Here is a 57,131-nt window from a genome sequence, read left to right as displayed (position 1 = left end):
GGATTGGCTCGCTGCCTGGCGCGATGCTGGGCGGACTGCTGCTCGGGGTGGCCGAGGCGCAGTTCGCCGGAATGGTGAATTCGGATTACAAAGACGTTTTTTCCTTTGCGCTGCTGGTGGCGATCCTGATTTTTCGCCCGCAGGGGCTGCTGGGTCGTCCGCTGGTGGCCAAGGTCTGAGGGGGCTCTATGGGTGAACTGACGCGCCAGCCTGCGCGGGATATCAAAAGCGCGCTGATCGACAGCGTGCTGGCCGGTCTTTGCGCGTTAATTGTCTTTGGCCCGATCGTCGGCGTGGTGCTCAAAGGCTATGGCTTTACCCTCGCGCCCGCGCGGGTGGCGATCCTGGTGGCGGTGGTGATGGCCGGTAGACTGGCGCTCAGCCTGCTGCTGCAGAGCCGGCGGGGCAAGGCCTTGGTTGCCCGCTTTGAGGGGGCGGATGACGGGGTGTACGTCCGGCCCCCGGGCTACCGCTCGCGGCTGCGCTGGATAATGCCGCTGCTGGTGGGCCTGGCTATCGCCTTTCCGTTTCTCGCCAGCAAATACCTGCTGACCGTGGCGATCCTCGGGCTGATCTACGTCCTGCTCGGTTTGGGGCTGAATATCGTGGTGGGTCTCGCGGGGCTGCTCGATCTGGGCTATGTGGCGTTCTATGCTATCGGCGCCTACGGCCTGGCGCTGGGCTACCAGTACCTGGGTCTCGGCTTCTGGGCGATGCTGCCGCTGGGGGCGGTGATGGCGGCCCTCGCCGGGGCGTTGCTAGGCTTTCCGGTGCTGCGCATGCACGGCGACTATCTGGCCATCGTCACCCTCGGCTTTGGCGAAATCATTCGCCTGGTGCTTAACAACTGGGTGAGCTTCACCGGCGGCCCCAACGGCGTCCCGGTGCCGTCCCCCACGCTGTTTGGCCTCGAATTTACCCGCCGGGCAAAGGATGGCGGTATCCCTATCCATGAATTCTTCCACGTCAGTTACAACCCCAACCTGAAATTCATCTTCCTCTACGCCGTGCTGTGCATGGTGGTGATACTGGTGCTGCTGGTGAAGCATCGCCTGACGCGGATGCCCATCGGCCGCGCCTGGGAGGCGCTGCGCGAGGATGAGATCGCCTGTCGGGCGATGGGGCTCAACCATGTGCTGGTCAAGCTCTCGGCGTTCATGCTCGGCGCGTCGACCGCCGGCATCGCCGGAGTGTTCTTCGCCAGCTATCAGGGATTTGTTAATCCGACGTCGTTCACCTTTTTTGAGTCGGCGCTGATCCTGGCGATTGTGGTGCTGGGGGGAATGGGCTCCACCCTTGGGGTGGTGCTGGCGGCGTTTGTCCTGACGGTCACCCCGGAGCTGCTGCGCGGGTTTGACGAATATCGCGTGCTGCTGTTTGGCGTGCTGATGGTGCTGATGATGATCTGGCGGCCGCGCGGCCTGGTGCGCACCAGCCGCAGCGGGGTCGCGTTGCGAAAAGGAGTCGCGCCATGAGCGACAGCATCTTACGCGTTGAGCATCTGATGATGCATTTCGGCGGCATCAAAGCGCTGAATGACGTCAATCTGGAGGTGGAGCGGGGGTCGATCACCGCCCTGATCGGCCCCAACGGCGCGGGCAAGACCACGGTGTTTAACTGCCTGACCGGTTTTTACCGGGCGACGGGGGGGAGTATCGTGCTACGGGCGCGGGAAAAGGTCACCGATGTCATTCAGGTGCTGGGGCAAAAGCTTCACCCGGACGATTTCCTCCACCCGGCGCAGCTGGGGCGGCGGATCTATTACAAGATGTTCGGCGGCACCCATCTGGTGAACCGCGCCGGTCTGGCCCGCACCTTCCAGAATATTCGCCTGTTCCGCGAGATGTCGGTGATTGAGAACCTGCTGGTGGCCCAGCATACTCAGGTTAACCGCCATCTGCTGGCCGGGATCCTCAACACCCGCGGCTATCGGCAGGCGGAAAGTCAGGCGCTGGATCGCGCGTTTTACTGGCTGGAGGTGGTGGAGATGGTGGACTGCGCCAACCGTCTGGCGGGAACGCTTTCCTACGGACAGCAGCGGCGGCTGGAGATCGCCCGCGCCATGTGCACCCGTCCGGAGATGATCTGTCTGGACGAGCCGGCGGCCGGACTCAACCCGGTCGAAACCCAGGCGCTGAGCCGGATCATCCGCTTTCTGCGCCAGCAGCACGGCATCACGGTGCTATTGATCGAACATGATATGGGGATGGTGATGGAGATTTCGGATCATATCATCGTCCTCGATCACGGGGACGTCATCGCCCGCGGCGCGCCGCAGGCGATTCAGGCCAACGCCAGCGTGATTGCCGCCTATCTTGGCGCTGAGGAAGAGGAGACGCGCCGATGAGCCAGCCACTGCTTGCCTTTGATGAGGTGGATGTCTTCTACGGGCCGATCCAGGCCCTGAAGCAGGTCTCCTTGACCGTCAACGAGGGGGAGACGGTGGCGCTGATCGGCGCCAACGGCGCGGGTAAATCGACGCTGCTGATGTCGGTCTTCGGGCAGCCGCGTATTGCCGGCGGGGAGATTTTCTATCGCGGGGAGGCGATCAGCCGGAAATCGACCCACTTTATCGCCAGCAACGGCATCGCCCAGGCCCCGGAAGGGCGGCGCATCTTTCCCGATATGACCGTCGAGGAGAATCTGCTGATGGGGACCATTGCCATTGGCAACCGCTATCAGGCCGAGGACAAGGCCCGGATGTACCAGCTGTTCCCCCGGCTGGAAGAGCGGCGGGGACAGCGGGCGATGACCCTCTCCGGCGGCGAACAGCAGATGCTGGCCATCGCCAGGGCGCTGATGAGCCGGCCGCGCCTGCTGCTGCTGGATGAGCCGAGCCTGGGACTGGCGCCGCTGGTGGTGAAGCAGATATTTCAGATCCTGCGCGAGCTGACGGCCCAGGGGATGACGCTGTTTCTGGTGGAGCAGAACGCCCGCCATGCCCTCAACCTGTCGGACCGCGCCTACGTGATGGTGAACGGCCAGATCCGCCTGAGCGGTAGCGGCCAGGCGCTGCTCAACGACCCGGAGGTGCGTAAGGCGTATCTGGGGATCAGCGGCTGAGAGGGTTAATCCCGCGGTTGGTTACGGGTTTTAATGTGCTGCCAGAAACGTTCGGCGGCCTGGTTAAGCCGCGAGCCGGAGCGGTAGAGCCAGGCGCCGATCGGCAGCGACAGGCTCTCATCGAGGATCGTCAGTCGGCCTTCGTCCAGCTCGCGCTGAATGGAGTACTGCGGCAGCCAGCCCACGCCGTCGCCATTGAGGATCATGCGCTTGAGCAGCTCGCTCATGGAAGAGACAAAGGTGAGGGAGAAGGTGATCTCCGGCGTGCGGTCGATGACCTGGTTCACCTGGCGCCCCATATAGCTGTCGTTGGCGTATTTCATCAGCGGCAGCACGCCGCGATGTAAATGAAATAGCGGCCGGCCATGTTCGTCGCAGGGGGAGACCAGGTGCAGGTAAGAATCAAAAATTTTATGATTAATAAACGGATAGTTCATTAATTCTTCATTATAGAAGGAGAGGATAAAATCGCTTTTACCCTCTTTCAGGTTAAATACGGCGTCGTTGACGTTAATCGATTCAACATGAAAAGTCTTATTTTTACGGTCGGTGTAACCGGCGATAATTTCCGGCAGCAATAACACCGACAGCGACGGGGCGGCGTCGATTCTTATTTTCTGCGTGGTGTTATTTAAACCTTTAATTCGGCTGATCTGAAAATCCATGTCGTCGAGCATATTTCGCGCATAGCCGACAAAAATTTTCCCGCGGTTGGTCAACTGCAGGGGGTTGGCGCTGCGGTCGAAGATGCTGAATCCGAGGGAAGCCTCCAGCGACTGGATGCGTCGGCTGAACGAGGACTGCGAGATATTGCGGGCTTTGGCCGCCAGGGTAAAGCTGCGTGACTCCTCGAGAGCAATCACATCATACAGCCATTTAACTTCCAGATTTGCCAACACCGATCCAGTCCTCAAAAACGCAATAAAGGCTATGCAATTTTAGCATAGCGCATAGAAACTATGCAATTAACATAATTATCGACAGGTGTTAACATTTTTTGGAAAGTTGAGATTTATGAATGCGTATCGGCGACCCTACATGAGCACGATATGAAATCGCGACTCACGGTTATTTATTGCTTTATTTCATTGCCCAGGATTTATCTTATTAAATAGCTGGCGACGATGACGAAAGCAATGAATAACCCAGGCCTCTTACCTTAAATAGTTTGTCAGGAGTTCCATGTCACAACAAATTGAATCAGTAAAAATGGCTCTGCAGGAGCTGGGGATTAATGCAAGCGGCGAATTGTTTTACAACCCTGATTACGATTTGCTTATTGCACATGAAACCGCTCCTGAGCTGACCGGCGCGGCCCGCGGCGTAATGACCGACTCTGGCGCTGTGGCAGTGGATACCGGCATCTTCACCGGCCGCTCGCCGCGCGATAAATATATCGTCAGAGACGAGCAGACGCGCGACACCGTATGGTGGGCTGACTCCGGCCTCGGCCGCAATGATAATAAGCCGTTATCGCCAGAAGTGTGGCGCAGCCTGAAAAGCCTGGTCGCAGGCCAGCTGAGCGGCAAAAAACTGTACATCATCGACGCCTGGTGCGGCGCCAGCCCGGACACCCGCCTTGGCGTGCGCTTCGTCACCGAGGTGGCGTGGCAGGCCCACTTTGTCAAAAACATGTTTATCGTGCCGAGCGCCGACGAGCTGGCCAGCTTTACTCCGGACTTCGTGGTGCTCAACGGCGCCGGCTGCACCAATGCCAACTGGCAGGCGCAGGGCATGAACTCCGAGAACTTCGTCGCCTTTAACCTGAGCGAGCGTATTCAGCTCATCGGCGGCACCTGGTACGGCGGCGAAATGAAAAAAGGGCTGTTCTCGGTCATGAACTACCTGCTGCCGCAGAAAGGCATCGCGTCGATGCACTGCTCGGCCAACCGCGGCGAAGCAGGGGACGTCGCGCTGTTCTTCGGCCTCTCCGGTACCGGCAAAACCACGCTGTCCACCGATCCGCATCGTCAACTGATTGGCGATGACGAGCACGGCTGGGACGATGATGGGGTGTTTAACTTCGAAGGCGGCTGCTACGCCAAGACCATCAATCTCGACCCGCAGGCGGAGCCGGAGATTTATGGCGCCATCCGCCGCAATGCGCTGCTGGAAAACGTGGTGGTGCGCGCCGACGGCAGCGTGGATTACGCCGACGGCAGCAAAACCGAGAACACCCGCGTCTCCTATCCGCTGTCGCATATCGACAATATCGTCAAGCCGGTGTCCCGGGCGGGCCATCCGTCGAAGGTGATTTTCCTTGCCGCAGACGCGTTTGGCGTCCTGCCGCCGGTCTCCCGTCTGACCACCGAGCAGATGCAGTACCATTTCCTGTCGGGCTTCACCTCGAAGCTGGCGGGCACCGAGCGCGGCATTACCCAGCCGACGCCGACCTTCTCCGCCTGCTACGGCGCGGCGTTCCTGCTGCTTCACCCGACCCAGTACGCCAGCGTACTGGCGGCGAAGATGGCGGAATCCGGTGCGGAAGCCTGGCTGGTCAACACCGGCTGGAACGGCGAGGGCAAACGCCTGTCGCTGCGCGATACCCGCAGCATCATCAGCGCGATCCTCAATGGCACCACCGGCCCGCTGCGCGATGAAGCGATCCCGGTGTTCAATCTTGCGATCCCGCAGAGCATTCCGGGCGTCGACAGCGCAGTGCTGGATCCGCGTAATGGCTGGAGCTCAGCGGATAAGTGGCAGGAGAAGGCGGAGAGTCTGGCTCAGCTGTTTATGGATAACTTTAAGCAGTACAGCGATACCGAAGCGGGCGCGCGTCTGGCGCTGGCCGGTCCGCAGCTGCAGAATAGCGCGGTCGAAGCCTGATCCGCGGCCAGCCGGTCGACGCCAGGCGCCGACCAGCGGGCGAGCCGCCTTACTCCGCAAAGGCCCGCAGCGCATCGCCAGTGAGGCGATAACGCACCCACTCATCCTGCGGCTGCGCGCCAATGCTCAGATAGAAATCAATCGCCGGCTGGTTCCAGTCGAGCACGCTCCACTCCAGACGCCCGCACTGACGCTGTACAGCATATTGCGCGATGGTTTTCAGCAGCGCTTTTCCGGCGCCGATCCCGCGATAGTCGGGGGTTACGTACAGATCCTCCATATAGATGCCGTTACGGCCAAGCCAGGTGGAGTAGCTGGTGAAGAACACGGCGTAGCCCACCGCTTTGCCCGCCACCTCGCAGATCAGCGCCTCGGTTTTGCTGCTGCTGGCAAACAGCGTCTCTCTGATCTCCTCTGCCGTCGTCACCACCTCTTCGGGGGCTTTCTCGTAGACCGCGAGTTCATAAATCATGTCATAAATAGCGGTGGCGTCGTCCGGGGTGGCCTGGCGGATCGTGATGCTCATGGGTCGTCCTGTCTGAATGGTATGAAAGAAAGCAAAATTGCTGACCCAGAGCATAAGCGGTATTGTGAAAAGAATTAAGTGCAATGAAATCAGCAAACGATGAATATTATGCATCCTGTCCTGCGCCGTATCGACCTCAACCTGCTGCCGGTCTTTGACGCGGTCTATCGCTCCCGCTCGGTGCGCCTGGCGGCAGAAGAGCTGGCGATGAGCACCTCGGCGCTGAGCCATGCGCTCTCCCGGCTGCGCAGCGCCCTCAACGACCCGCTGTTCTATCGGGAAGGTCACCGGATGTGTCCCAGCGTCTATGCCAGCCAGCTGGCGCCCTCTATCGCTTCGGCGCTGAAATTTCTCAATCAGGAGCTGACGCCGCCGGCGGCGTTTGTGCCGGCCGCCAGCACCGACTGCATGCAGATTGCGATCACCGATTTCACCGCGTTCTGCGTCTTTCCGACGCTGATGCACCACCTGCAGCGTGAGGCGCCCGGGCTGCGGTTTGAGCTCCGTTATCTGCCCCAAAGCCCGGCGCTGACCGAGCTGCTGGCGGGCGAGGTCGATCTGGCTCTCGGGTTCAATACCCCTGACGAGCCAGCTCATCCCGATCTCGAGGAGATTAACTGGCTGCGGGACGAATATGTGGTTATTAGCCAGGCCGACCGAACGGCGCTCAACCTGGACGCCTACCTTGCGGCCCGTCATCTGGTGGTGACCCCATGGAATGAGCGGCAGGGGGTGCTGGACTGTGAGCTGGAGCGGCAGGGCTATTCGCGGCAGGTGGCGGTGAAAACGCCCTCGATGCTGAGCGCTCCCTTTATTATTGAGCAGAGCGATCTGCTGATGGCGCTGCCCCGGCGGGCGGCGGAGACGATGGCTCGCGCCGCCCGGCTGACCATTTTCCCGCTGCCGTTTCCGGTTCCCCCGTTTGACGTCAAGATTTACGCCCACAAACGCAGCGGGAAACGCGAGGCCACCCGCTGGCTGATCTCCCTGTTGCAGACGCTGGGGAACGCCGCCGCGGCGCCGGCGCCCTGAGGTCACGTCCGGATTATTAACATCTCGCCGCTCGGCGTCGCGTTAACCCTGCCGGGCCGGGTATGTCTTTTACCGCCTGGCGCCCGGGGCGCAGCGGCGTACCCTGGCCTCGGTCACAAAACGGAAAACCCACTTTTTCATCCCTGCCGCCGACGTTGATGACGCAGAGAGTGTTAAATGATTGTATATAAAAGTAATGTTAATTAGTTAAATGTTATTTATGCGTAAATTGCATCAATGGATGCGTTTATTACGCTTATTTCATTCCCGGTTCTGTTTCAGTCTTCAGCAACAGGCGCGCGACAACGCGTGGATAACAAACTGGAGACCTGCATGCATTCGACAACCTCACTGATGAGTACCCGTGACCGGCTCGGCGCCATTCTGCGCGTCACGTCCGGTAACTTTCTCGAACAGTTCGACTTTTTCCTGTTCGGGTTTTATGCCACCTACATCGCACATACCTTTTTTCCGGCGAGCAGTGAATTCGCCTCGCTGATGATGACCTTCGCGGTCTTTGGCGCCGGCTTTCTGATGCGGCCCATCGGCGCCATCGTGCTTGGCGCCTATATCGACAAGGTAGGGCGGCGCAAAGGGCTGATTGTGACCCTGTCGATCATGGCCACCGGCACCTTCCTGATCGTGCTGATCCCCTCTTACCAGGCCATTGGCCTGTGGGCGCCGCTGCTGGTGCTGATCGGCCGCCTGCTGCAGGGCTTCTCCGCCGGCGCTGAGCTGGGCGGGGTATCCGTCTATCTGGCCGAGATCGCCACCCCGGGCCGCAAAGGGTTTTACACCAGCTGGCAGTCGGGCAGCCAGCAGGTCGCCATTATGGTGGCGGCCGCGATGGGCTTTGCCCTCAACGCCGTGCTGGAGCAGAGCGCCATCAGCGACTGGGGCTGGCGTATTCCGTTCCTTTTCGGCTGCCTGATCGTCCCGTTCATTTTTGTGCTGCGCCGTAAGCTGGAGGAGACCCAGGAGTTTACTGCCCGCCGCCATCATCTGGCGATGCGCCAGGTATTCGCCACCCTGCTGGCGAACTGGCAGGTGGTCATCGCCGGGATGATGATGGTGGCGATGACCACCACCGCGTTCTATCTGATCACCGTCTATGCGCCGACCTTTGGCAAAAAAGTGCTGATGCTCAGCGCCTCGGACAGCCTGCTGGTCACGCTGCTGGTGGCGATTTCCAACTTCTTCTGGCTGCCGGTGGGCGGGGCGCTGTCCGACCGCTTTGGCCGCCGGCCGGTGCTGATTGCCATGACCCTGCTGGCGCTGGCTACCGCGTGGCCTGCGCTGACCATGCTGGCGAACGCGCCGAGCTTTTTAATGATGCTGAGCGTGCTGCTGTGGTTGTCTTTTATCTACGGCATGTACAACGGGGCGATGATCCCGGCGCTGACCGAAATTATGCCCGCCGAAGTGCGCGTGGCAGGCTTCTCGCTGGCCTATAGCCTGGCGACCGCGGTGTTTGGCGGCTTCACGCCGGTGATTTCCACGGCGCTGATTGAATATACCGGTGATAAAGCTTCCCCAGGCTACTGGATGAGCTTTGCCGCCGTCTGCGGCCTGCTGGCCACTTGCTACCTCTATCGCCGCAGCGCCGTTACGCTGCAGACGGCACGTTAATCAGGGAGATGATGATGCGTAAAACGACAGGAACCCTGCTGGCCACGCTGCTGCTGGCCGCCACCGGCGGCAGCGCGCTGTCCGCTGAGGTCACCGTGATGATCTCCGGCGGCTTCAAAGCGGCGCTGGAAAAGCTGGCCCCGGCATGGGAAAAACAAAGCGGTAACCACCTCGTGGTGATCCCCGGGCCGTCGATGGGGAAAACGCCGCAGGCGATCCCTAACCGCCTGGCGCGGGGCGAACACGCGGACGTGGTGATTATGGTCGGCGACGCGCTGACCGGCCTCGAGAAAGCGGGCCGTACGCAACCGGATTCGCGCCGGGAGATGGCCGACTCGCCCATCGGCGTGGTGGTGAAAGCGGGAGCGCCGCTGCCGGCTATCCGCAGCGCAGACCAGCTGCGGGCGGCGCTGCTGGCTGCGCCGTCGGTCGCGTACTCCGACAGCGCCAGCGGACGCTATGTCAGCTCGACGCTGTTCCACCGCCTGGGCATTGATGAGGCGATGCAGAGCAAAGCGCGGATGGTGGAGCGTATTCCGGTAGCCTCGGAAGTGGCGAAGGGACGGTATGCGATCGGTTTTCAGCAGGTAAGCGAACTGCTGCCGGTGCCCGGCGTGACCTTTGTCGGCGAACTGCCGGATAACCTGCAGTACATCACCCGCTTTGCCGGGGCGGTGACCGTCAGCGCCGACCACCCGCAGGAAGGAAAGGCGCTGCTGACGTATCTGGCCTCACCGGCGGCGCAGGAGACCATCCACGCCACCGGTATGCGAAGCGTAGCTGCCGCCGCGCCGGTCAGCCAGAAGGATACTGTTCAATAATCAGCTTCTCCAGCTCTGCCGCCACGTAGGACTGAATACGGCCGCTGAGGCGGATCAGACCTACCGTACGGGTGACCACCGGCTCGGTAAGCGGTACGGCGCGGAGAACGGAATGCTCCCCGGCGGGCATCGACATCGCGGGCACGGCGGCAATGCCGATGCCCGCTTCCACCATCCCCAGCATCGTGGTGACGTGGCGGGTTTCGCAAATGCTTGGCCGCGCCGGCGTCAGATGCGCCAGCTCCCTGTCGAGCAGCGTCCGGTTGCCGGAGACCCGATCGAGGCCAATATAATCCTGTTCAAAGTATGCCTGCCAGCTGAGGTGCGTCCTGCTCGCCAGCGGATGGTCGTGCCGACAGGCGGCGACATAGCGGTCGTCGGCCAGCGGGGTGAATTCGATGCTGGCCGGCAGGTTTTTGGCAAAGCAGAGGCCAAAGTCAGCCTGTCCGCTGCTCACCGCCTCAATGACATTCCCGGCGCTGCTGTCGATCAGCCGGATACGCACCTGGGGAAAGCGCGCCTGAAAGCTGCGGATGATTTCCGGCATAAAGTAGTAGGCGGCGGAAGGTACCGTCGCCACTGTCACCAGCCCGGTACGCGCCTTGCTGACCTGGCTGATATCCGCCAGCACCGTCTCGACGTGGGCCAGCAGCTGCTCCGAACGTTCGGCAAAATTCTGTCCATACAGCGTAAGGGTCACGCGGCGGGTGGTGCGCTCGAACAGCCGGTTGCCTAACGCGGTTTCCAGCTTTTCGATGCGGCGGCTGAGGGCCGATTGTGACAGGCAAATGGATTCTGCGGCCAGCCGAAAGCTGCCATACTCCATCAGGGCGCGAAAGGCATAGAGATCGTTGAAGTCAAAATTTACGGGCATGGCGGCGGCATCCTTATCGGCTGTCTGGCGCCTCGCCCCGTCCGGTGAGGGGCGATGGCGACGAAAATCGGCTCGGCAGGTGACTGGGCGCGCGGCTGACCGCACGCCGGGTCGTCATACCTTGAGCAGTTTTACCGTGGCATCGATATCGATTTCGTCTTCCGAGAAGATCAGGGTTGTCCCCTGAAAGGTGGTGATCGCCAGCTTTTTCACCGAGCGCATCTCTCCCGGCTGCACCGCGGATTTTGGCCGGATGCTGTTCATCAGCAGCCCGACCGACAGCACCGCGTTTTCTTTATCCACACGGGTCTCGACCGGCTCTTCTTCCCGGTAAACCACATAGGACTTGATGGAGGTCAGCTTCAGCCGCTCGCCGGCGATATAGATATATTTGCTTTCCGGAATGACCTTCACCGCGTAGGCCGACAGCCCTTTATTGTTGGTGGTAGGTTCAAAAGTCACCGCCGCGTCTTTCTTGATGAGATCGGGATTGGCGACCTTAATCACATGAAAATACCGGTTTTCGCCGTTTTCATCTTTGATAAATCCAAAACCTTTATCTTTAAACCACGTTGTGATTGTTCCGTTCATCGCCATTACCGTTCTTACTCGTTGGTTAACTCAAATTTTGCAGCGCGCAGTGTAAAGCACATTGCCTGCGCAGACCATGCCTTTGCGATAAGTGTGGGTGATAAATGACGCCGCCGCGAGGGCGGATCGTGCGCCAGCGTCGTACCGGCGGGCAAAATGGGTTACTATCGCCGGCCACTCCTTCTTCGGGCCGTCTGATGTCCACCATTATCGATACCTTTGTCGCTCCGCCGTGCCGCGAGCAGATAACCCTCCTGTATCAGGACGAACACCTGCTGCTGATCAATAAACCTGCCGGGCTGCTGAGCCTGTCAGGCAAAGATCCGCGCAACCTCGACTCCGTGCATCATCGACTGGTCCAGCGCTTTCCGGGCTGCACCCTGGTACACCGCCTTGATTTCGGCACTTCCGGTCTGATGGTGGTCGCCCGCAACAAGGTGATTAACGCCGCGCTGTGCCAGCAGTTCAGTCAGCGCACGGTGGGTAAGGTCTATACGGCGCTGCTGTGCGGCCATCTGCCGGAAGATGAAGGGATAGTGGAGGCGGCGATCGCCAAAGACCCGACCCGTTTCCCGCGTATGTCGATCTGCGCCCGGCACGGCAAACCGGCGCGTTCGCGCTACCGGGTAATTGACCGTATGTACCAGACGCGGGAAGGGGAGAGGGCGCTGGCGCTGACGAGGGTGGCGCTCACCCCGGAGACCGGGCGCACCCATCAGCTGCGGATCCACTGTCAGCTGCTGGGCTATCCGATCCTTGGCTGCGATCTGTATGGCGGCCGGGAATTGCCGGGCACGGAACAGGCTCCGCGGCTGATGCTGCACGCCAGCGAACTGCGTTTTCGCCACCCCGTCAGCTGCGAGCCGATGCATATCCAGCAGGCAAGCTCGTTCTGATCGCCTGCCGCTGGAAGCCCGCGATCACCACATCAGGTCGTCGGGCACCTTAAAGTCGGCGTACGGATCGTCTTCATCCTGCTCATCCTGGCTCAGGGCGCTGTGCAACACGATGCTGCTGGCATCGCGCTGGGCAATTTTCTCTGCCACAATCGCCGGAATAATTGCATATTCCCCTTCAGGTTTGTTATCCACCGCCAGGCGGGCAATCGCCAGGCGACCGTTAATCAGCTGGGTTTGGGTGGTCTTGTCGACCATGATTTTTTTGATCAGATTATTATCGGTAAAGTTAAAGCCGATATCGCCCCGGGCGACCGTAATGCGGTTCATCTCAATCAGCTGCTTGACCTGAGCTTTATACTCTTTCGCCAGCACCGCCTGCTTTTGCTGCTCGCTGAGCTGTTTATCGCGCTCCAGCTGGGCTTTTTTATTCTCTTCCACCGCTTCCCGGGCCTCACGGGCCTGCACGCGGGATTTTTTCGCCGTTCTCTGGACTTTGGCCATTTTTTTGCTGCTGACCAGGCCGGCTTTGAGCATCTGCTCTTGTAAGGTAAGTTTTGTCATTTGCGTATCTGAAGCTTAGGAAACATCTGGCAAGTATACCTGCATTGGCGGAAACGACGCCAGACCCGCGGACGTACTGGGCCGCTGTGCCCGGTAGCGCGAGACTGGCCGGGGATTACTCCCGGGGCTGGAGCTGATAAATCCAGGCGCTGACCTGCTGTCCATCGTCGGTGGTCACCTCCACCGGCACCCGATCGTACCCCTCCTCAAAGTCGTCCAGCATGGGCCAGTGCGCCGCCAGCCGGTCGGACAGGAACAGATAGCCGTTGACCCGCGGGCCGTTGGCATCGAGGACGATCCCCGGAAAATCAGCAGCTGCGCCCCAGCCGCGCGCGTAAAAGGTACCGGTAACGTAGCCCGGACGCCACTCGCCCCCGATCGCCTCCAGAATATGCGCATTGCTGCGACCGGGACAGAGCGTCCCATAGACAAATAGCGGTTTCATTTTCTCTCTCTCTCGTTCGCCCTGATACCCGCCCCCAGCGGAGCGGAAAACCAAAATACGGGGTAATTCAGCGCCTGGCAATGGCCGGGTGGGGGTCAGGCATCTCTCTGATGCCGGGGGAGATTCAGGCGCCGGCGCTGTCGGTGGCATATTTACTGCAGTGACAATTTTAGTGTTGAGTTTTTTTTATTATTTGCAGGTGAATATAAATAATATTTAATAGCGAAATAATAAATGGACAGCTTATGGAATAAGCTGCGTGAATGGAATGAAGAGGAATTATAAAACTTCCTTGGGTTGAATTCAGATATTATTTAGGGCCAGGCGTTACCTCCCCTGGCTATTTCACTTTAAGATAAACCTCCCTTGAACAAAAAATACCATCTGATTTCGAAATTCTCGCGGGCAGGGGAGATATTTCCTTTCCTTGAAGCGGCAGGCAATCAATCGAGACGAACGACGTTCGGGAGAAAAACCGCTAGTGAGGAACAGGCCAGAGCAAATGCAGGGGCTGAGGCGAACGCAAGGTATATGAAGGATATCCCACCGGGCATTTGGTCCTGTCTGCAGACAGATGAAAGTGAAAGGCACAGGAGGTGCGATGAAGATTTTCCGCCCATTATGGCGCGATGGGGCTTTTCTGGTTCCGCAGCAGTTTCAGCAACAGGCCCGCTGGGACGCGCACGTCGCCGATACGGTCTCCCGCATGGCGCTCGCCCACCCCTGGGGGATATTGCGCGCGGAGTTTGACGCCAGCGCGCTCACCCTTTCCCGGCTCAACGCCACCCGGCTGATCGTGCGTTTCGCCGACGGCGCGCTGATTGACACCGAGCTGGCGGATATTTTGCCACCGGTCCGCGATGTATCGGACGTGATGCAGGACAACGTGGAGGTTCTGCTCGCTCTGCCGCTGCTCAGCGCCAGCGGCGGCAATCTTGATGACGGCCAGGAAAGCGCCCGCCCGCGCCGCTGGCGCGCCGAGCAGGTGACCGTGCAGGAGCTGGCAGGCCATGAACGCAGCGAGCTGGCCGTCCTGCGGCACACGCTGACGCTGCGTCTCTCCATCGAAGAAAACGCAGCCTTCCTAACCTGCCCGGTAGCGCGTCTGGTACGCGACGCCCAGGGGCAGTGGATCTTTGACCCGAAATTCATCCCGCCGCTGCTGTCGCTGGCCGCAAGCCCGACGCTGGTCAGCGAGCTGGGCGAGCTGCTACATCGCCTGCAGGCCCGACGCAGACGCCTCATGGCCATGCGCCGTGAAAGCAATGCGCGGATGGCTGATTTTGCCGTGGCGGATGTTTCCCTGTTCTGGCTGCTCAACGCACTGAACAGCGCCGAGCCGGTGCTCAGCGAGCTGCATCAGGACCCTTCGCGCCATCCGGAGCTGCTCTATCGTGAACTGGCCAGGCTGGCCGGCAGTCTGCTGACCTTCTCTCTTGAACATCATCTGGACGCGATCCCCCGCTACCGGCATGCCTCGCCGGAGCAGGTATTCCCTCCGCTGTTTGCCCTGTTGGATACGCTGCTCGAAGTCAGCTTGCCCTCAAGGGTGATCGCCATCGCGCTGGAGCAGGGTGCTGACCGGGAGATCTGGCGGGGGAGGCTGCACGATGCACGGCTGCGCGAGGGGGCGGATTTTTATCTGTCGGTGCGTTCTTCACTTCCCCCTCACCAGCTTCAGAGCCGCTTTCCGCAGCTCTGTAAGGCGGGTAGCCATGATGATGTCGCCGAGGTCGTCAACATTGCCCTCAGCGGCATCGCGATCAAACCGCTGAGCCATGTGCCGGCGGCCATTCCGCTACGTCTGGAAAACCAATATTTCGCTCTGGATCTTTCCACGGATGCCGCCCGCGCGATGCTGGAGGCTGGCAACTGCACCTTCTATACCCCGGAATCGCTTGGCGACGTGAAACTTGAACTCTTTGCGGTACTGCGCTCATGAATATCTCTGAAAGCGATCTGATCAACAAAACCTTTTACCCGGGCTGGCTGATGGTCAGTCAGTTACGCTGCGGCCAGCCGGTGACCGATGGCGAGGCGCTCTATCGTCAGGCTTGTCGATGGGTGACCGAGGCGCGCGAGGCGCTGGCGGCGGCAGGCGTCAGTGAAGCCAGCGCTGAGCAGATGCTCTATGCCTACTGCGCGCTGCTTGATGAGAGCGTCCTTAACCGCGCCAGTCAGGATGATGGCTGGCGCAGGTGGCGCAAGGATCCGCTGCAGGCGCGCTTTTTCAGCACCCTCAACGCCGGGGAAGAGCTCTGGGAACGGATCCGCCAGCTGCTACGAGAGCCCGCGGCGGATGCGGCAGTGCTGACCTGCTTCTTTCGTACTTTGCAGCTGGGGTTTGTCGGAGAGTACCGCGCCCAGGATGACGAACGGCGTGAGGATGTAGCGCATGCGCTTGGCGCGCGGGTTCCGCCGTTCAGCCTGACCCAGGAGGCGCCGGTGGTGGTTCGTGCCTCCCGGCTGCGCAGCGGACGGCGGATGTACTGGTGCGGCTGGGCGGCTGGCATTGTGGCGCTGGCGGCGCTGTGGTTGACCTTCTCCTCCATGCTGTCACAGATGGTGGCGCAGATAGCAGGGCAGGGATAAGAGATGCGTGATAACGCCCGGCGTCTGCTTACGATATTGACCGTCATCCTGGCCCTGTGGCTGGCGCTGGGCTTCTGGCCGCTGTCCATCGGCAACCAGGTGATATTCAGTCTGTGCATCCTGCTGGCGGGCAGCGCGGCGCTCTGGCGTCAGCGTCGCCGGGCAGTCAGCCGTCAGCGACCGGAAATCGTCCTGCCGCCCGAGGATTTTCAGGGGGCAGTGGTTCTGGTCTGCGGGGATACCGACGGTCTGTTTCCCGGGCGTTCGGCGCACTGCGAAACCCGTCACGGCTGGTATCTACGGGGAGACAGCGCGGAGCAGTTGCCGCTGCTGGCGCAGTACCTGGCGGCGGCGCGTCCGGCACTGGTATCGCAGGTTTCCGTGCTGCTGGCGGTGGTACCGGAGCACCACACCACCGGGGAGCACCTGGTGCAGTCGCTGTGCGACTGGCGGCGGAGTATTGTTCAGTGCCGAACCTGGTTAAACGGTCTGCCGCCGGTGTGGAGCGTGTTCTGGGTGACGCCGCCAGGCGGCCAGGTAGAGGAAAACCGCTGGTTTACCGTCACGCCGGAGAGGCCTGGTCTCCAGGTGCAGCAGAAAGGACAAGCGCCCCAGTCGGTTGCCGAGTGGCAGCGGGAGGGCAGACCTGATTCACGCCTGTATCAGACGCTGTGGCTGGAGAGCATTCTGACCTTGGCCGAAAACGCTCTTTTCCGGCCATTCCGCGCCCGGCAGGCGGAACTTCCTCCGCTGAACCTGTGTGCCGTGGGCATCTGCCTGACACCGATGGTAGCGGCGGCAAATAACCTCTGGCAACAGCAAATCGCCGGGATCACCACGCTCTCCCCGGGCAACGCCGCGGCGCCAGGTCCTCACCCGCTGCCGGATCTTCTTCTGTCAACACTGCCTCACCGCCACGGGGTCAGCCGCCGGATGCGCGCTGCCGGTCTTGCCGCTGGCATGGGCTTCCTCTTTCTGGCGCTGGCGATGCTGGCTTCCTTTATCAACAACCAGCGCCTCGTGCGCAGCGTCGGCGATCATCTGGCGGTCTACCACCGCCTTAGCGGCGCGCCGCCGACGCCGAAGCTGCAGGCGCAGCAGCGTCTGCGTGCCGACAGCCGCCTGCTGGATGACTGGCTGCGCCGGGGAGAGCCGCTGCGTTACCGGCTGGGGTTGTATCAGGGATTGCGGCTGATCCCCTTCGTGGAAGCCGCGATCAATGACTGGGCGCCGCCCCCGCCGCCGCGTCCGGTCATTAAGCAGGTTGTGCAGGGGCCGCAGACGATCCGCCTCGATAGCATGGCGCTGTTCGATACCGGCAAATCGACGCTGAAACCGGGTTCGACAAAGCTGCTGGTGAACTCGCTGCTGGGCATTAAGGCGAAACCCGGCTGGCTGATCGTGGTGGCAGGCCATACCGACAGCATCGGCAACGATAGATCCAATCAACAGCTCTCTCTGAAGCGTGCCGAGGCGGTCCGCGACTGGATGCGCGATACCGGCGATGTGCCGGAGAGCTGTTTTGCGGTGCAGGGCTACGGCGCAAGTCGTCCTGTCGCCAGCAACGAGACGCCAGACGGGCGGGCGCAAAATCGCCGGGTGGAGATCAGTCTGGTCCCGCAGAAGGACGCCTGTCTGACGCCGGGCACGGCTAATACGTCAGGAGCCGGGGCTGACGCCTTAAAAAACGAAACCGAGTAACCCGCGAACCCGATCGCGGACGTTGAACAACAACATTATGCCTGCCTGACCCTGTGCGCTACGGGTTCCTGATAAACAGGAAACAGCGATGGGCGGTAGCGTGCCTGCAGCCAGTCAATCTTGTCGGCAAGTGGGGCCTCTGCGGGGGTGAAGTGCGGGACAGTGGGATGGATAAAGGAGATCTGCATCGACAGCGCTAAGGACATTGCCAGAGAAATGCTGGCAGCGTTAAACGTTGAAGGCTCCGGTTTCTGTGTGCTTTTTTATTTCTCAGTAAGTGAAAATAAATATCCCTGGGGTTGCCTTTTAGTAATGAAACTCCTGGTGGGGTATCTGATATATCGATATGCACTTAAATATATTTATGAAGAATGAGATGATTATCATTAAACAAAATTAAACCGTATGGCCTGTTAATCGATGTTTGATGGTCATTACTGCGGAGTAAAACAGGAATATAATGGATACCTCTTCAATAATTACCGGCACCACCCTCAACCGTTACCAGCTGGATATTCCGTCATGTACTGCATCGCTGGATGTGGAAGAATTCAGCGGTGAAGAAAAACTCAGTGAAACGTATCTCTGGACAATTTATTTCACCAGCACGGATAAAAATATCGACGCCAGCCAGTTACTGAGCAAACCGGCGACGCTGACGATGGGCGGCGGCATATTACAGAGCCTGACCGAATGCAAACGGGTGCATGGCGTGGTCACGCATTTTGAGCGTATCAGTGGCTCTGCCGACCAGGCAGAGTACATGATAACCCTCGAACCCTTCCTCTCGCTGCTGGACAAACAGTTCCGCACCCATCGTTTCTTCGTCAATAAATCGGTGCCGGAAGTGGTGGAGCAGGTATTGCAGGAACATCACCTGCATGACTGGGAGTATGAGTTTAATCTCAAGCAACACTATCCGCGGCGCGAGCAAATTAATCAGTATCAGGAGAGTGACCTGGCGTTTATCCAGCGCCTGCTGGCAGAGGTGGGGATATTTTATTTCTTCACCCTGCAGGAAGAGGCCCAGAGCGAAGTGGTCAACTTCGCCGACGCGCAGCGGGCGCTGATGTTCGATAAAACACTTCCTGTAAACAGCCCGTCCGGGATGAGCGACAGCGGTACGGAATCGATATGGGGTCTGAGCATCACGCATAACGTCGTAGAGGCGAACGTCACTACCCGGGATTATAACCCCCGCGATGCGCAGAGCGTTCTCCAGTCGGCAACAGCGGATATGACCCGGGGAAATGGTGAAGGCATCACTTACGGAGAGGTATACCACTATAAGCTTCGCCACCGGGAGCGGGGCGATAAAATCGTCCCGCAGGCGGAGACCGCCAACTTCTATGCCCGTCTCGACCATGAGCGTTTTCTCGCTCGCCAGACGCTGATTACCGCGAGCAGTACGGCAGCCTGGCTGACGCCGGCCCAGGTGCTGACCGTTACCGACAGCCTCCCACCGACCCTGCCTGCGCCCGTGCAGGATCCGCTTTTAATCACCGGCACCGGTTTTACCGCCAGCCGCCGGGAGGCGCTGCGGGTGTCCCTGCTGGCGGTGCCCTACAGCGAAACATTGTGCTGGCGTCCGCCGCTGCTGCCGCGCCCGAAGGTGACTGGCACCATGACGGCGCGGGTGACCAGCGCGAAGGCGAATGATATCTACGCCTGGCAGGATGCGTCCGGCCTGTACCGGGTGAAATTTGACGCTGACAGAGAGGAGAAAGGGCAGGGTCAGGAAAGCATGCCGGTGCGTCTCGCCAAACCCTACGGCGGCGACGTGTACGGCTTTCACTTCCCGCTGGTCCAGGGCACGGAGGTGGCGATTGCTTTCCACGAAGGCGATCCTGACCGGCCGTACATTGCGCATGCGCTGCACGACTCGCGGCATGTCGACCCTGTGACGGAGAAAAACAGCACCCGCAATGTGATTCGTACTCCGGCCAATAATAAGCTACGAATGGAGGACAAGCGCGGCGAGGAGCATATCAAGCTCAGCACCGATTACGGCGGCAAGACGCAGCTCAACCTGGGGCATAATGTGGATGCGCAGAGGGAGTTGCGGGGCGAGGGGTTTGAGCTCCGGACCGATAAATGGGGGGCGATACGGGCTGGGAAAGGGATCTTTATCACTGCAGATAAACAGTCAACCGCCAGCGGCAAGATACTTGCAATGCAGGGTACCCTGGACAGGCTTAAGCAGGCAGGTGATGAGATGGACTCGCTATCTCGTGATGCCCAGTCGGCTAATGCCGACCCTGCCCAGGTTGAACAACAATTAGCTTTTATGCGTGAGCAAATTGATCAGCTACGGGAGGCGGTTGCCGTGCTCAGCGCACCAAATGGTGTGGCTCTCGCCAGTGGCAAGCATCTGCAACTAACCGCACGTCGCAATCTGATGATCAATGCCGGGACGAATGCCGATATGGGCGTAATGAAACGGCTGTTTATTGGTGTGGGGGAAGGACTTAGCCTGTTTGTCCGAAAGCTGGGGATGAAATTAATCGCCAATCAGGGGCCCGTGGCGATTCAGGCGCAAAACCATCAGTTGCAGCTCCTGGCGCGCAAGGATCTTGAGATTGTCAGTACTGATAGCGAAATTCACATTGTGGCAAAGAAAAAAATCATCATTAACGCTGGAGGAAGCTATATCACGCTCGATCCCTATCGGATTGAGCTCGGTACTGGCGGTGATGTCGACGTCAAAGCCGCGGATTTTTCCTATAGCGGACCCGCCAGCATGAAGGCCGATCATCCAGATTATCCGCCGCTTCAGTCCACGGTAAGGCAATCGTTGAATCTGAACGTGGCGCAGTCGCCAAATGCGTCGGAAAGCAGCTGGGCCGGGATGCCATATACCCTGTATGCCGATGGCGCACTGTTGAAACAAGGGGTACTGGATGAAAGAGGTCAGATATCAGTCGATCACCAGGTCGTGACCAGAAGTTACAAGCTGGAGATGGCTAATGGCGTCAGCTATCAGATACCTGTTGCCGAAGCGTACAGTCGCCCTGAGCAGGGTGAACTCGCTAATCGCGGTTTTCACCACCATACCTCACAGGCCGATGCTGATATTAATCCCCCCGCCTCACACACAGAGCATCGTAGTCTGTATGCCGAACTGCTTGATGGCCCCGGTGATAAGGAAAAAAGCGAATGAGCCAGCCCGATATTGTTGTACCCGTTGCGACGGTTGACACCAGCCAGTGCATGATTACCGCGCCCTGGTTTGTTCAGGATACGGAATATCCGCCGGCGCTGGCGACCTACAAACCGCTGGTGAATGGTGAGGAGGCTTTTGCCGCTGTTTATCATGCCATCGCGAACGCACAAAAAACGGTGGATATCATCTGCTGGGGATTTCAGCCTTCGATGTATTTTATTCGTGATGGTAAGTCGCTGTGCATCGGTGAGTTGCTTTGTAAGATTGCGGAAGAAAAGAAAGTGCAGGTGCGTATTCTGGGCTGGGAAATGCCCTGTAATGCCGCCGGTGGGGGAGGAGAGGCCAACTTACCAGGTAAGGGAGCTATTCGCTATAAAGACCGGAAAGGCCAAAGTACTACGGATGAACGTTATGCCTATGACCGACAATGGTTCAGTCAGTATTCTCTGTCAGGGGAATGGTCCGATCATCAGTTAAAAAAGGGACAGGCCGGGATAGCGGAAATTGCTTCCGCACCCATAGCGCAACGACAAGAAAAATTAAGCTCCCTTTCTCCTTTGTTTGTCGGGCGCGGGTTTAATTTCCTGGAGAGAGCTGAAATTGCCTATCGCGCTGCGAATATGGCGCTTGATCCAGATATCAGCCCTGACACGTTGCTTACTCTTGCTGGTACCGTGACCCATCATCAAAAAACGGTGCTGGTTGATTATGAACTGCCGGAGTCTGCGGTTGGTTTTGTTATGGGTCACAACATGCTTGATGAGTACTGGGATACGGATAAACATTCAGCACTGTTTCGCCCGGGCAACAATATGGATCCCCGCTTAGGCGCTAACGGTAAGCTGCCGCGGCAGGATATCTCCAGTCGGGTAACCGGCCCAATTCTGGAGCATCTGCATCATAATTTTGCCATGGCGTGGGAGAAGGAAACCGGTCAGGATCTGCTGACTATTCGTGATAGCGTGTCCATCGCGAAAAAGCTGAAACTGCGTGCGCTACACGGTACGCCGGTGATGGCGCAACTGTTGCGCACTCAGGCGCAGGCAGGAAAGCATGATATTGAAACGCTTTATCTGCAGGCCGTAAATAATGCGACGCAGTTTATCTATATCGAAAATCAGTATTTTCGCTGGCCGCCGCTGGCAGAGTTAATTAATCAGGTTGCGGAAAGGCAGAGTAAAGTGGGACGCGAACTGCATTTGTTTGTTGTGACTAACGTAACCGATGAAGGCATTGGGGCGGGTACGGTGAATACCCAGCGGATGCTTGAGGTGCTGGGTCGGGCAAACATTATCCCTGAAGTGACAAAACTGCGTAAGATCGGACAACTCAGCAACGCAACGTTCGGTGGTTCTGTTGGTTATATCGACCCCGGAGATATCAATAAACGTAATCGCGAGATGAGTGAGAAAATTGCTGATTTTAAAAAGAAGGCCGATGAAATTCAGAGCAGTGAAATCCTGCCGGAGGAACGCCCCGGACTGAAGGTTCATATCTGCTCGCTGGTGGCTCCGGACTCACCACCGGAGGAATGGGTGCCGGTATATATTCACTCGAAGCTGATGATTGTGAATGATGTATTTACCACCCACGGTTCAGCAAATATCAACACGCGCAGTATGCAGGTGGACAGTGAAATGAATATTGCCCATGAATGGGCCAGCGTGACGCGGGATTTACGACGGCGGTTATGGAATATGCATACTAACGGACGAGGGGGGCAGGATGAGGCGAAGGATGCTTTTAAGGCCTGGGGATATCTTATTAACACCAATGAAAAACTACAGGGTACAGGAAAAGACAGACCTGAAGCTCCACTGATTAAGTTTCTGTACAACAAATCAACACTGAGCGATCTGGACTGATGAAAAGACTTTTAATTGTATGTTATCTGTTACTGACCGCCTGTGACCAGAACAATACCCACAAGGACGCGCCGATGAACCCGCTAACCGATATCAATACCCGCCTGGCGTTTACCTGCAAATACCAGATTATTCCTGAGGCGTCTGCGGATACCGATGTCCTGTTTAAATATGCCCGCTGGCGGCAAAAAAATAGCCTGATTAACCGGGATAAAACGGTGGATGCGGAAATTGCCCGTCTGTACCGGATAGCGGCAGAGAACGGCCATTACAAGGCCAGTATTAATCTGCAGAACGGCGCGCTGCGCGGGCGCTTTTCGCTGAGCAGCCATGAACGTCTGCGCCTGAGTCAGCAACTGATTGATGCGAAGGTGGCCGCCGGCTACTACTTTATTGCCATCTATCTGGAGCACGGTGCGGCAGGACTGGCGCAGGACCCGGAGATGGCGCTGCGTTACTATCGTAAGGCGGCAGATGAAGGGAATCCTCAGGCGCAGGCTTTTTTAGGCGAAAAACTATTTCCGGCCAAAAGAGCTCCTCAGGTAGCCATGCAGATGTTTCGATGCGCGGCCCTACAAGGTGAGGGAAAAGCGGCTAATTCGTTAGGAATTATGCTAACAATTGATCAGAAATATCAGGAGGCTGTAGAAGCCTTTCAGTTAGGAGTCGCTGCTGGTGATGAAACATCTTCCTATGCATTGGAAAAAGGATTTGCAGGCCCGGCACCGACCGACAGGCTGTACTATCTGGCACTGGAGAAAGACCCGGAGCGTGCCCGTCGTTATGAGCAGATAGGTGCTGTGCTGGCGAAATACTCATGGGCCCATCCTGTCGTCCCGGAAATCAACGATATCGTGCCGCTGCCCCCGGCGCCGCTGCCGGAATGGGACGGTAAGCTGAAGTGGCTGGAGGAATGGGAGGCCAATATCCCGCCGCCAGTGCCTGATGCAGCGCTGATAGAGAAACTGGCGCAGGCGAAACAGCTGAACCCGGCGACGGGCAGGCCGCTGCCGACATCACCGGACTTTGAGAAGGACAGCGTGGCGCGGCTGCAGTGCCGCAGCGGCGAGCCCTGCCCGCAAAGCGGCTACTGGCAGCCGGCGTGGCGGCCCCGTGAAGGGATGAGTGAATATACCATCCGTTACTTCCGCGAGGGGGACATCATGCCGGTGGAAAAGGTGACCTTCGTTCGGCCACGTCCCTGGCCGCTGCGTGACAGGCTGGTCGTGGAAGCGCAGGAGACGGTGTGGCGCCGTGTCGGCGAGGCATAAGCTCTGCAGATGAAAAGGAAAAGGAGAGCGTCAGGGAATGAAAGGGATAACGACATGGATAGTGCTGGGCAGCCTGCTGCTGTCAGGCTGTGACCAGAAGAGCGCCCATAAGGAGGCATCATCAGAGCCGCTGAGCGATATAAGCGCCGCCCTGGCGTTTACCTGTAAACACCAGATTATTCCTGAGGCGTCTGCTGATACCGATGTCCTGTTTAAATACGCCCGCTGGCGGCAAAAAAATAATCTGATTAACCGGGATAAAACGGTGGATGCGGAGATTGCCCGTCTGTACCGGATAGCGGCGGAAAACGGTCATTATAAAGCCAGTATTAATCTGCAGAATGGCGCGCTGCGCGGGCGCTTTGCGCTGAGCAGCCATGAACGTCTGCGCCTGAGTCAGCAACTGATTGATGCGAAGGTTGCTGCCGGTTATTACTTTATTGCCATTTTCCTGGAGCACGGTGCGGCAGGGCTGGCGAAGGACCCGGAGATGGCGCTGCGTTACTATCGTAAGGCGGCAGATGAGGGGAATCCCCAGGCGCAGGCGTATGTGGGGGATAAACTCGCTCCGATTGATATTGCGCCGGATATATCCCGTCAGATGCGTCGCTGTGCTGCTGAACAGGGAGATAGAGAAGTATCCAGTGATCTGGGTGTTAACCTGAAAAATAATAAGCGATTTCAGCAGGCAACTGAGGCATTCCAGTTGGGTGTGGCAGCGGGAGATTCAACCTCAGCCGGTTTCCTGATGCACGGATTTTCCGGACCTGAACCAATGGACAGGTTGTTCTATCTGGCACTGGAGAAAGACCCGGAGCGTGCCCGTCGTTATGAGCAGATAGGCGCTGTGCTGGCGAAATACTCATGGGCTCAGCCTGTCGTCCCGGAAATCAACGATATCGTGCCGCTGCCGCTGCCGCCGGCGCCGCTGCCGGAGTGGGACGGCAAGCTGAAGTGGCTGGAGGAATGGGAGGCCAATATCCCGCCGCCAGTGCCTGATGCAGCGCTGATAGAGAAACTTGCGAAAGCGAAACAGCTGAACCCGGCAACGGGCAGACCGCTGCCGACGTCACCGGACTTTGAGAAGGACAGCGTGGCGGCTCCGTAAAGGGCTGAACGAACGTGCCATCCGTTTCTTCCGCGAGGGAGACATCATACCGTTGGATAAAAAAAATCTTGTCCGCCTGCGCTCCTGCTCGCTTCGCGATAAATAGCTGCGGGGAGAGAGCTAGTGTTCTGGCGACTGACGGGCGAGGCATAAATCTCCTCTTACGGCGAGTTATCGCTGGCATTAATACCTATAAATTTAAGGACAAATCATATGCGTAAATTTTTAATCGGCTTTTTTATTTTCTTCTCAGGAATAGCAGCGGGGCAGTCTAATTTAGAAGATTTTAATCATTCTCCGAAGTGGGTGGATTCGGCTGGGCAAATAAATCCTGATCCGGGTTTGATGAAGTATTTTCAGAATATGAAATTTGTCTGCCATGACGCGTCTGGATTTACACCTAAAGAAAATAAGATTGCTGAAAAGGTGTTCAGTGAACTGGTTCAGTATACTTCTGAGGGAGATCAAATAAAGGGTTTCTGGAACAGTCCTGAACATAAGCAAAAACGTGAAGGACTGCTTGCAACAGCAATAAAAGCCGGAAGCTGGAAGGCCGCATATGTAAATAGTGTCTGGGCAATAAAATATCCGAGTGCGGAGACTCCGATAGAGGTTGCTTCCACCAAACTCCACGAACTCGTTTCTCGGGGCATCCCTATTGCTGCCTATAAATATGCGTCGTATTTGTTTGGTCGCGATTATGAAACAATGTACTACTTGTATGCTGAAGCCATCAAGCGTGGTAGTCCACAGGCCATGTCAGCAGTAGGGGGAACTATTGTTGTCAGGGTTCAGGAACTGCACCCATTAGGTAAGCAGTTACTGGAATGTGCGGTAGGGCAAGGTTATGCAGAGGCTTATGATCATCTTGGCTTGCTTGCCGATATGGAAGGCAGGAGAGTAGATGCCTATCGTTTGTGGGAAAAAGGCATTAACGAAGGATGTGAAGGCTGCATCAAAAAAATGAGTAATCTCGCTAAAGTTCGGCATGGTTATTCTGCGGATGTGCCGATGATGGAGTTGATGCCCGAACTCACAAGGATTAAAGAATTCAATGAAAATAATTTCTTCTATCAATTGACTGAATTGCCAGATTTCTATCGTCGTCTGCCGGATGAACTGATTTTCCATCTAAACGATTCCGAACTTTTAAGTCTGCTTAAGCTGGAAAAATTTTCTCGCGCGTTATAACTCTGATATTGAGAAAATGGCTGCGCAAAAAATTGCTAATTATCGCAGCTATTTATTTTCCTTAAATGCTACAAGGTAAATAAAGTTATGAAAGGAATTATTCGTACAGGCGATACGCATACCGGGGGCGGGAAAGTGCTCCGTGGTTCCAGTAATATGAAATTTTGTGGTATCGGCGTGGCGCGGCTGGGCGATCCCGTCAGTTGTCCGATCAAAGGCCATGGTCCGACGGTGATTGCCGAAGGGCACCCCACTTTTAGCGATCATGGTATACCGGTTGCGTTCCATGGCCACCGTTGTGCTTGTGGTTGCATATTGCTGTCGAGCCTGCCACAAGCCAGGGTGCGCTAACGATGCCTGTCGATTTAAAACGTATTCCCCCGCCTGCTCAACGGCCTCGAGCACCGGTGTGGTGGGTTTGGTTGCTGTTTTTGCTGTGTTGGCTGGCAGCAGGCACCTGCTGGGCCATTATGAGCAATACAGATAAACTCCAAATAAACACCGCGGATTTTTGGCAAACGGCGTTGATATTACCGGCATTACTCTGGCTTATTCTGCTGGCGTTGCGTATCGCCTGGTATAAAGGGTTACAGTCAATGGCTGATGGCTGGGATAACGATCGTGAACAGATTTTGAGTCGTGAAATCCAGAGAGGGCGGCGCCACCTGGCAATCCTGGGCGTGAGCTTACACACCGCATTACGTCTCCCGGATGATCGGGATGGTAAGGGGCAGCGAGAGGCATTACGAAACAATACTCCTGCTTTAAAAACGCAGCCTTCCTGGTGGAGTGACGAAGGTATACGACATAGTCGGCTGATACGTATCGGCGACGAAACGCCCGAACAGTTGGTTAGGCGCATCATGAGCAATACGTTGAATGAGCTGACTTCTGTACTGGCATCTGTTCCTGCAGAGATACCGCTGTCATTAATCATAGAGAGCGACAGCAGTCTGTCCGTCAGCGAGATACAGTCGATCTGGCGCCAGTGTTTGGCGAGCAGTCACATCCGGCAACCGGTGACGTATCTGGAAGGCAAAGGGCTGCAGATGATAGACCACTGGCTGGATCAGCCGATGACTGAGCCATCCCTGATGCTGATTGTGGCACTACAGGTTGCTCCCAAACAGGTTGAGGGAACGGCAGAAACGGTGGTTAGCCTGTTGCTTGCCAGTCCTCAGGTCGCGGCGGATCTTATGCCACTGGCGCTTCTCCACCGACCAGAGCAGGTGAAGGGGATAAGCCACGAGGCGTTTCATTATGCCTTTGCGCGCGCGTTTGACTGGGCCGCGTTACCCGCGGAGGCCGTGCCTGCCGGTTGGTTGGTGGGTATCAAGATGAACTATCATCAGCCCATCGCAACGGGATTGATCGCGTTGTCGAGCCCGATCAATATCGGTCGTGATCTCTACAACCTGGACAGTAGCCTGGGTTATCCAGGCGTCGCAGCACCCTGGGTCGCGATCGCTGGAGCAATCGTACGGTGCGGTGACGATAAATCTCAACTCATTGTGAGTGGCGACGGTTTTGCCAACCAACCATTATGGGCCACGGTGATCACCCCCTTACCACTATCATCAGAGCTTCACCAGGCCAGGCCCGTTCGCGCTGCCTGAGAGGCGGCAAGCCACGTGACTACACACTATCTCATCAGACGGTCATATCAGCCCCTGGTGGTGGGTCTGAATCTTTCTCGAATCTTCTTACTGCAGGAAATAAGGATGAATGCAACGGATAGCATATTGCGCTTAGGTAGCCGTTTTGGGGTACTGATGCTGATAGCTGGCGCAATGTTGTGGGGGATATATCACTATGGCGACAAGATTGGATTGAATACGCTGCAAGCGAAACTCTATTTCTGCCTGGGCTTAGGGATCCTTATTCTGCTTTTTCGTTATGGCGGCCGTATTGTGCAGTTCATACTCGGCCGCCATCTGAAGGGGCAGGGGGCGCCATTGACAAGTGGTCAGCATTTGAAGCCGGCTTCCCAGAGTCACCGCGCCGTTATTGAGATGAGGCAGACATTGCGTCGCCAGTATGGTCGCTTTGGGGCTGGCAAAATGACCATTCTGATGCTCACGGGAAGCGTGGCGGATGTTGAACGCCTTGCACCGGGCCTGAGTAGCCAGTACTGGCAGGAGAATGGAGACACATTATTGCTTTGGGGTGGGGAACCCCAGAGCGCGTCGGATAATGACTGGCTTTTTGCTTTGCGTAAACGCTTTCGCCCCCCTGTGAATGGGCTGGTGTGGGTCACTTCTGCGTTTGATCATCTGCCCGCAGCCAATCAGCACGCATCCCCCGCTTTGTTGTCCATGGAGGATATAGATAACATTGCCCATGATCTGGCTGAACGTTTCTCACTGCTAGGGTGGGCTGTACCACTGTATGTCTGGTCGCTGCATCCCCAGGCGGATGATCAGGCCGGGCGCATCGTGCAATCTGTCGGCAGTCTCTTCCCGCCAGACTGTCAGTCGTCGCAGATGCGCCAGTTACTGTCGGCGTTGCCTTCAAGACTGTTAGAGACTGGAGTACAACAGGTCACGGGTAACCCGCAGCATCATTTTCTTCTGGGTCTGGCGGACCAACTCACGCGGCAGCCGGAGCGGATTAGTGTTCCCCTGTCGACGTTTCTGGAACCTCATCGTGCGTTACCGTTAGCCGGCGTTGTGTTCAGCCCGTCATCGCCGCAGGCGTCGCACAGCCTGAAGCATCATTGGCGCCACGATAAACGCTGGGACGTGCTACTGGAATCTCTCAGGGCATCCGGCTTAAAAGCACGAAAGACCGGCTTTCCCTGGCGAAGAGCTGTCTCTGCCTCCGCCGTCGCCCTGATGTTACTCTGGGCCGCCACTCTGCTGGTCTCTTTTATCGCCAACCGCGAGCTGGTGGCGATCGCACAGGAGCAGGTGCGGCAGGCCTCAGCGGAGAAACAGTCGCTGGCCGTACGCCTGCATGCGCTCTCCGCGTTACAGAAAACGCTTTCTCAACTGGAATACCGCTCGCAGCACGGCGCGCCGTGGTATGCCCGCGGCGGTCTCAGCCAGAATGATGACCTGCTGGCGGCGCTGTTTCCGCGCTACGGAGAGAGGGCGCAGCCGCTGCTGCGCGATGCGGCGGCGGAGCACCTTCAGCGGCAGCTGAACGCCTTCGCACAGCTGCCGCCGGACAGCCCGCTGCGAGAGAAGATGACGAAAACCGCTTACGGACAACTGAAACAATATCTGATGTTGACCCGCCCGGAAAAAATGGGCGCCGCGTGGTTCGCTACCACGCTGATGCAGGACTGGTCGCAGCGCTCAGGCATCGCCGACGGCGTCTGGCAGGGCAGCGGTCCTTCGCTACTGGCATTTTACGCTGCCAGCCTGGCGTCGCATCCGCAGTGGCGTCTGCCTGTCGATGACGGTCTGGTCAGCCAGGCGCGCACACGGTTAATTCGCCAACTGGGCCAGCGCAACAGTGAGTCCACGCTTTATCAGAAGATGCTCGCGCAGGTGGCGAACCAGTATGCGGACTTGCACCTGGCGGACATGACCGGCGACACAGACGCGTCGCGCCTGTTCACCACCGATGAGGTGGTGCCGGGGATGTTCAGCCGGAAAGCCTGGGAAGAGACGGTGCAGCCGGCCATTGAGAAAGTGGTCGCGGAACGCCGCGATGAAATGGACTGGGTGCTGAGCGACGCGAAGCAGCCTGCCGCGCAGTCGACGTCGCCGGAAACTCTGCGAGCCCGGCTGGCGGAGCGTTATTTCGCTGATTTTAGCGGCGCCTGGCTGGATTTTCTCAACAGTTTGCGCTGGCAGCGCGCGGCGACCCTCTCCGATGCCATCGACCAGCTGACCCTGATGGCCGATGTGCGCCAGTCGCCGCTGGTGGCGCTGATGAACACCCTGAGCGTGCAGGGGCGAACCGGCCAGACCGGGGAAGCCATCGCCGATTCGCTGGTCAAATCGGCCAGGCAGCTGTTCAACCGTGACAACCCACCCGCCATCGATCAGCAGTCCGGCGCGCGCGGTCCTCTGGATGCAACCTTCGGGCCCGTACTGGCGCTGCTGGACAATCGCGACGGCGGGACGCCCACCAGCCGTCTTAGCCTGCAGACCTTCCTGACCCGCGTCACCCAGGTGCGTCTGCGCCTGCAGCAGGTCACCAACGCCACCGACCCGCAGGCGATGACGCGCCTGCTTGCGCAGACGGTGTTCCAGGGCAAGGCTGTGGATCTAACCGAAACGCGCGACTACGGCAGCCTGGTGGCGGCGGGACTGGGCCAGCAGTGGAGTGGTTTTGGGCAGACGCTGTTTGTTCGCCCGATGGAGCAGGCCTGGCAGCAGGTGCTGACCCCGGCGGCGGAAAGTCTCAACGCCCAGTGGCGCAGCGCGGTGGTGGAGGACTGGAATAGCGCTTTTGGCGGTCGCTACCCCTTTAAAAATACCAGCAGTGAAGTTTCACTGCCGCTGCTGGCAAAATATCTCAATAGCGAGACCGGACGCATCGCCCGCTTTCTGCAGACCCGGCTAAACGGCGTACTGCATAAAGAGGGGAGCCGCTGGATGGCGGACAGTATCAATGCCCAGGGGCTGACGTTTAACCCGGCCTTTCTGCAGGCGATGAATACCCTGAGCCATCTCTCCGACGTCGCGTTCGCCAACGGCGAAGCGGGATTGCATTTTGCGCTACGCCCCGGCACCGCGGATGGCGTGATGCAGACGGAGCTGGTCATCGACAGCCAGAAACTTGTCTACATGAACCAGATGCCGGCCTGGCGGCGGTTCAGCTGGCCCGCCGATACCGAAGCGCCGGGCGCCAGTCTGAGCTGGATCAGCACCCGGGCGGGCACCCGCCAGTATGCAGATCTTCAGGGGGCCTGGGGCTGGATCCGCCTGCTGGATAAGGCGGTGGTCAGCGCTTACCCCGGAACGAGCAGCAGCTGGAGCCTGAGCTGGAAAGCGCCGGATGGTCTGTCGCTGAACTACACCCTGCGCACCGAGTCGGGGGAAGGACCGCTGGCGCTTCTGGCCCTGCGAAACTTTACGCTACCGGAGACGATATTCAGCGTGCGCGCGCCTGCTGAGCGTGTTCCGCTGACCGACGATATACCCGGCGAAGAGGGATACTGAAACCGCCTCCCTCACTGATTGGCGTTGACCTGCGACGCCGGGCCGCCTCTGCTCATGGCCCCCGGCGGTAAACGAATCTGCCCGCGCAGCCATGCTGCGTGTCTCCCTGAAGACGAATAATGGAATAGTCATAATGGACGATTTAACCCTGCGATATTTTGACGCTGAAATGCGCTACCTGCGTGAGGCGGCAAAAGCGTTCGCGCAGGCTCACCCCGACGGGGCGGCGATGCTGGATCTCGATAAAGCCGGCACGCCGGACCCTTACGTTGAGCGCCTGTTTGAAGGCTTTGCCTTTTCCGTAGGTCGCTTGCGCGAAAAAATTGATGATGATCTGCCGGAGCTGACCGAGGGGCTGGTCAGCATGCTGTGGCCGCACTACCTGCGCACCATTCCATCGCTATCGATCGTGGCGCTGACCCCAACGCTGCCGGCGATGAAGATGGCGGAAACGGTGCCCGCCGGGTTTGAAATAAGCTCCCGCCCACTGGGGCCGAAAAATACCGTGTGCCGGTACCGAACCACCCGCGATCTGACGCTTAACCCGCTGGCGATAGAGGAGGCGGTGATGATGGCAGAGCCGGACGGACGTTCGGCCCTGCGGCTACGATTCGCCTGTAGCGAGCTGGCAGACTGGTCGCAGACCGATCTCCGCCGCCTGCCGCTGTACCTGGGGGAAGACGCCGTTACCGGCAGCGCTCTTCATCTGTGGCTGACCCGACGCCAGGCCGCGCTGTACCTGCGTCTGCCAGGGCAGGCGGAGCGGGTAAGTCTGGACGGCTATTTTTCGCCGGGGGGATTTAGCGAGGAGGATCGTTTATGGCCGAAGGGGGAGAGCGCTTTCAGCGGCTATCAGCTGTTGCTCGAGTACTTCACCTTTCGCGAAAAATTTATGTTCGTGCAGCTAAATGGTCTGGAAAACATGACGCTACCGGCGGGGATAGCGCATTTCACGCTTGAGGTGGTGTTCAGCGAGGTCTGGCAAAGCGATTTGCCCGTCAGCGCAAGCAGCCTGCGCCTGCACTGTGTGCCGGTGATTAACCTGTTTACCCTTGAGGCTGACCCGTTAACCATCAGCGGGCTGGAGAGCGAATACCTCCTGCGTCCGAAGCGCCTGCAGGACGGGCATACCGAAATCTATTCTGTTGACAGCGTGACCGGCTCCGGGCGCACCGGGGAGGCACGCTATGTGCCTTTCACCCGCTTTCGTCACCAGGGCGGGATGATGCGTCGCCATGCGCCGGAACGCTACTACCACACCCGCGTCAAGCGGGGCGTCACCGGCATGCACGATACCTGGCTTATCCTCGGCGGGCAACAATGGGAGGCCGACCGGGCGCTGGAGCGGGAAACGGTCTCCTTGCGCATCACCGGCACTAACGGCCAGCTGCCGCGCCGGGCGCTACAGAGCACGCTGCTGGATCGCTGTGAGTCGATATCAGCCACGCCGCTTACCGTCCGTAATCTCTGTAAACCCACGCTGCCGGCATATCCCCCGGCGGAAGACCGCTACCACTGGCGGGTCATGAGCCATCTGGGCACCCGTTTTCTCAACATGATGAGCAGCGCCGAGGTACTGCGCGGTACGCTGTCGCTCTACAACTGGCGGGAGGATGAGCTCAATAACCGTCGTCTGGACGCTATTCTGGCGGTCAGCCATCACCGAATTCAGCGTTTCGAACAGGGATTCCTGCTGCGCGGGCTGGATATCGAAGTGACGCTCGACGGCAGTGGATTTACCGGCATGGGGGATGTCCATCTGTTTGGCGACATGCTCAACCGCTTTTTCGCACTGTATGCCGATATGAATCAGTTCATCCAGCTGACGCTCATTGTTCAACCTGAAGGGAAATGTATCCGGTGGAAAGAGAATCACAGTCTGCGCCTGCCCGGCTGATGGCGCAGCTCCGGCCTCAGTTGCCGTACATGAATTTTTACCGCTTCTGCCAGTTGCTGGAGGAGAACCATCCGAAGGCGCCGATCATCGGCAGCGGCTGGCTGGTGGGTGATGAACCCATACGCTTTCGCCCGCATCCGGGGATGGGCTTCCCGGCCGGCGAAATCCGTGGAATGGACGATCCTGACCCGCCCCGGCCGCCGGCGGTTCGCGTTGCTTTTATGGGTCTCTACGGCGTGGAATCCCCGCTACCGACACACTATAGCGATGACATTGCGCAACGGCGGGAAGGCGTCGAGGCGACCGAGGATTTTCTCGATATCTTTAACCATCGGCTGATCGCCCAGTATTACCGTATCTGGCGCAAATATTCCTACCCGGCAACCTTTCGGGCGGGTGGCACGGACAACACCTCGCAGTATCTGCTGGGCCTGGCGGGGCTGGGTATACCGGGATGTGCCGCCGTTGCCGCAGCGCCGCTGTCGCGATTTCTGGCGTTGCTGCCGGTAATGATGCTGCCGGGGAGATCCGGGGAAGGCATGGAGGCGCTGGTGGCGCTCCTGGCCCCGGGGACCCGGGCGACGGTGTACCACCACGATCCCTGCCGGATCCCCTTGTCGCAGCCGTTAACGATGAGCATCCGCCAGCCGGTTAGCCTGCAACACAGGCCAGTGATGGGAACTCACGCTACGGATGTGAACGGTCAGGTGTTGCTGCAGCTGGCGACGGAAAAGCCTGATGAGGTCCGCGGCTGGCTGCCCGGCGGCGAACTGTTCAGCGACCTGATGGCGCTCCTGCACGTCTGGCTCGGATCTCATCTCGACGTGCGGCTGCAGCTTTGCGTCGCCCGCCATTTACTGCCGAATGCGCAACTTTGCTGCCAGCAGGCGCATGCCGTCCAGCTCGGGAGAACGGCTGTGCTGCAACCGCTGGATGCGCAGAAGCAGGCTGACGACAGGATCACGATTTATCTGGGGCGCTATCAGCGCGTCCGGGAAAACCTCCACCGCAGGGAGAGCGATGAAGATGGCGATTACCGCAGTTAAACCCTCCGCCACGTTACTGGCATTCCTCATGGTCACCCTCTTAACCGGCTGCGGCCTGACGCAGACCGTAAAAGACGGCGCCGTTTCCGTGACCCAGTCTATTTTTTACCCCCAGGTGAAAACGCTTCATCTGGATCTTCGCGCCCGGGAAGGCGTGAATAACAACGCCAAAGGCGCCTCCCTGGCGACGGTGGTGCGTATTTACCAGCTGAAGGACCGGCAGGCGTTTGACAATACTGACTACCCGTCGCTGTTTGCCGGCGATGGCCAGGCGCTGCAGGCGGACCGGGTGGCGGAAAAAGATATTCGCCTGCGTCCGGGCGAATCGGTGACCGTTGATATGCCCATGGAAAACAGCGCGCAGTTTGTGGCGGTGGCGGCCATGTTTATCGATCCAGACCTGACGCTAAATAGCTGGCGGCTGGTACTCACCCGGGACGATCTCGACCCGGCGAGACCGCGCATTATCGAAGCCAGCCAAAATCAACTGACGCTGCACCCGCTTAAGGAGAAGTGAAATGCCTCGTCCTTCCCTGTACGACATCCTCTACGGCAATTTCGCCGGCGGGCTGGAGTTGAACAACGTCAGCGAAACGGATCAGGTCATCCTGTCGGTGCTCGATAACATGCAGCGCATCCTCAACTGTCGGGCCGGAACGCTGGCGCATTTGCCGGACTACGGCCTGCCGGATATGACCGCTATCCTCCAGGGCATGCCGGCGTCGGCGCATCAGCTGATGAGCACGCTGACGGCGGTGTTGCTGAAATACGAACCGCGCCTGCAGCGGATCGCGGTGGTGATGCTCGATCAGGATGCGCCCGGCGAACTGCGCTATGCCATTGATGCTGAGCTGAAGGATATCGGTCTGGTACGTTACGGTACAGAGTTTATGCCTGAAGGCAGGGTGTTGATCCGCCACCTTAAACGTCAGCAGTACCTTGACGCCCGCTCCGCCCTCTAATCTCTCGCTGAAAGACATCATGATGACAACACATAAAGACCGCCGCTATAAAACCGGTGGCGACCCACGCACGCTGGCTGATTTTATTGCCCTGCGTGCGGAAATGAACAAGCTCAGCCACCCGGCGCGGCCGGATATTAACTGGCCGTATGCCGAGCAGCTTGCCCGTGCGCTGCTGGAGCATCACGGCGCGGATCTGCAGACTGTCGCCTGGTATACGCTGGCCCGCGCCAGGCTGGACGGCCTGGCAGGGATCAACGAGGGGCTATCGCTGCTGGAAACGCTGCTGGCCCACCAGGGTAAAAACCTGTGGCCGCAGACGCTCCCGGCCCGCACCGAGATTTTCCGCACCCTGAGCAAGCGGCTGCGGCAGGTGATCCGCACCCTGAACCTCACCCCGGACGATCTTGCGTCGCTTAGCCAGGCTGAGTGTTCGCTGCAAACCTTCGACGCGGTGCTCCAGCGCCTTGAGATCGCGCCTGAAAACCCGCTGAGTGACCTGCGGGCGCTGCTGCGCAGCACGGCAACCCGCTTCGAGAACCTCGACCCTGCGCCAGCGCCTCCCGTCGCGCCGCCGGTGGCGATGTCTGAGGCGGCACTTCCCGACGCTCTGGTCAACGAAGAGGATGCTGCGAAGGCTGAGCCAGCGCCAGAACGACAACGTAGACCAGAGGCTGAGCCGCTGGCTCCGTCTTCACCAGCAAAGCGGCCCGCGCCAGGGATGGCATCGACTCCGGTCGCCGCGGCGCGCTGGAAGCCATTTATCGCCGGAATGGTCACCATGCTGGCGGTGTCGGGCATCGCCGTCGGTGGATGGCTGGCGCTGCGCCAGACCGATTTGCCGCCAACTGTGATGACGCAACAGGCCGGGCCGCTAGCGGACCTCCCGGGGGCATCTCCCCACGCGCCGGTCGATCTGCGCCAGGCGCAGCGCCAGCTTGACGATCTCGCCCAGCTGGCGCCGGACTGGGCGATAAGCTACGGCGACCGGCTGGTCCAGCTGGCCCTGAGCCGCTGGCCGGAACAGGCAAAGCCCCTGGCGCAGCAGTGGCAGCGGCAGCTAAGCGCTGCGGCATTGCCCGCGGAAAACCTCACCGGCTGGGCGGAGGGCATGCGTCAGCTGCAACGGCTCGCCGATCAGCTCAATGCCCTCGACGAGCAGAAGGGGAAGTACCTGACGGTGAGCGAACTGAAAACGGCGGTGTTTGCCATCATTCAGTCGCTTAACCGCGCCGTTCCGCTGGAAGAGCAGCTGCGCGAGCTGGCCGCGCTCCCCGCAGGTGAACCCTGGCCAGCCGCCCGCGGCAGTCTCGCCGAACTGCATCTGCAACAGCTGATCGTGGAGTATGCCCTGCTGAAGCGAAAACAGCCGGCGCCACCGCCCGCTGCGCGACCCGCAACCGGTGGGCCTTCGGTGAGTGAGGCGGTGAAATAAAGTGTGCGCATGGCAACATTTTCTTTACATCATGATTGCAAGAACTCTACGCCCTTCGTAGTCTGAAAATGATTTAAATATACCGTTTAATTTTATATTGAAAATTTTATTTCGACCTCTGAGGGCATGCTATGAAGCACTGTAACATCATCCTGTTAGTTGGCCTTCTGGCCAGTTCCGCTTCGGCATTGGCGGAGAAGATCGGCGTCTCGATGGCTTACTTCGATCAAAACTTTCTCACCATTATTCGTCAGTCCATTGAGAAAGAAGCTCATGCCCGCCAGGTCGAGGTGCAGTTCGAAGACGCCCGCGGCGACACCGGGCGCCAGGCCGATCAGGTGCAGAGCTTCATTGCCTCCGGCGTGGACGCGATCATCGTTGACCCCGTGGACTCCGCCAGCACCCCGCAGCTGACGAAGATGGCGCAGCAGGCCAGGATGCCGCTGGTGTATGTGAACCGGACGCCGGGGGACAAAACGTTACCCCCTGGCGTGGTGTTTGTCGGTTCGGACGAGCGGGAGTCCGGCACATTGCAGATGGAAGCGCTGGCGAAGCTGGCGAACTACAAAGGCAACGTCGCCATCATGATTGGTAATCTCACCGATGCCGGCGCGCTGCAGCGCACCAGGGACGTAGAGCAGGTGGTGGCCAAATATCCGGCGATGAAAGTGGTGCAGAAACAGCCGGCCAACTATTCCCGCAGCGAGGGAATGGATCTGATGCAGAACTGGACAGGCAACGGGGAAGCGATTGATATTGTGGCGGCGAACAACGACGAGATGGCGATTGGCGCGGCGATGGCGCTGGAGAAGAGCCAGAAGAAGCTGCTGATCGGCGGCATCGACGCCACGCCGGATGGGCTGAAAGCGTTGGCCAGCGATAAGATCCAGGTAACGGTTTTCCAGGATGCCGTTGGTCAGGGCAAAACGGCCTTAGCGGTGGCGTTGAAGCTGATTAAAGGAGAAAAAGTCGAGTCCCATGTCTGGATCCCGTTTGAGTTAGTGACCAAAGAAAACATGCAGACCTATGTGGAAAAGAGTCATTAACGGCAAGGCAGAAATGTTCGAGCTTTGCTGATAAAACCGGGCTGAGAATATGACGCCCGGGCAACGAAACCGGAGGAAAAGAGATGGCAACGGCAAAAAGCGGCTATACGCTGCAGGTGATAAAGGCAGGGCAGCAGGGGCATGTTGAAATGAGGTGGGGGCATCTCGCGGAAGTTGATACGCGCGTGGTGGCGGCGACCATCGCGCAGCATATCGGGCGACCCTCGTCTGCGGCGGATCCGCAGGAGATCAGCCTGTCGCTGACCAATGCCGCCAGCGGCATCTCGGTGGAGCTTCATCACCCGACCTCAGGGGAAAGCGCCACCCCGGCTTTTATTGAGGACGAGTTAAAAAAGATTGTGCAGATCGTTGATGGCTACGAGGCGGCAGAAGAGACCCATATCGTGGAGTAGCGCGCCGCCTTGCGCACAGGAAAAAAATCCACGCCGGAGCGTGGATTTTTTATTACTCGATGGCGGCAGAAACGCCAGCCAGCGGGATTAGACGTTGAACAGGAAGTTCATCACATCGCCATCTTTCACGATGTAGTCTTTACCTTCAGCGCGCATTTTACCGGCTTCTTTCGCGCCCTGTTCGCCTTTGTAGGCGATAAAGTCTTCATAAGCGATGGTCTGCGCGCGGATAAAGCCTTTTTCGAAGTCGGTGTGGATCTTACCGGCTGCCTGCGGCGCGGTCGCCCCGACCGGGATGGTCCATGCGCGAACTTCTTTCACCCCAGCGGTGAAGTAGGTCTGCAGGTTCAGCAGGGCGTAGCCAGCGCGGATCACGCGGTTCAGGCCCGGTTCTTCGAGACCCAGCTCAGCCATAAACTCATCACGCTCTTCATCGTCCAGTTCGGCGATGTCCGCTTCAACCGCGGCGCACACCGGCACCACTACAGACCCTTCCTGCTCGGCGATAGCGCGAACCTGATCGAGATATGGGTTGTTCTCGAAACCGTCTTCGTTGACGTTCGCGATGTACATGGTCGGCTTGAGGGTCAGGAAGCTCAGATAGCGGATGGCCTCTTTCTCTTCTTTGGTCAGATCCAGCGCGCGCAGCATACCGGCGTTTTCCAGCTGCGGCAGGCATTTCTCCAGCGCGGCCAGCTCAACTTTCGCGTCTTTATCGCCGCCTTTGGCTTTTTTGGAGACGCGGTGAATCGCGCGCTCGCAGGTATCAAGGTCAGACAGCGCCAGCTCGGTGTTGATAACGTCGATATCTTCCGCCGGGTTCACTTTACCTGCCACGTGAATGATATTGTCGTTTTCAAAGCAGCGAACCACATGGCCGATAGCTTCGGTTTCGCGGATGTTGGTCAGGAACTGGTTACCGAGACCTTCGCCTTTGGACGCGCCTTTCACCAGGCCCGCGATATCAACGAACTCCATGGTGGTCGGCAGGATACGCTGCGGTTTGACGATTTCAGCCAGCTTGTCCAGACGCGGATCGGGCATCGGTACGACACCGGTGTTCGGCTCAATGGTACAGAAGGGGAAGTTGGCCGCTTCAATACCCGCTTTGGTGAGCGCATTGAACAGGGTGGATTTGCCGACGTTGGGCAAACCGACGATACCGCATTTGAATCCCATGATTTAAATCACCTTAATCTTTGGATAATCAATCTGTTATCAGGAACAGATTGCAGAAAATTGAATAGCTTTGCCTATTATACACGGTGCGCGGCAAAAATGCCGCACGACAACGGCTTATTGCGCCTTAAAGGCGTGTAAACGGTTGGTCGCTTTAGTGAGACCATCCTTTAACCAGATTTCCGTACAGCGCGCCGCTTCGTCGACGGCATCATCAATCAGTTTCTGCTCGCTGGCCGGTGGTTTGCCGAGGACAAAGCCGACAACCTTGTTTTTGTCGCCCGGATGGCCGATCCCGACGCGTAAGCGGTGAAAGTTCGGGTTATTGCCGAGCTTGCTGATGATGTCTTTCAGGCCGTTGTGGCCGCCATGGCCGCCGCCAAGCTTAAATTTCGCCACGCCCGGCGGTAAATCCAGCTCATCATGGGCAACCAGAATTTCGTCCGGGTTGATGCGATAAAAGGTCGCCATCGCGGCCACGGCTTTACCGCTAAGGTTCATAAAGGTGGTGGGCACCAGCAGGCGAACATCCTCGCCCGCCAGGTTGATGCGCGAGGTATAGCCGAAGAATTTGCTCTCTTCGCGCAGCGGCGCGCGATGGCGATCCGCCAGTAAATCCACATACCAGGCGCCAGCGTTGTGCCGGGTGGCGGCATATTCCGCACCGGGGTTGGCCAGGCCGACAATCAGTTTAATGGTCACGTTTTCTTTCCTGCATGGGGCATTCTCTGCCGCGTAGTGTACTGTCTGCGGGCGCGCTTGACAAAGTTCTGGCCTCGAGACAATACCAGCATTGATGATTTACTCTCTAAACCATTAGAATTTGATATTGTTCATAGGCTTATTTGTAAATTTTTGTCTATTTGCTGTTCACTAATGTGATCGTGGGCGCACTCCACAGAAGAGACCTTGTCTATACTACACCTATAAGATTTGGGGACATTCCCTGGCAACCCAAAGTCCGGAGGTGACACATGAAACGCAAAAACGCTTCGTTACTCGGTAACGTACTCATGGGGTTAGGGTTGGTGGTGATGGTTGTGGGGGTGGGTTACTCCATTCTGAACCAGCTTCCGCAGCTTAACCTGCCACAATTCTTTGCGCATGGCGCAATCTTAAGCATCTTCGTTGGTGCGGTGCTCTGGCTGGCCGGTGCCCGTATTGGCGGCCACGAGCAGGTCAGCGACCGCTACTGGTGGGTGCGCCACTACGATAAACGCTGCCGTCGTAATCAGCATCGCCACAGCTAACCGTAGCATGATTCCCGCATCGGTCCCTGAAGGCCGATGCGTTTTACTGTGCCTCTCGTTATCTCTTCTTCTTTTTCCCGCCATATGACGACCCCCATTCCGACCTGACCTTCGTGATGCTATGGTTGCCGCCAAAAGTGAATATCAAGCGCGTTTTTCGCTTGACCCTGACGTTACGTCAGGCAGCAGAGTAGCGGACCTGGCCACAGAGAGGAGCAGTCATGTTAATTCAGGTGGGAGAGCTGGCGAAGCGCGCCGGGCTGACGGTGCGTACGCTGCATCATTATGAACAGACGGGGCTGTTAACGCCTTCGGCCAGAAGCGAGGCGGGCTATCGGCTCTATAACCTGTCCGCGGTTCAGCGCCTGCATATGATCAAGGCGCTGGCGCAGACCGGGCTGACGCTCGCCACCATCAAGGACTATCTCGATCGGCGAACGCTGTCGCTGCCCGAACTGCTGACGCAGCAGATAGAGACGCTTAATGACCAACTGCGCGATGTCGGCAGGCTGCGCGACCGGCTGTTGGCGCTGCGCGAGGCGCTGGCGAGCGGCAATGAACCCGATCTGGAGTCCTGGCTACAGACGCTGGAGTTAATGAAAATGTACGATCGTTGGTTTAGTCAACAGGAGTTAGCCGTGCTGCCGTTTGCGGCACAGGATGAACAGCGCGCGCAGGCGTGGCGCGAGCTAACAGAGGAGGTGCAGACGCTGATGGCTAGCGGCTGCCCGACGGACAGTCCGCAGGCGATGAGTCTGGCGACGCGCTGGATGGAGCGCCTGGAGCAGGATACGGCCGGGCGCCCGGAGTTTCTGACCCGCCTGAACGAGATGCATGCCGCCGAGCCGCAAATGGTTGAACAGACCGGCGTCACCCCGGCCATCATTGCCTTTATCACCGAAGCCTTTGCCGAAAGCAAACTGGCCATCTGGGCGCGGTATCTCGACGACGAGGAGATGGCGTTCACCCGCCGGCACTACTTCGACCGGCTACAGGAGTGGCCAGCGCTGGTGGCGAAGCTGCATCAGGCGTGCCGTGAGGGCGTAGCGCCGGATTCGGCGTCGGGTCAGGCGCTGGCCCGGGCGTGGCTTGAGCTGTTTCAGTCCTACGCCGGCACCCGGCCGCAGACGTTGCAGAAGTTTCGTCAGGCAATGGAACAGGAGCCGCATTTGATGAAGGGCACCTGGATGACGCCGGCGGTGCTGAGCTGGCTGCAGCAGGCGACCGGAGCCTTGATGCGGCAGGCGCAGGGGCCTGCCGCCGGGTGATCACAGGTCAGCCAGCGCGGCCTGACGATCGGGGTAGAAGCTCAGGCGTCCGGGCAGCGGCTTGACGCCGGCGCGCGCTAACGTGCGTAGCGGCTGAAATTCGAGGTTAGATACGCGTAATTCACAGCCTTCCGGCAGCTTGTTCACAAAGCGCTGGAAGGCATCCAGACCGCCGGCGTCGAGAACCGGCACCGCGTCCCACTTCAGCACCACGATGCGCTTGCCGGCGATCCGGGTCTCCAGGTCGTTGAATAGACCTTCGGCGGCGGCAAAGAACAGCGGACCGATCACCCGCAGCACCAGCACGTCGTCTGGCACTTCGACGTTGACCGGCGCCAGATGGGTCATGCGCGCGATACGGCGCATAAATAACAGCGAAGCCAGCACAATCCCGACGCTGATGGCGATCACCATATCAAACAGCACCGTCAGCGACATGCACATCAGCATCACCACGATGTCGTCCTTCGGCGCGTGGCGCAGCAGATTGATGACTTTATGCGCCTCGCTCATGTTCCATGCCACCATCAGCAGCAGGGCGGCCATCGCCGACAGCGGCAGCCAGGAGAGCAGCGGGGCGAGGATCAGCAGCGCCATGATCACCAGCAGGGCGTGGATCACGGCGGCGATCGGCGATGTGGCGCCGGCGCGGACGTTCGCCGCCGAGCGGGCAATCGCCGCGGTGGCGGTGATCCCGCCGAAGAACGGCGCAACGATGTTGCCCAGCCCCTGGCCAATCAGCTCGCTGTTGGCTTTATGTTTGGTACCGGTCATGCCGTCGAGCACCACCGCGCACAGCAGAGATTCAATAGCGCCCAGCATCGCCATGGAGAAAGCCGCGGGCAGCAGCGCCTGCAGCGAAGCCCAGCTCAGGGTAAAGTTGGAGCCCGGCATATCCCAGGGCAGTACCAGCTGCGGCAGCAGCTGCGGAATGCCGTTGCCCTGAGTGCCGTCCGCCAGCTGATAGTGGAACTGCGAGCCGATCGTCGCCACATCGCCGCCGAGCAAGTTGACGACCAGCATCACCCCACAGCCGGCCAGCAGCGCCGGGAGGTGGCCCGGCAGACGGATACCCAGCCGTGGCCAGAGGATCAGGGTGCCGAGGGTGACGACGCCGATGGCGGCGTCCCCGACGTTAATGGTCGGCAGGGCCATCGCCAGCGCCGCCACTTTCTGCAGATAATGTTCCGGCACATGGGGCATCTGCAGGCCGAGGAAATCTTTAATCTGCATGGTACCGATGGTGATACCGATCCCGGAGGTGAAGCCGAGGGTGACCGACAGCGGGATATATTCGATCAGGCGGCCAAAGCGCGCCAGGCCGAAAAGCATTAAAAAGATCCCCGACATCAGCGTCGCCACCAGCAGCCCCGCCAGGCCGAACTGCTGGGAAACCGGATAGAGGATCACCACAAAGGCGGCGGTCGGTCCGGAAACGCTAAAGCGCGATCCGCCGGTTAAGGCGATCACAATCCCTGCCACCGCTGAGGTATAGAGGCCGTACTGCGGCGGCACACCGCTGCCAATCGCCAGCGCCATCGCCAGCGGAATCGCAATGATCCCGACGGTGATCCCGGCGATCAGGTCGCGGGTAAAGCGGGCAGTGGTGTACTTTTCTTTCCAGCAAGCGTCGATGAGGGCGCGGAAAGGCATCACATGTGAGGAAAATAATCTGTTCACAATAATGTTTCATCCATGAGCGCATCATCTGTCAACTGAATGGCAGGTGAAGGAGGCATCGGTCATTGCCACATCATCCTTCGGGATGCCTCTGTGTTGGCTGCGTTCATTTATCCCGGTCACGTACTGCCTGTACGCTCCCGGGGATTCATTCACTTGCCGCCTTGACGCATGCCGAATGATTTTGTGGAAGAATTAAAAATTCAGAGACAAAAAAACCCGCCGCAGCGGGTTTTTGTGCTCGGCTCGATTAATGTTCGAACATAGCAGAGATTGATTCTTCATTGCTGATACGGCGAATAGCTTCAGCCAGCATACCGGAGAGCGTCAGAGTACGCACTTTATCCAGCGCTTTAATTTCTGGTGCCAGCGGAATGGTATCGCAGACGACAAATTCATCGATCACAGAGTTTTTAATGTTCTGGATAGCGTTGCCGGAGAAGATCGGGTGCGTCGCGTAGGCGAATACGCGTTTCGCGCCGCGCTCTTTCAGCGCTTCTGCCGCTTTACACAGGGTGCCGCCGGTGTCGATCATATCGTCGACCATCACGCAGTCACGACCCGCGACGTCGCCGATGATATGCATCACCTGGGAGACGTTGGCGCGCGGACGGCGCTTGTCGATGATAGCCATATCGGTATCGTTCAGCAGTTTAGCGATAGCGCGAGCACGAACCACGCCGCCGATGTCCGGAGAAACCACGATCGGGTTGTCCAGGTTCAGCTGCAGCATATCTTCCAGCAGGATTGGGCTGCCGAACACGTTATCAACTGGCACATCGAAGAAGCCCTGGATCTGTTCTGCGTGCAGGTCAACGGTCAGCACGCGGTCAACGCCGACGCTGGACAGGAAATCTGCCACCACTTTCGCGGTGATTGGCACACGAGCAGAACGAACACGACGGTCCTGACGAGCATAACCGAAGTAAGGGATAACGGCGGTGATACGACCTGCCGAAGCACGACGCAGAGCATCAACCATAACAACCAGTTCCATCAGGTTGTCATTGGTGGGAGCACAAGTGGACTGGATGATGAAAATATCACCACCGCGTACGTTTTCATTGATTTGTACGCTGACTTCGCCGTCGCTAAAACGACCTACAGCGGCGTCGCCAAGAGAAGTGTACAGGCGGTTGGCAATACGTTGTGCTAGTTCCGGGGTGGCGTTACCAGCAAAAAGCTTCATATCAGGCACGAGAAGAACCTCAGGCATGCGTCCAGTGGTGGATGAATGGGCCAATAATGTGCGGGCTGGCGCCATTCGATCCAGTCGGTGTATTTAAAGAGCACGATGCAACGTCTGGAACAGGGTGACGTTGTCACCGTAACTCAATTTCCCCGGCTGACTCATGAACGATGCGCCCTCACGGCGCAGGATTCAGAGCAGGGCCTGCTTGAGCGGCGAGAGATTTACTCCGCGCGCCACAAAGCCATTTAGCCATGCCGGGGCAGTGTCCAGCACCTGACGGGCAGCGGATTCGGTGTTAAATTCAGCAAACACACAGGCCCCTGTGCCGGTCAGGCGTGACGGCGCATATTCTAACAGCCAGGAAAGCGCGGCATCAACCTCGCGAAAACGTTTTCTTGCGATAAGCTCGCAATCGTTGCTGAATTCACAATTTAATAACGTATTAATTGACCGGCGCGGGGTATTTCGTGGTAGCTCCGGGTCGCGAAAAATGATCGGCGTCGGAATACTGACGCCCGGGTGGGCCACCAGGTACCATTTTTCCTCAGGCTCCACCGGCGTCAGAATTTCACCTACCCCCTCGGCAAAGGCGGCATGGCCGCGCACGAAGACCGGCACATCGGCCCCCAGCTGCAGGCCAAGGGTCGCCAGCTCATCTTCCGAGAGTCCGCAGCCCCAGAGATGGTTGAGCGCCACCAGCATGGTGGCGGCATTGGACGAGCCGCCCCCCAGACCGCCGCCCATCGGCAGGCGCTTATCGATACTGATATCGGCGCCGCTGCCCGCCGGCAGGCGGCCGCTTTCGCCGGCGGCGCGCATCAGCAGACGCGCGGCGCGAACGATCAGATTCTCTTCGTCCGGCACCCCCGCCACCGGCGTCAGCAGGCGCAGTTCGCCGTCAGCGCGCGGTTCGATGGTCAGCGTATCGCCGTAGTCGAGGAACTGAAACAGCGTCTGCAGGGTGTGGTAACCATCAGCCCGCTGGCCGGTGATATATAAAAACAGATTCAGTTTTGCAGGTGAGGGCCAGCGGCTCATCATTTCACGATCCAGTTATCCATCTTCAGCTTGATGCGCTGGGCGCCATTGTTCAGCTCGACATTAGACGGCAGGGCGGGCTGGGTATCGCTGGTGTAGCCGCCGTAGGTGACGTGCCAGGTTTTGCCGTTTTGCGTGTAGTTCAGTTCACGCAGACGGTACCGATCGTCCAGCGAATAGTCGGTGGCGTCGCCCGGCAGGCCGATGATCCACTGGCGCAGGCTGTTCAGCGGGATCGGCATCCCGGTCAGGCGGCCAATCATCTCTTCGGCATCGGTGGCGGTGTAGGTCTGGCCTTTGTTGTCGATCAACTGCACGCTGCCAGGCTGCGCGGTCAGCGACAGCTCGGTGCTGCCCAGCGGGTTGGTCAACAGCAGGCGAAAGCGGTCCTGGCCGGTCTGCTGCCAGAAGAAGCGGGCATAGACTTTTTGCTCATCGGAGAGATAGGCAAACGCCCCGCGGGTCTGGAACTGGTTGAGGCTGCGAACAGCCTGCTGGTGCTGGCGCCACTGCGGCGAATCCGGGCTTTTGCCAGGCCCCTCGGGGGTATGAACAGAACAAGCGGTCAGGACGAGGCTGGCCAGCGGCAGCAGGCGGAACAGTCGATTCATAATGATGACAAATCCTTGATGTCTACAGTGAAATCCGGCGGCAGGGGAACAGCGGGCCGATTTGTGTAGCAGGTTACATTTATAATCCTTAATGCTAGCGTCGCCGGGCGATAGCGTCTACGTTCAAGTTGTCTGAAATCAAAAAATTAACCTTAATGGCGGTCTTGCTTTGGCTATTACTCCAAAAGGGGAGCCTCTCTTTTATTGATTACGCGCATCCTGTATGATGCACTCAGACTAACCTTAGCAACGCTGGTACTACTCCCTCACAATGACCCTTTTAGCTCTTGGCATCAATCACAAAACAGCTCCGGTCGCCCTGCGAGAACGCGTCACGTTTTCGCCGGAAACGCTCGATAAGGCGCTGGAGAGCTTGCTGGCTCAGCCGATGGTGCAGGGTGGGGTGGTGCTGTCGACCTGCAACCGCACGGAACTCTATCTCAGCGTAGAAGAGCAGGATAACCTGCAGGAAGCGCTGATCCGCTGGCTGTGCGATTACCACGGCCTCAATGAAGAAGACCTGCGTAAAAGCCTCTACTGGCACCAGGATAACGATGCCGTCAGCCATCTGATGCGCGTCGCCAGCGGCCTTGATTCGCTGGTGCTGGGCGAACCGCAGATCCTCGGTCAGGTGAAAAAAGCCTTCGCCGATTCCAGCCGCGGCCATCTTAACGTCAGCGAACTGGAGCGGATGTTCCAGAAATCGTTCTCGGTGGCCAAGCGCGTGCGTACCGAAACCGATATCGGCGCCAGCGCCGTTTCCGTCGCGTTCGCCGCCTGTACACTGGCGCGGCAAATCTTTGAATCCCTGTCGAGCGTGACGGTGCTGCTGGTCGGCGCCGGTGAAACCATCGAACTGGTGGCGCGCCATCTTCGCGAACATCACGTGCGCAAAATGGTGATCGCCAACCGCACTCGTGAACGCGCCCAGGCGCTGGCGGAAGAAGTGGGCGCCGAGGTGATTGCCCTCAGCGAAATCGACGAACGGCTGAAAGAGGCCGACATCATTATCAGCTCCACCGCCAGCCCGCTGCCGATCATCGGCAAAGGCATGGTGGAGCGTGCGCTCAAGGCGCGGCGCAACCAGCCGATGCTGCTGGTGGATATCGCCGTCCCACGCGACGTCGAACCGGAGGTCGGCAAACTGGCTAACGCTTACCTCTACAGCGTCGACGATCTGCAAAACATCATTCAGCATAACCTGGCGCAGCGTAAGGCCGCGGCGGTGCAGGCGGAATCGATCGTCGAGCAGGAGACCAGCGAATTTATGGCCTGGCTGCGCGCGCAGAGCGCCAGCGAGACCATTCGCGAATACCGTTCTCAGTCCGAGCAGGTCCGTGAGGAGCTGACGGCGAAGGCGCTGGCCGCGCTGGAGCAGGGCGGTGATGCCCAGGAAATTATGCAGGATCTGGCGCGTAAGCTCACCAACCGCCTGATCCACGCGCCAACCAAATCACTTCAGCAGGCCGCCCGTGACGGGGACGACGAACGCCTGCATATTCTGCGCAACAGCCTCGGGCTGGAATAGCGCACCTTTCTCTTATTTTCAGGACAGGGTGAATTCACGCCTATGAAGTCTTCTATTGTTGCCAAACTGGAAGCGTTGTACGAGCGCCACGAAGAAGTGCAGGCGCTGCTCGGCGATGCCGCGACGATTGCCGATCAGGATAAATTCCGCGCGCTGTCGCGGGAGTATGCTCAACTAAGCGATGTGGCGCGCTGCTATACCGACTGGCGTCAGGTGCAGGAGGATATTGAAACCGCGCAGATGATGCTCGACGATCCGGAAATGCGCGAAATGGCGCAGGAAGAGCTGCGCGACGCCAAAGATAAAGGCGAACAGCTGGAGCAACAGCTACAGGTCCTGCTCCTGCCGAAAGATCCTGATGACGAGCGTAACGCCTTCGTGGAAGTGCGCGCCGGGACCGGCGGCGACGAAGCGGCGCTGTTTGCCGGCGATCTGTTCCGCATGTACACCCGTTACGCGGAATCGCGCCGCTGGCAGGTGGAGATCCTCAGCGCCAACGAAGGTGAACACGGCGGCTTTAAAGAGGTGATCGCCAAGATCAGCGGCGACGGCGTCTATGGCCGGCTCAAATTTGAATCCGGCGGCCATCGCGTGCAGCGCGTGCCGGCCACCGAGTCGCAGGGGCGTATCCACACCTCCGCCTGTACGGTGGCGGTGATGCCGGAGCTGCCGGAGGCGGAAATGCCGGATATCAACCCGGCGGATCTGCGCATCGATACGTTCCGTTCCTCCGGCGCGGGCGGTCAGCACGTTAACACCACCGACTCGGCGATCCGTATTACCCACCTGCCCACCGGCATCGTGGTGGAGTGTCAGGACGAACGTTCCCAGCATAAAAACAAAGCCAAGGCGCTGTCGGTGCTGGGGGCGCGGATCCGCGCCGCCGAAGTGGCCAAGCGTCAGCAGGCGGAAGCCTCCACGCGCCGCAACCTGCTGGGCAGCGGCGACCGCAGCGATCGCAACCGTACCTACAACTTCCCGCAGGGCCGCGTGACCGACCACCGCATCAACCTGACCCTTTACCGTCTCGATGAGGCGATGGAGGGCAAACTCGACATGCTGATTGAGCCGATTGTCCAGGAACACCAGGCCGATCAGCTGGCGGCGCTGTCCGAGCAGGAATGATGACCTTTCAGGCCTGGCTGCAGCAGGCAATCGCCCGCCTGGCGGAGAGCGACAGTCCGCGACGCGACGCCGAGATCCTGCTAGGACACGTCACCGGTCGGGCGCGCACCTGGATCCTGGCCTTCGGCGAAACGACGCTGTCCGCCGACGAGGCGACGACGCTGGAGGCGCTCCTGCAGCGACGCCAGCGCGGGGAGCCCATCGCCCATCTGGTCGGGCAGCGGGAGTTCTGGTCGCTGCCGCTGTTTGTCTCCCCGGCGACGCTGATCCCCCGCCCGGATACCGAGTGTCTGGTGGAGCAGGCGCTGGCGCGTCTGCCCGTCGCGGCGTGCCGTATTCTCGACCTCGGCACCGGGACCGGCGCCATTGCCCTGGCGCTGGCCAGCGAACGCCCTGACTGTGAAGTGATCGCGGTGGACGTGATGCCGGACGCTGTGGCGCTGGCGTTGCGTAATGCCGCCCATCTGGGCATTGCTAACGTGACGATACGGCAAAGCGACTGGTTCAGTGCGCTGGCCGGGCAGCGCTTCGCCATGATCGTCAGCAATCCCCCCTATATCGACGCTGCAGACCCGCATCTCGCCGAGGGCGATGTGCGCTTTGAGCCGCTAACGGCGCTGGTGGCGGGCGATGAGGGGCTGGCCGATCTGGCGCAGATTATCCGCGAGGGGCGGCAGTATCTGCAGCCCGGCGGCTGGATGCTGCTGGAGCATGGCTGGACCCAGGGCGAAGCGGTGCGCGCGCTGTTCCGCGAAGCGGGCTATCTGGATGTCGCGACCTGTCGCGACTATGGCGACAATGAGCGTCTGACCCTCGGACGTTTACCCGACATGGAGAACGTTGGCTGATGAACTTATTCACGGCTGTCCTCTATCTGCACATCGCCAGCGTGGTGGTGTCGGTAGGATTGTTCGTTTTACGTTACTGGTGGATGTATCACCAGAGCCCGCTGCTGAACCAGCGGTGGATGCGAATTGCGCCGCACTGCAGCGATACGCTGCTGTTTCTCAGCGGTGCGGGATTAATGGCGATAACGCACTACCTGCCGTTCACAGAAGACGGCGCATGGCTGACTGAAAAGCTGTTTGGCGTTATCATTTACATCGCATTAGGTTTTATCGCGCTGGGCCGTCGTCGTCCGCGCAGCCAGCAGAGCCGCTTTATCGCGTTCCTGCTGGCGCTGGTGGTGTTGTTTATCATCATTCAACTCGCCATCACAAGAATACCGATACTGGGGTAGGTCATGGGGTCATTAGCGGATTTCGAATTTAACAAAGCGCCATTGTGTGATGGCATGGTCCTCATTTCTGAACAGGTCCGCGACGATTTTCCGACGCGTTTTGTCGAGGAAGAGCTGCAGCGGCTGCTGCGCCTCGCGCAGGAGGAGATTGCGCCTTCGTGGGACCAGGAACGCCAGATAGAACGCCTGCTGGCGCTGTTTTACGAGGAGTGGGGCTTTGGCGCCTCGCAGGGCGTTTATCGTCTATCCGACGCGCTATGGCTCGATAAAGTGCTGGTCAACCGCCAGGGGAGCGCGGTGTCATTAGGCGCGATCCTACTGTGGATCGCCCAGCGCCTGGGGCTGCCGGTGGTGCCGGTGATCTTCCCGACCCAGATGCTGCTGCGCGCGGACCCGGAAACCAGCGAAGAGATGTGGCTGATTAATCCGTTCAACGGCGAAACCCTCGACGAACATACCCTGGAGGTATGGCTGAAGGGCAACATCGGGCCGGTGGCGGAACTGTTTAATGAAGATCTCGACGAAGCGGATAACGCCGAGGTGATCCGCAAGCTGCTGGACACCCTGAAGTCGGCGCTGATGGAAGAGCGGCAGATGGAGCTGGCCCTGCGCGCCAGCGAAGCGCTGCTGCAGTTTAACCCGGAAGATCCGTATGAGATCCGCGACCGCGGGCTGATATACGCTCAGCTGGATTGCGATCACGTGGCGCTGCTGGACCTGAGCTATTTTGTCGAGCAGTGTCCGGAGGATCCGATCAGCGAGATGATCCGCGCACAAATCAACACGATTTCGCACAAACAAATTACATTGCATTAGTCTGGAACCATTCCGGTTACACCCTGATAAGGCGAATTTATGAAACAAAAAGTGGTTAGCATTGGTGATATCAACGTAGCGAACGACCTGCCGTTCGTGCTGTTCGGCGGGATGAACGTGCTGGAGTCACGCGATCTGGCGATGCGCATCTGCGAACATTACGTCACCGTTACGCAGAAGCTTGGCATCCCCTACGTCTTCAAAGCCTCCTTTGATAAAGCCAACCGTTCCTCCATTCACTCCTATCGTGGGCCGGGTCTGGAAGAAGGGATGAAGATTTTCCAGGAGCTGAAGCAGACCTTTGGCGTGAAAATCATCACCGACGTTCATGAAGCCAGCCAGGCGCAGCCGGTGGCTGACGTCGTGGACGTGATCCAGCTTCCCGCCTTCCTCGCGCGCCAGACTGACCTGGTGGAAGCGATGGCCAAAACCGGAGCGGTGATCAACGTCAAGAAACCGCAGTTCGTTAGCCCGGGCCAGATGGGCAACATCGTCGATAAATTCATCGAAGGTGGTAACGACAAAGTGATCCTCTGCGACCGCGGCGCGAACTTCGGTTACGACAACCTGGTGGTGGATATGCTCGGCTTCGGCGTGATGAAGAAAGCCTCCAACAACTCGCCGGTTATTTTCGATGTCACCCACGCGCTGCAGTGCCGCGACCCGTTTGGCGCTGCCTCCGGCGGTCGCCGCGCGCAGGTAAGCGAGCTGGCCCGCGCCGGTATGGCGGTGGGTATCGCCGGTCTGTTTATCGAAGCGCATCCGGATCCGGACCACGCGAAATGCGACGGCCCGTCCGCGCTGCCGCTGGATAAACTGGAGCCGTTCCTCAAGCAGATGAAAGCGATTGACGATCTGGTGAAAAGCTTCGACGAGCTGGATACCAGCAAGTAAGCCTGACCGCATCACTGAAAAAGCCTGCCGGCGTCAAAACCGGCAGGCTTTTTTTTTCGCCCGGACTCCGCCGGACGGGAAAGCGGGGTCAGGCGAAAATGGTCATCAGGTAGGCGGCGAACAGCGCCAGATGGGCCGCGCCGTTCAGCACATTGGTGCGTCCGGTGGAGAAGGAGATATGGCACAGCACCAGCGAGGCGACCATCACCACCATCTCCGGCGCGCCAAGGCCAAAGCGCAGCTCATTGCCGGTCAGGAAGGCGATGAGGGTGACCACCGGGACCGTCAGCGAGATGGTGGCCAGCACGGAGCCGAAGAACAGGTTCATCGCCCGCTGTACCTGATTGTTGAGCACCGCTTTGAGCGCGCCAAGGCCTTCCGGCGACAGGATCAGCAAGGCCACGAGGAAGCCGGTGAAGGCCACCGGGGCATTCATGCTGGTCAACAGCGTTTCTAACGGGTTGGCGTTCATTTTAGTGACGGCGATCACCGCCACCAGGTGCACCAGCAGCCAGGCGGTATGCCACCCGCTGCTGTGGGCGGACGGTTTACCGTGGTGCGGGTCGTCATCATCGCCGTCGTCTTCATGCTCATAAACAAACAGACTCTGATGGGTTTTGGTCTGAATAAGCAGGAAAACGCCGTACATGGCCGCCGAAATCACCGCCACCAGCAGCGATTGCCCGGTGCTGAAGTTCGCGCCCGGCAGCGCCATGGGAAACACCAGCACGATAATCGCCAGCGGAAACAGGGCGATAAGGTACTGCTTAATGCCGAACAGATTCATATATTGGGTGGCGAATTTACGCCCGCCCAGCAGCAGGGAGAAACCGACCAGACCGCCGGTGACGATCATAATGATGGAGTAGAGCGTATCACGCATCAGGGTCGGCGCGGCGTCGCCGGTGGCCATCAACGCGGAGATCAGACTGACCTCAAGGATAACCACCGACAGGCTGAGAATCAGGGAGCCGTAGGGTTCGCCCAGGCGGTGGGCGAGGACGTCGGCGTGGCGGACCACGCTGAAGGCGCTGCTTAAAATACCGACCAGCGCGAGGATATTAATCGCGATAACCACTGGCAGTGACTGGCTGCTGCCCCAGAAAAACAGCACTGCCAGCGCCAGCACCGGAAAGACGAGGGAAGACTCCTTATGGCGGGTTTTTACCGCCTCATGTGCATGGGTCATGAACCATCTCCATTTATGCAGGTGTTATAATTATAAAAACGCAGGGCGATAAAGTAACAGATTTTGCTAAATTTCTGCTGTATTTTTACTTAAGTTTACGGGTATCGAGAGATATCTTGATTAGTTTATTATAATTTGCGATTACGCTATTTTTATACTTACTATTCAGATAATTACTAAAATTCATTTTTAACTCATCATCGGCTTGATAGCCTGCCGCCTGCGTTCCAGACTTAAATTTTATGCTCAAACAGGAGGTCATTATGCCCTATAACAGTAAACAAGAGCTCCCCGACAGCGTTCAGCATGTTCTGCCTGCCCATGCGCAGGAAATTTATAAAGAAGCGTTTAACAGCGCCTGGGATCAATATAAAGATAAAGACGAGCGGCGCGATGACGCCAGCCGTGAAGAGACGGCGCACAAAGTCGCCTGGGCGGCGGTGAAGAATAGTTACGAGAAAGGCGATGACGATAAGTGGCATAAGAAAAAATAATTGCTGACGCCGCTTTTATGCTTGCCAGCGCCCCGCTGATTGCTTATTGAAAGATAAAGCTGGATAATATTTCAGCAATATTGACGGATGCATGAGACGAACGCCGGGAAGCGGGCAGTGGCGGAGGTAGTAAACAGTGTTAACTCGTGATTTCTTGATGAATGCGGATTGTAAGACAGCGTTTGGCGCTATTGAGGAATCGCTACTCTGGTCGGCAGAACAACGCGCAGCCTCGCTGGCGGCGACGCTGGCCTGCCGCCCGGATGATGGCTCAGTATGGATCTTTGGCTACGGTTCGCTTATCTGGAACCCGGCGCTCAATTATCGCGAGTCCTGCACTGGCACGCTGCCGGGCTGGCACCGCGCGTTTTGCCTGCGGTTGACCGCCGGGCGCGGGAGCGCCTGCCAGCCGGGACGTATGCTGGCCCTGAAAGAGGGCGGTCGAACCACCGGCGTCGCTTATCGTCTGCCGGACGACACGCTGGAAGAAGAGCTGACGCTGCTGTGGAAACGGGAGATGATTACCGGTTGCTATCTGCCCACCTGGTGCAAGCTGGAGCTGGACGACGGGCGGACGGTAAATGCGCTGGTGTTTATTATGGATCCGCGTCATCCGCTGTTTGAGCCGGATACCAGCGCCCAGGTCATTGCTCCGCTGATCGCCCGGGCCAGCGGGCCGCTCGGCACCAACGCCCAGTACCTGTTTTCGCTGGAGCAGGCGTTGAGTAAGCTCGGGATGCACGACGCCAGCCTTGATGATCTGGTGGCCAGCGTCCGCGCGCTGTTGGGCGACAGCCCGACGCCGGGCCTGGCCTGAGCGCGAGGAAAAGAAAAACGCCCGGCATGGCCGGGCGTATGTTAAGGCAGTGACTGTCAGGCCGGAACGTAGCTGATGGAGTGCTCCAGTGACTGGCTGTGACTGTCGATAAGCACGTTCCAGGTGCCGCTGTAGGGCACCGTCAGATAGGCGCTGTCCCGATCCTGCACGCTCAGAATATCCGCATGGCTGTCGCCAGGAACCTTCGCGCTCATCAGATGAATATGGCAGCGCTCTGAGCACCGCACCACCAGCGTGTCACCGCCAAACAACGTCAAACTTGCTTTTACCATCGCCATTTTTGTACCCCGTTTCTGTCCCGCTACAGCATCCTGCCCACCCAGTCCTCGCGTGATATTGTTCACACTTTGCTCTGTGCATCACACCAAACGGCGCGGGTCGGGATGCTGATTTTGATCAAAAAAAAGGATAAAGATTAAACAAAAATGACGTTGTTCCTGAAAGCATTCAGCTAACGTTTTTTTCACCTCTTCAGGCGGCGAAACCTGATATTTCCTCCCGTTCGGCGGCGCAGATTTAGAAGGTCAGCACTTTATCTGCCGCCAGGGTCCACTGGGCCAGCTCAACGAGAGTGCCAACCTCCACCCCATCAACCAGCGGCAGTGCGCTGACCCCGCGGCCGTCCGCACAGGTCTTGCACAGCTTCACGGGAACCTGCTGGGCGGTGAGGATCTCCAGCATCTGCTGCACATTATACCCTTCCGCCGGCTTCTGCCCGCGCAGCCCGGCGGTGACGGCGTCGGACATCAAAAACAGCTTGAGATCGAGGTCGGACTGCTGTTCGCGCAGGGCAATGGCCAGGCGCAGGCTGTTGAACAGGGATTCACTGCCGTAGGCGGCGCCGTTGGCGATAATCACAATACGTTGCATACAAACTCCTTCTTAAAGGCACGGTTATTGCTTTACCGCAGTATAAAGCGTTAACCCGGAGGAGGGGTATGAATAATACGACTGGTCACGCGGACGAGGCGACGGCCTGGCTGCAGCTGGCGCGCCGCCTGCAAAAACAACAGCTTCAGCAACTTTCCCGGCTGGGCGAGCTGGCAAGTCAGCTCAGCGCGCTGGTGCATATGCTGCAGTGCGAGCGCGGGGCGTCGAATATTTTTCTTTGCTCGGGCGGTCAGCTGTACGCGGCGGAGTGTCGGGCGGGTGGGGCGCTGGTTGATGAGCGGCTGGCCTTGTTCTATGCCGCCCTCGAACGGGCGCGCGCGGTCGCCGGTAGCGCGCTGTGCTGGCGCATCGCCCGGGCGGTCGGCGATCTGGCGCAGCTCCCGGCGCTGCGTGAGCAGGTCAGCCGCCGGCAGGTCGCCGCTGAAGCCGCGACGGAGCAGTTCAGCCGTATTATCCGCCATCTGCTGAATATCGTCCCGCAGCTCAATGACAGCATTGACGACCCGTCGGTAGCCGGGCGTATGGTCGCCCTGTACAGCTTTATGCAGGGAAAAGAGCTGGTGGGCCAGGAGCGCGCGCTGGGAGCATTGGGCTTTACCCGCGGCGAGTTCAGCGACAGCCTGCGCCAGCAGCTGGTGGACCGTATTGATGGTCAGCAGCCCTGCTTTGACAGCTTCCAGGCGCTGGGCAGTCCGGCGACGGTCCAGCTGTTTACGACCGAGTGCCAGGCCGGTCTGGACATCGAGCAACTGCGGCGGATCGCCTGCACCCGCCAGCCGGCGGCGGACGGCGGGGAAACGGCGCTGCGCTGGTTCGGCCTGCAAACCCAGCGGCTTGAGCAACTGCGCGAAGTGGAAGAGCAACTGATCGACGATCTGCTGGACGCCACCGACGCGCTGTTAGAAGACGACGCGCCTGGCTGGCTGGCCGGGGAGGAGAGCGACAGCGTGACGCCGCGGCTGGATAAACAGCTGCTGCCGCTGGTGCGCCAGCAGGCCTATGAGCTGCAGCAGCTCTCCAGCCAGCTGGCTTCGCTGAAAGACGCGCTCGAGGAACGCAAGCTGATCGAAAAAGCGAAAAGCCTGCTGATGACCCACCAGGGGATGCCGGAGGAGCAGGCCTGGCAGACGCTGCGCAAGATGGCCATGGACAAGAATCAGCGGATGGTTGAGATAGCTCGCGCGCTGCTGATGGTGAAGGCGATCTGGCCATTAACCCCAAAGGAGTAGATGCACAATCGATGGGCATTCGCTGCCTGTCGGCGGTGCACTTTTGCCTGACAAACCGACCAGAGCGAAAGGAAAAGCCCGCCAGCGCGCCATAGCCAAAGCTGGCATCCCCTTTGCATTAGCATTAGTGAGTGAATAAAAGTCCGGGCGACGAACCAATGGCGGTTCGGGTGTCCGTGGATAAAGGCGTCCTGCAGTGCATATGCACTGTCGGGCGCTTTTTTTTGCGCGTGTGGAGCGGATATGAGCGATAAGTTTTCAATTTCACGGCGGCGCTTGCTGCAGGCAGGGGCCGCGCTGGGCGGCGCGATGCTGCTGCCGGGCGTGATGCAGGCCGCATGGGCCGGCGGCTCGGACAGACCGGAGCAAACCACCGTGCGGGTAGGGTTTATTCCGCTGACCGACTGTGCGCCGCTGGCCATCGCCGCGGCGAAGGGGTTTGACAAAAAATATGGAATTACCCTGGCGCCGAGTAAGGAGGCCAGCTGGGCGGCGGTGCGCGACAAGCTGGTGGCCGGTGAACTGGACGCGGCGCATATTCTCTATGGCCTGCTGTACGGTCTTGAACTGGGGATCGCCAGCAAGCCGCAGGCGA

General features: G+C 58.8%; 54 protein-coding genes and 1 pseudogene (2 of these 55 running past the window's edge). 40 read left to right on the top strand and 15 right to left on the bottom strand.

Features of this window, described 5'->3' with window-relative positions; translation table 11 throughout:
- The 4 genes in view from QLG03_RS01085 to QLG03_RS01070 are tightly spaced (at most 9 nt apart) and all read left to right on the top strand, a layout consistent with a single transcriptional unit that may run on beyond the window.
- Positions 1–179, top strand: partial view of a branched-chain amino acid ABC transporter permease gene (locus QLG03_RS01085; protein ID WP_023290184.1) — the end only. It extends 736 nt beyond the left edge of the window; 179 of the gene's 915 nt are visible here — the last part of the coding sequence; its start codon lies beyond the left edge, outside the window; its stop codon occupies positions 177–179.
- Positions 180–188: 9 nt separating this feature from the next.
- Entirely contained in the window at positions 189–1,475 is a 1,287-nt protein-coding gene (gene livM / locus QLG03_RS01080; protein ID WP_023290183.1) for a high-affinity branched-chain amino acid ABC transporter permease LivM, read from the top strand.
- Positions 1,472–2,347, top strand: a complete 876-nt coding sequence (locus QLG03_RS01075; RefSeq protein ID WP_044523916.1) for an ATP-binding cassette domain-containing protein — start codon at positions 1,472–1,474, stop codon at positions 2,345–2,347. The genes livM and QLG03_RS01075 overlap by 4 nt, the downstream gene beginning before the upstream one ends.
- On the top strand, positions 2,344–3,063 hold the full coding sequence (locus QLG03_RS01070) for an ABC transporter ATP-binding protein (protein WP_023290181.1): 720 nt from the start codon (positions 2,344–2,346) through the stop codon (positions 3,061–3,063). Before QLG03_RS01075 ends, QLG03_RS01070 begins: the two co-directional genes overlap by 4 nt.
- A 5-nt stretch (positions 3,064–3,068) precedes the next feature.
- Here the strand turns inward: QLG03_RS01070 and QLG03_RS01065 are convergent, their stop codons facing one another.
- Positions 3,069–3,962 (bottom strand): LysR substrate-binding domain-containing protein, encoded by an 894-nt coding sequence (locus QLG03_RS01065; protein WP_023290180.1) that lies wholly within the window; start codon positions 3,960–3,962, stop codon positions 3,069–3,071.
- Positions 3,963–4,245: 283 nt separating this feature from the next.
- On the opposite strand from QLG03_RS01065, the gene pckA reads away from it, so the two are divergent.
- Positions 4,246–5,889: a phosphoenolpyruvate carboxykinase (ATP) gene (gene pckA, locus QLG03_RS01060; protein WP_023290179.1), complete on the top strand. Its 1,644-nt coding sequence runs from the start codon at positions 4,246–4,248 to the stop codon at positions 5,887–5,889.
- 49 nt (positions 5,890–5,938) lie between these two features.
- Here the strand turns inward: pckA and QLG03_RS01055 are convergent, their stop codons facing one another.
- On the bottom strand, positions 5,939–6,415 hold the full coding sequence (locus tag QLG03_RS01055) for a GNAT family N-acetyltransferase (protein WP_004203250.1): 477 nt from the start codon (positions 6,413–6,415) through the stop codon (positions 5,939–5,941).
- A gap of 99 nt (positions 6,416–6,514) precedes the next feature.
- On the opposite strand from QLG03_RS01055, the gene QLG03_RS01050 reads away from it, so the two are divergent.
- The 3 genes from QLG03_RS01050 to QLG03_RS01040 all read left to right on the top strand — a co-directional run bounded on the left by QLG03_RS01050 (position 6,515) and on the right by QLG03_RS01040 (position 9,897).
- The gene (locus QLG03_RS01050; protein ID WP_255987897.1) at positions 6,515–7,447 is read left to right on the top strand and encodes a LysR family transcriptional regulator; all 933 of its coding nucleotides are present in this window, start codon (positions 6,515–6,517) and stop codon (positions 7,445–7,447) included.
- Between the two features lie 333 nt (positions 7,448–7,780).
- Complete coding sequence (locus QLG03_RS01045; protein WP_044523912.1) at positions 7,781–9,076, top strand: MFS transporter; 1,296 nt, start codon at positions 7,781–7,783, stop codon at positions 9,074–9,076.
- 11 nt (positions 9,077–9,087) lie between these two features.
- On the top strand, positions 9,088–9,897 hold the full coding sequence (locus QLG03_RS01040) for a substrate-binding domain-containing protein (protein WP_255987896.1): 810 nt from the start codon (positions 9,088–9,090) through the stop codon (positions 9,895–9,897).
- On the opposite strand, the gene QLG03_RS01035 is transcribed toward QLG03_RS01040, so the two are convergent.
- Together QLG03_RS01035 and QLG03_RS01030 are read right to left on the bottom strand one after the other, a co-directional pair.
- Positions 9,872–10,771: a LysR family transcriptional regulator gene (locus QLG03_RS01035; protein WP_023290175.1), complete on the bottom strand. Its 900-nt coding sequence runs from the start codon at positions 10,769–10,771 to the stop codon at positions 9,872–9,874. The genes QLG03_RS01040 and QLG03_RS01035 overlap by 26 nt on opposite strands.
- A 114-nt stretch (positions 10,772–10,885) precedes the next feature.
- A complete protein-coding gene (locus QLG03_RS01030; protein WP_032453327.1) occupies positions 10,886–11,368 on the bottom strand; it encodes a cold shock domain-containing protein in 483 nt (160 codons plus the stop codon).
- 191 nt (positions 11,369–11,559) lie between these two features.
- Between QLG03_RS01030 and QLG03_RS01025 the strand changes: the two genes are divergently transcribed.
- The gene (locus tag QLG03_RS01025) at positions 11,560–12,258 is read left to right on the top strand and encodes an RluA family pseudouridine synthase (protein WP_255988034.1); all 699 of its coding nucleotides are present in this window, start codon (positions 11,560–11,562) and stop codon (positions 12,256–12,258) included.
- Positions 12,259–12,282: 24 nt separating this feature from the next.
- Here the strand turns inward: QLG03_RS01025 and QLG03_RS01020 are convergent, their stop codons facing one another.
- Entirely contained in the window at positions 12,283–12,822 is a 540-nt protein-coding gene (locus QLG03_RS01020) for a DUF2058 domain-containing protein (RefSeq protein WP_023290173.1), read from the bottom strand.
- A gap of 115 nt (positions 12,823–12,937) precedes the next feature.
- Positions 12,938–13,267, bottom strand: coding sequence for a gamma-glutamylcyclotransferase family protein (locus QLG03_RS01015; RefSeq protein WP_032453325.1), 330 nt, complete (start codon positions 13,265–13,267; stop codon positions 12,938–12,940).
- Positions 13,268–13,868: 601 nt separating this feature from the next.
- Between QLG03_RS01015 and tssK the strand changes: the two genes are divergently transcribed.
- The 19 genes and pseudogenes from tssK (at position 13,869) to QLG03_RS00920 (ending at position 38,074) form a co-directional block, all read left to right on the top strand.
- Positions 13,869–15,209 (top strand): type VI secretion system baseplate subunit TssK, encoded by a 1,341-nt coding sequence (tssK, locus tag QLG03_RS01010; RefSeq protein WP_087848634.1) that lies wholly within the window; start codon positions 13,869–13,871, stop codon positions 15,207–15,209.
- Positions 15,206–15,859 (top strand): type VI secretion system protein TssL, short form, encoded by a 654-nt coding sequence (tssL, locus tag QLG03_RS01005; protein WP_101990265.1) that lies wholly within the window; start codon positions 15,206–15,208, stop codon positions 15,857–15,859. The genes tssK and tssL overlap by 4 nt, the downstream gene beginning before the upstream one ends.
- A gap of 3 nt (positions 15,860–15,862) precedes the next feature.
- Positions 15,863–17,560, top strand: a complete 1,698-nt coding sequence (locus tag QLG03_RS01000; RefSeq protein ID WP_255987895.1) for an OmpA family protein — start codon at positions 15,863–15,865, stop codon at positions 17,558–17,560.
- Between the two features lie 186 nt (positions 17,561–17,746).
- A pseudogene (locus QLG03_RS00995) lies at positions 17,747–17,870 on the top strand (hypothetical protein).
- A gap of 150 nt (positions 17,871–18,020) precedes the next feature.
- Positions 18,021–20,720 (top strand): type VI secretion system Vgr family protein, encoded by a 2,700-nt coding sequence (gene vgrG / locus QLG03_RS00990; RefSeq protein ID WP_110237376.1) that lies wholly within the window; start codon positions 18,021–18,023, stop codon positions 20,718–20,720.
- Positions 20,717–22,588 carry a phospholipase gene (locus tag QLG03_RS00985; RefSeq protein ID WP_255987894.1) on the top strand — a complete coding sequence of 624 codons (1,872 nt, stop codon included), beginning with the start codon at positions 20,717–20,719 and terminating at the stop codon, positions 22,586–22,588. Before vgrG ends, QLG03_RS00985 begins: the two co-directional genes overlap by 4 nt.
- The gene (locus QLG03_RS00980) at positions 22,588–23,859 is read left to right on the top strand and encodes a DUF6396 domain-containing protein (RefSeq protein WP_282473556.1); all 1,272 of its coding nucleotides are present in this window, start codon (positions 22,588–22,590) and stop codon (positions 23,857–23,859) included. The genes QLG03_RS00985 and QLG03_RS00980 overlap by 1 nt, the downstream gene beginning before the upstream one ends.
- Positions 23,860–24,124: 265 nt before the next feature.
- The gene (locus QLG03_RS00975) at positions 24,125–24,967 is read left to right on the top strand and encodes a DUF6396 domain-containing protein (RefSeq protein WP_282473555.1); all 843 of its coding nucleotides are present in this window, start codon (positions 24,125–24,127) and stop codon (positions 24,965–24,967) included.
- 213 nt (positions 24,968–25,180) lie between these two features.
- Complete coding sequence (locus tag QLG03_RS00970; RefSeq protein ID WP_255987889.1) at positions 25,181–26,158, top strand: hypothetical protein; 978 nt, start codon at positions 25,181–25,183, stop codon at positions 26,156–26,158.
- Between the two features lie 87 nt (positions 26,159–26,245).
- A complete protein-coding gene (locus QLG03_RS00965; RefSeq protein WP_072413362.1) occupies positions 26,246–26,509 on the top strand; it encodes a PAAR domain-containing protein in 264 nt (87 codons plus the stop codon).
- 119 nt (positions 26,510–26,628) lie between these two features.
- Positions 26,629–27,774: a hypothetical protein gene (locus tag QLG03_RS00960; protein WP_102006249.1), complete on the top strand. Its 1,146-nt coding sequence runs from the start codon at positions 26,629–26,631 to the stop codon at positions 27,772–27,774.
- A 105-nt stretch (positions 27,775–27,879) separates the two neighbouring features.
- Positions 27,880–31,275 (top strand): ImcF-related family protein, encoded by a 3,396-nt coding sequence (locus QLG03_RS00955; RefSeq protein WP_255987886.1) that lies wholly within the window; start codon positions 27,880–27,882, stop codon positions 31,273–31,275.
- 133 nt (positions 31,276–31,408) lie between these two features.
- Entirely contained in the window at positions 31,409–33,172 is a 1,764-nt protein-coding gene (gene tssF / locus QLG03_RS00950) for a type VI secretion system baseplate subunit TssF (RefSeq protein WP_282473554.1), read from the top strand.
- A 29-nt stretch (positions 33,173–33,201) separates the two neighbouring features.
- On the top strand, positions 33,202–34,218 hold the full coding sequence (gene tssG, locus QLG03_RS00945) for a type VI secretion system baseplate subunit TssG (protein ID WP_167878181.1): 1,017 nt from the start codon (positions 33,202–33,204) through the stop codon (positions 34,216–34,218).
- On the top strand, positions 34,199–34,735 hold the full coding sequence (gene tssJ / locus QLG03_RS00940) for a type VI secretion system lipoprotein TssJ (RefSeq protein WP_178944678.1): 537 nt from the start codon (positions 34,199–34,201) through the stop codon (positions 34,733–34,735). Before tssG ends, tssJ begins: the two co-directional genes overlap by 20 nt.
- Before the next feature lies 1 nt (position 34,736).
- Positions 34,737–35,180, top strand: a complete 444-nt coding sequence (tssE, locus tag QLG03_RS00935) for a type VI secretion system baseplate subunit TssE (RefSeq protein WP_023290156.1) — start codon at positions 34,737–34,739, stop codon at positions 35,178–35,180.
- 19 nt (positions 35,181–35,199) lie between these two features.
- Complete coding sequence (locus QLG03_RS00930) at positions 35,200–36,615, top strand: VasL domain-containing protein (protein ID WP_282473553.1); 1,416 nt, start codon at positions 35,200–35,202, stop codon at positions 36,613–36,615.
- Positions 36,616–36,746: 131 nt separating this feature from the next.
- Positions 36,747–37,661, top strand: a complete 915-nt coding sequence (locus tag QLG03_RS00925; protein ID WP_032453309.1) for a sugar ABC transporter substrate-binding protein — start codon at positions 36,747–36,749, stop codon at positions 37,659–37,661.
- Between the two features lie 83 nt (positions 37,662–37,744).
- On the top strand, positions 37,745–38,074 hold the full coding sequence (locus QLG03_RS00920; RefSeq protein ID WP_050533290.1) for a DUF1869 domain-containing protein: 330 nt from the start codon (positions 37,745–37,747) through the stop codon (positions 38,072–38,074).
- An 87-nt stretch (positions 38,075–38,161) separates the two neighbouring features.
- Here QLG03_RS00920 and ychF read toward each other — a convergent pair whose 3' ends face one another.
- Positions 38,162–39,253, bottom strand: coding sequence for a redox-regulated ATPase YchF (gene ychF, locus QLG03_RS00915; protein WP_002910443.1), 1,092 nt, complete (start codon positions 39,251–39,253; stop codon positions 38,162–38,164).
- Between the two features lie 117 nt (positions 39,254–39,370).
- Complete coding sequence (gene pth / locus QLG03_RS00910) at positions 39,371–39,955, bottom strand: aminoacyl-tRNA hydrolase (RefSeq protein ID WP_004180389.1); 585 nt, start codon at positions 39,953–39,955, stop codon at positions 39,371–39,373.
- A gap of 272 nt (positions 39,956–40,227) precedes the next feature.
- Between pth and ychH the strand changes: the two genes are divergently transcribed.
- On the top strand, positions 40,228–40,503 hold the full coding sequence (ychH, locus tag QLG03_RS00905; RefSeq protein WP_002910437.1) for a stress-induced protein YchH: 276 nt from the start codon (positions 40,228–40,230) through the stop codon (positions 40,501–40,503).
- 221 nt (positions 40,504–40,724) lie between these two features.
- Positions 40,725–41,771, top strand: a complete 1,047-nt coding sequence (locus QLG03_RS00900) for a MerR family transcriptional regulator (protein ID WP_048297769.1) — start codon at positions 40,725–40,727, stop codon at positions 41,769–41,771.
- Here the strand turns inward: QLG03_RS00900 and dauA are convergent, their stop codons facing one another.
- From dauA to lolB, 4 genes are all read right to left on the bottom strand, one after another.
- Positions 41,772–43,451, bottom strand: coding sequence for a C4-dicarboxylic acid transporter DauA (gene dauA, locus QLG03_RS00895; protein WP_064157472.1), 1,680 nt, complete (start codon positions 43,449–43,451; stop codon positions 41,772–41,774).
- A gap of 250 nt (positions 43,452–43,701) precedes the next feature.
- A complete protein-coding gene (gene prs, locus QLG03_RS00890) occupies positions 43,702–44,649 on the bottom strand; it encodes a ribose-phosphate diphosphokinase (RefSeq protein WP_002910407.1) in 948 nt (315 codons plus the stop codon).
- Between the two features lie 183 nt (positions 44,650–44,832).
- Positions 44,833–45,681 (bottom strand): 4-(cytidine 5'-diphospho)-2-C-methyl-D-erythritol kinase, encoded by an 849-nt coding sequence (gene ispE, locus QLG03_RS00885; protein WP_255988032.1) that lies wholly within the window; start codon positions 45,679–45,681, stop codon positions 44,833–44,835.
- Entirely contained in the window at positions 45,681–46,292 is a 612-nt protein-coding gene (gene lolB, locus QLG03_RS00880; protein ID WP_255987876.1) for a lipoprotein insertase outer membrane protein LolB, read from the bottom strand. The genes ispE and lolB overlap by 1 nt, the downstream gene beginning before the upstream one ends.
- Before the next feature lie 271 nt (positions 46,293–46,563).
- Between lolB and hemA the strand changes: the two genes are divergently transcribed.
- From hemA to kdsA, 6 genes are read left to right on the top strand one after another with little or no spacing between them, the layout of a single operon-like run.
- Complete coding sequence (gene hemA, locus QLG03_RS00875) at positions 46,564–47,820, top strand: glutamyl-tRNA reductase (RefSeq protein WP_255987875.1); 1,257 nt, start codon at positions 46,564–46,566, stop codon at positions 47,818–47,820.
- Between the two features lie 42 nt (positions 47,821–47,862).
- Positions 47,863–48,945, top strand: coding sequence for a peptide chain release factor 1 (gene prfA, locus QLG03_RS00870; RefSeq protein WP_004203214.1), 1,083 nt, complete (start codon positions 47,863–47,865; stop codon positions 48,943–48,945).
- Positions 48,945–49,793, top strand: a complete 849-nt coding sequence (prmC, locus tag QLG03_RS00865; RefSeq protein ID WP_135718982.1) for a peptide chain release factor N(5)-glutamine methyltransferase — start codon at positions 48,945–48,947, stop codon at positions 49,791–49,793. The genes prfA and prmC overlap by 1 nt, the downstream gene beginning before the upstream one ends.
- Positions 49,793–50,185 (top strand): invasion regulator SirB2, encoded by a 393-nt coding sequence (gene sirB2 / locus QLG03_RS00860; protein WP_255987874.1) that lies wholly within the window; start codon positions 49,793–49,795, stop codon positions 50,183–50,185. The genes prmC and sirB2 overlap by 1 nt, the downstream gene beginning before the upstream one ends.
- Before the next feature lie 3 nt (positions 50,186–50,188).
- Entirely contained in the window at positions 50,189–51,001 is an 813-nt protein-coding gene (sirB1, locus tag QLG03_RS00855; protein ID WP_017899847.1) for an invasion regulator SirB1, read from the top strand.
- Between the two features lie 39 nt (positions 51,002–51,040).
- Entirely contained in the window at positions 51,041–51,895 is an 855-nt protein-coding gene (gene kdsA, locus QLG03_RS00850; protein WP_002910393.1) for a 3-deoxy-8-phosphooctulonate synthase, read from the top strand.
- 88 nt (positions 51,896–51,983) lie between these two features.
- Here kdsA and chaA read toward each other — a convergent pair whose 3' ends face one another.
- Positions 51,984–53,084 carry a sodium-potassium/proton antiporter ChaA gene (chaA, locus tag QLG03_RS00845; protein WP_004203207.1) on the bottom strand — a complete coding sequence of 367 codons (1,101 nt, stop codon included), beginning with the start codon at positions 53,082–53,084 and terminating at the stop codon, positions 51,984–51,986.
- Positions 53,085–53,347: 263 nt separating this feature from the next.
- Between chaA and chaB the strand changes: the two genes are divergently transcribed.
- Entirely contained in the window at positions 53,348–53,578 is a 231-nt protein-coding gene (chaB, locus tag QLG03_RS00840) for a putative cation transport regulator ChaB (RefSeq protein WP_023290145.1), read from the top strand.
- A 136-nt stretch (positions 53,579–53,714) separates the two neighbouring features.
- Entirely contained in the window at positions 53,715–54,395 is a 681-nt protein-coding gene (locus QLG03_RS00835) for a gamma-glutamylcyclotransferase (RefSeq protein WP_023290144.1), read from the top strand.
- Positions 54,396–54,451: 56 nt separating this feature from the next.
- On the opposite strand, the gene QLG03_RS00830 is transcribed toward QLG03_RS00835, so the two are convergent.
- Both QLG03_RS00830 and QLG03_RS00825 read right to left on the bottom strand, forming a co-directional pair.
- The gene (locus QLG03_RS00830; protein WP_002910387.1) at positions 54,452–54,694 is read right to left on the bottom strand and encodes a DUF1883 domain-containing protein; all 243 of its coding nucleotides are present in this window, start codon (positions 54,692–54,694) and stop codon (positions 54,452–54,454) included.
- A gap of 238 nt (positions 54,695–54,932) precedes the next feature.
- On the bottom strand, positions 54,933–55,286 hold the full coding sequence (locus QLG03_RS00825; protein WP_002910380.1) for a DsrE/DsrF/TusD sulfur relay family protein: 354 nt from the start codon (positions 55,284–55,286) through the stop codon (positions 54,933–54,935).
- Between the two features lie 68 nt (positions 55,287–55,354).
- Between QLG03_RS00825 and nasR the strand changes: the two genes are divergently transcribed.
- Both nasR and QLG03_RS00815 read left to right on the top strand, forming a co-directional pair.
- Positions 55,355–56,536, top strand: a complete 1,182-nt coding sequence (nasR, locus tag QLG03_RS00820) for a nitrate regulatory protein NasR (protein WP_048297764.1) — start codon at positions 55,355–55,357, stop codon at positions 56,534–56,536.
- A gap of 243 nt (positions 56,537–56,779) precedes the next feature.
- Positions 56,780–57,131, top strand: partial view of a CmpA/NrtA family ABC transporter substrate-binding protein gene (locus QLG03_RS00815; RefSeq protein WP_032453296.1) — the beginning only. Its footprint extends 905 nt past the window's final position; only the first 352 of its 1,257 coding nucleotides appear in the window; it begins with the start codon at positions 56,780–56,782; its stop codon lies off the right edge, out of view.

The organism is Klebsiella sp. V115_8, from assembly GCF_029967715.1.
GTDB classification, from domain to species: Bacteria; Pseudomonadota; Gammaproteobacteria; order Enterobacterales; family Enterobacteriaceae; genus Klebsiella; species Klebsiella quasipneumoniae.
This window is presented reverse-complemented; position numbering and strand designations above follow the sequence as displayed.

Bases quoted from the DNA above. Each gene is read 5' to 3' on its own strand.
- QLG03_RS00980 (WP_282473556.1), top strand. From the start codon at position 22,588: ATGAAAAGACTTTTAATTGTATGTTATCTGTTACTGACCGCCTGTGAC.
- prmC (WP_135718982.1), top strand. From the start codon at position 48,945: ATGACCTTTCAGGCCTGGCTGCAGCAGGCAATCGCCCGCCTGGCGGAG.
- QLG03_RS00960 (WP_102006249.1), top strand. From the start codon at position 26,629: ATGAGCAATACAGATAAACTCCAAATAAACACCGCGGATTTTTGGCAA.
- nasR (WP_048297764.1), top strand. From the start codon at position 55,355: ATGAATAATACGACTGGTCACGCGGACGAGGCGACGGCCTGGCTGCAG.
- QLG03_RS00970 (WP_255987889.1), top strand. From the start codon at position 25,181: ATGCGTAAATTTTTAATCGGCTTTTTTATTTTCTTCTCAGGAATAGCA.
- tssK (WP_087848634.1), top strand. From the start codon at position 13,869: ATGAAGATTTTCCGCCCATTATGGCGCGATGGGGCTTTTCTGGTTCCG.
- QLG03_RS01015 (WP_032453325.1), bottom strand. From the start codon at position 13,267: ATGAAACCGCTATTTGTCTATGGGACGCTCTGTCCCGGTCGCAGCAAT.
- QLG03_RS01000 (WP_255987895.1), top strand. From the start codon at position 15,863: ATGCGTGATAACGCCCGGCGTCTGCTTACGATATTGACCGTCATCCTG.
- kdsA (WP_002910393.1), top strand. From the start codon at position 51,041: ATGAAACAAAAAGTGGTTAGCATTGGTGATATCAACGTAGCGAACGAC.
- QLG03_RS01020 (WP_023290173.1), bottom strand. From the start codon at position 12,822: ATGACAAAACTTACCTTACAAGAGCAGATGCTCAAAGCCGGCCTGGTC.
- prfA (WP_004203214.1), top strand. From the start codon at position 47,863: ATGAAGTCTTCTATTGTTGCCAAACTGGAAGCGTTGTACGAGCGCCAC.
- QLG03_RS00925 (WP_032453309.1), top strand. From the start codon at position 36,747: ATGAAGCACTGTAACATCATCCTGTTAGTTGGCCTTCTGGCCAGTTCC.
- pckA (WP_023290179.1), top strand. From the start codon at position 4,246: ATGTCACAACAAATTGAATCAGTAAAAATGGCTCTGCAGGAGCTGGGG.
- tssF (WP_282473554.1), top strand. From the start codon at position 31,409: ATGGACGATTTAACCCTGCGATATTTTGACGCTGAAATGCGCTACCTG.
- tssG (WP_167878181.1), top strand. From the start codon at position 33,202: ATGAATTTTTACCGCTTCTGCCAGTTGCTGGAGGAGAACCATCCGAAG.
- QLG03_RS01045 (WP_044523912.1), top strand. From the start codon at position 7,781: ATGCATTCGACAACCTCACTGATGAGTACCCGTGACCGGCTCGGCGCC.
- ychF (WP_002910443.1), bottom strand. From the start codon at position 39,253: ATGGGATTCAAATGCGGTATCGTCGGTTTGCCCAACGTCGGCAAATCC.
- QLG03_RS00930 (WP_282473553.1), top strand. From the start codon at position 35,200: ATGATGACAACACATAAAGACCGCCGCTATAAAACCGGTGGCGACCCA.
- hemA (WP_255987875.1), top strand. From the start codon at position 46,564: ATGACCCTTTTAGCTCTTGGCATCAATCACAAAACAGCTCCGGTCGCC.
- QLG03_RS00900 (WP_048297769.1), top strand. From the start codon at position 40,725: ATGTTAATTCAGGTGGGAGAGCTGGCGAAGCGCGCCGGGCTGACGGTG.
- sirB1 (WP_017899847.1), top strand. From the start codon at position 50,189: ATGGGGTCATTAGCGGATTTCGAATTTAACAAAGCGCCATTGTGTGAT.
- QLG03_RS01050 (WP_255987897.1), top strand. From the start codon at position 6,515: ATGAATATTATGCATCCTGTCCTGCGCCGTATCGACCTCAACCTGCTG.
- QLG03_RS01025 (WP_255988034.1), top strand. From the start codon at position 11,560: ATGTCCACCATTATCGATACCTTTGTCGCTCCGCCGTGCCGCGAGCAG.
- ychH (WP_002910437.1), top strand. From the start codon at position 40,228: ATGAAACGCAAAAACGCTTCGTTACTCGGTAACGTACTCATGGGGTTA.
- chaA (WP_004203207.1), bottom strand. From the start codon at position 53,084: ATGACCCATGCACATGAGGCGGTAAAAACCCGCCATAAGGAGTCTTCC.
- chaB (WP_023290145.1), top strand. From the start codon at position 53,348: ATGCCCTATAACAGTAAACAAGAGCTCCCCGACAGCGTTCAGCATGTT.
- tssL (WP_101990265.1), top strand. From the start codon at position 15,206: ATGAATATCTCTGAAAGCGATCTGATCAACAAAACCTTTTACCCGGGC.
- QLG03_RS01075 (WP_044523916.1), top strand. From the start codon at position 1,472: ATGAGCGACAGCATCTTACGCGTTGAGCATCTGATGATGCATTTCGGC.
- QLG03_RS00825 (WP_002910380.1), bottom strand. From the start codon at position 55,286: ATGCAACGTATTGTGATTATCGCCAACGGCGCCGCCTACGGCAGTGAA.
- ispE (WP_255988032.1), bottom strand. From the start codon at position 45,681: ATGAGCCGCTGGCCCTCACCTGCAAAACTGAATCTGTTTTTATATATC.
- sirB2 (WP_255987874.1), top strand. From the start codon at position 49,793: ATGAACTTATTCACGGCTGTCCTCTATCTGCACATCGCCAGCGTGGTG.
- lolB (WP_255987876.1), bottom strand. From the start codon at position 46,292: ATGAATCGACTGTTCCGCCTGCTGCCGCTGGCCAGCCTCGTCCTGACC.
- tssE (WP_023290156.1), top strand. From the start codon at position 34,737: ATGCCTCGTCCTTCCCTGTACGACATCCTCTACGGCAATTTCGCCGGC.
- QLG03_RS01040 (WP_255987896.1), top strand. From the start codon at position 9,088: ATGATGCGTAAAACGACAGGAACCCTGCTGGCCACGCTGCTGCTGGCC.
- QLG03_RS01070 (WP_023290181.1), top strand. From the start codon at position 2,344: ATGAGCCAGCCACTGCTTGCCTTTGATGAGGTGGATGTCTTCTACGGG.
- QLG03_RS00830 (WP_002910387.1), bottom strand. From the start codon at position 54,694: ATGGCGATGGTAAAAGCAAGTTTGACGTTGTTTGGCGGTGACACGCTG.
- tssJ (WP_178944678.1), top strand. From the start codon at position 34,199: ATGGCGATTACCGCAGTTAAACCCTCCGCCACGTTACTGGCATTCCTC.
- QLG03_RS01035 (WP_023290175.1), bottom strand. From the start codon at position 10,771: ATGCCCGTAAATTTTGACTTCAACGATCTCTATGCCTTTCGCGCCCTG.
- QLG03_RS00920 (WP_050533290.1), top strand. From the start codon at position 37,745: ATGGCAACGGCAAAAAGCGGCTATACGCTGCAGGTGATAAAGGCAGGG.
- QLG03_RS01055 (WP_004203250.1), bottom strand. From the start codon at position 6,415: ATGAGCATCACGATCCGCCAGGCCACCCCGGACGACGCCACCGCTATT.
- QLG03_RS01030 (WP_032453327.1), bottom strand. From the start codon at position 11,368: ATGGCGATGAACGGAACAATCACAACGTGGTTTAAAGATAAAGGTTTT.
- livM (WP_023290183.1), top strand. From the start codon at position 189: ATGGGTGAACTGACGCGCCAGCCTGCGCGGGATATCAAAAGCGCGCTG.
- QLG03_RS00955 (WP_255987886.1), top strand. From the start codon at position 27,880: ATGAATGCAACGGATAGCATATTGCGCTTAGGTAGCCGTTTTGGGGTA.
- QLG03_RS00965 (WP_072413362.1), top strand. From the start codon at position 26,246: ATGAAAGGAATTATTCGTACAGGCGATACGCATACCGGGGGCGGGAAA.
- vgrG (WP_110237376.1), top strand. From the start codon at position 18,021: ATGGATACCTCTTCAATAATTACCGGCACCACCCTCAACCGTTACCAG.
- QLG03_RS00985 (WP_255987894.1), top strand. From the start codon at position 20,717: ATGAGCCAGCCCGATATTGTTGTACCCGTTGCGACGGTTGACACCAGC.